The 50,065-nt window shown below is 66.4% G+C and carries 40 protein-coding genes, 1 tRNA gene, 2 pseudogenes and 1 riboswitch; of the genes and pseudogenes, 21 read left to right on the plus strand and 22 right to left on the minus strand.

The features are described from left to right. Positions 1-189, minus strand: a pseudogene (locus AC1DVA_RS20045) (IS481 family transposase); the annotation flags it as partial. Between the two features lie 933 nt (positions 190-1,122). Between AC1DVA_RS20045 and AC1DVA_RS20050 the strand changes: the two are divergent. Next, entirely contained in the window at positions 1,123-1,644 is a 522-nt protein-coding gene (locus AC1DVA_RS20050) for a hypothetical protein (protein ID WP_476807021.1), read from the plus strand. Positions 1,645-2,036: 392 nt separating this feature from the next. Here the strand turns inward: AC1DVA_RS20050 and AC1DVA_RS20055 are convergent. Further along, positions 2,037-2,127: transfer RNA gene (locus tag AC1DVA_RS20055), tRNA-Ser, on the minus strand. Between the two features lie 214 nt (positions 2,128-2,341). After that, positions 2,342-2,443, plus strand: a riboswitch (TPP riboswitch). An 82-nt stretch (positions 2,444-2,525) separates the two neighbouring features. On the opposite strand from AC1DVA_RS20055, the gene thiO reads away from it, so the two are divergent. The 4 genes and pseudogenes from thiO to AC1DVA_RS20075 all read left to right on the plus strand — a co-directional run bounded on the left by thiO (position 2,526) and on the right by AC1DVA_RS20075 (position 5,030). Next, a complete protein-coding gene (gene thiO, locus AC1DVA_RS20060; RefSeq protein WP_476807050.1) occupies positions 2,526-3,521 on the plus strand; it encodes a glycine oxidase ThiO in 996 nt (331 codons plus the stop codon). Next, entirely contained in the window at positions 3,505-3,702 is a 198-nt protein-coding gene (gene thiS, locus AC1DVA_RS20065) for a sulfur carrier protein ThiS (protein WP_476807022.1), read from the plus strand. Before thiO ends, thiS begins: the two co-directional genes overlap by 17 nt. A 1-nt stretch (position 3,703) precedes the next feature. Then, positions 3,704-4,398: pseudogene (locus tag AC1DVA_RS20070) on the plus strand (beta/alpha barrel domain-containing protein). A gap of 14 nt (positions 4,399-4,412) precedes the next feature. Continuing rightward, complete coding sequence (locus AC1DVA_RS20075) at positions 4,413-5,030, plus strand: thiamine phosphate synthase (RefSeq protein ID WP_476807051.1); 618 nt, start codon at positions 4,413-4,415, stop codon at positions 5,028-5,030. Positions 5,031-5,176: 146 nt separating this feature from the next. Here AC1DVA_RS20075 and AC1DVA_RS20080 read toward each other — a convergent pair whose 3' ends face one another. The 3 genes from AC1DVA_RS20080 to AC1DVA_RS20090 all read right to left on the minus strand — a co-directional run bounded on the left by AC1DVA_RS20080 (position 5,177) and on the right by AC1DVA_RS20090 (position 8,380). Then, positions 5,177-5,491: an Rdx family protein gene (locus AC1DVA_RS20080; protein WP_265052739.1), complete on the minus strand. Its 315-nt coding sequence runs from the start codon at positions 5,489-5,491 to the stop codon at positions 5,177-5,179. 133 nt (positions 5,492-5,624) lie between these two features. Then, positions 5,625-7,118, minus strand: coding sequence for a carboxypeptidase M32 (locus tag AC1DVA_RS20085; protein WP_476807023.1), 1,494 nt, complete (start codon positions 7,116-7,118; stop codon positions 5,625-5,627). Between the two features lie 170 nt (positions 7,119-7,288). Then, positions 7,289-8,380 carry an NADH:flavin oxidoreductase/NADH oxidase gene (locus tag AC1DVA_RS20090; RefSeq protein WP_476807024.1) on the minus strand — a complete coding sequence of 364 codons (1,092 nt, stop codon included), beginning with the start codon at positions 8,378-8,380 and terminating at the stop codon, positions 7,289-7,291. A gap of 200 nt (positions 8,381-8,580) precedes the next feature. Between AC1DVA_RS20090 and AC1DVA_RS20095 the strand changes: the two genes are divergently transcribed. From AC1DVA_RS20095 to AC1DVA_RS20105, 3 genes are read left to right on the plus strand one after another with little or no spacing between them, the layout of a single operon-like run. Next, positions 8,581-9,057 (plus strand): MarR family winged helix-turn-helix transcriptional regulator, encoded by a 477-nt coding sequence (locus tag AC1DVA_RS20095; protein WP_476807025.1) that lies wholly within the window; start codon positions 8,581-8,583, stop codon positions 9,055-9,057. Between the two features lie 15 nt (positions 9,058-9,072). After that, complete coding sequence (locus AC1DVA_RS20100; RefSeq protein WP_476807026.1) at positions 9,073-10,269, plus strand: efflux RND transporter periplasmic adaptor subunit; 1,197 nt, start codon at positions 9,073-9,075, stop codon at positions 10,267-10,269. Then, complete coding sequence (locus AC1DVA_RS20105) at positions 10,266-13,400, plus strand: efflux RND transporter permease subunit (RefSeq protein WP_476807027.1); 3,135 nt, start codon at positions 10,266-10,268, stop codon at positions 13,398-13,400. Before AC1DVA_RS20100 ends, AC1DVA_RS20105 begins: the two co-directional genes overlap by 4 nt. Positions 13,401-13,531: 131 nt before the next feature. Here AC1DVA_RS20105 and AC1DVA_RS20110 read toward each other — a convergent pair whose 3' ends face one another. Together AC1DVA_RS20110 and AC1DVA_RS20115 are read right to left on the minus strand one after the other, a co-directional pair. Then, positions 13,532-13,942 (minus strand): thiol-disulfide oxidoreductase DCC family protein, encoded by a 411-nt coding sequence (locus AC1DVA_RS20110; RefSeq protein ID WP_476807028.1) that lies wholly within the window; start codon positions 13,940-13,942, stop codon positions 13,532-13,534. 111 nt (positions 13,943-14,053) lie between these two features. After that, on the minus strand, positions 14,054-15,292 hold the full coding sequence (locus AC1DVA_RS20115; RefSeq protein ID WP_476807029.1) for an aspartate kinase: 1,239 nt from the start codon (positions 15,290-15,292) through the stop codon (positions 14,054-14,056). A gap of 143 nt (positions 15,293-15,435) precedes the next feature. Between AC1DVA_RS20115 and ubiG the strand changes: the two genes are divergently transcribed. Beyond that, on the plus strand, positions 15,436-16,191 hold the full coding sequence (gene ubiG, locus AC1DVA_RS20120; protein ID WP_476807030.1) for a bifunctional 2-polyprenyl-6-hydroxyphenol methylase/3-demethylubiquinol 3-O-methyltransferase UbiG: 756 nt from the start codon (positions 15,436-15,438) through the stop codon (positions 16,189-16,191). Between the two features lie 43 nt (positions 16,192-16,234). Here ubiG and AC1DVA_RS20125 read toward each other — a convergent pair whose 3' ends face one another. Further along, on the minus strand, positions 16,235-16,537 hold the full coding sequence (locus AC1DVA_RS20125; protein WP_476807031.1) for a hypothetical protein: 303 nt from the start codon (positions 16,535-16,537) through the stop codon (positions 16,235-16,237). Positions 16,538-16,741: 204 nt separating this feature from the next. Between AC1DVA_RS20125 and ccrA the strand changes: the two genes are divergently transcribed. The 5 genes from ccrA to AC1DVA_RS20150 all read left to right on the plus strand — a co-directional run bounded on the left by ccrA (position 16,742) and on the right by AC1DVA_RS20150 (position 22,364). Continuing rightward, on the plus strand, positions 16,742-18,013 hold the full coding sequence (ccrA, locus tag AC1DVA_RS20130; protein WP_476807032.1) for a crotonyl-CoA carboxylase/reductase: 1,272 nt from the start codon (positions 16,742-16,744) through the stop codon (positions 18,011-18,013). Between the two features lie 68 nt (positions 18,014-18,081). Beyond that, positions 18,082-18,741 carry a glutathione S-transferase family protein gene (locus tag AC1DVA_RS20135; RefSeq protein WP_476807033.1) on the plus strand — a complete coding sequence of 220 codons (660 nt, stop codon included), beginning with the start codon at positions 18,082-18,084 and terminating at the stop codon, positions 18,739-18,741. 104 nt (positions 18,742-18,845) lie between these two features. After that, complete coding sequence (locus tag AC1DVA_RS20140) at positions 18,846-19,727, plus strand: DMT family transporter (protein ID WP_265052752.1); 882 nt, start codon at positions 18,846-18,848, stop codon at positions 19,725-19,727. Positions 19,728-19,803: 76 nt separating this feature from the next. Further along, positions 19,804-21,489 (plus strand): acyl-CoA dehydrogenase family protein, encoded by a 1,686-nt coding sequence (locus tag AC1DVA_RS20145; protein ID WP_476807034.1) that lies wholly within the window; start codon positions 19,804-19,806, stop codon positions 21,487-21,489. A 134-nt stretch (positions 21,490-21,623) separates the two neighbouring features. After that, positions 21,624-22,364: an SIMPL domain-containing protein gene (locus tag AC1DVA_RS20150; RefSeq protein WP_476807035.1), complete on the plus strand. Its 741-nt coding sequence runs from the start codon at positions 21,624-21,626 to the stop codon at positions 22,362-22,364. On the opposite strand, the gene AC1DVA_RS20155 is transcribed toward AC1DVA_RS20150, so the two are convergent. The 4 genes from AC1DVA_RS20155 to AC1DVA_RS20170 all read right to left on the minus strand — a co-directional run bounded on the left by AC1DVA_RS20155 (position 22,336) and on the right by AC1DVA_RS20170 (position 28,404). Further along, complete coding sequence (locus AC1DVA_RS20155) at positions 22,336-23,283, minus strand: hypothetical protein (RefSeq protein WP_265052755.1); 948 nt, start codon at positions 23,281-23,283, stop codon at positions 22,336-22,338. The two genes, AC1DVA_RS20150 and AC1DVA_RS20155, sit on opposite strands and share 29 nt — an antisense overlap. Then, positions 23,280-24,320: an aspartate carbamoyltransferase gene (locus tag AC1DVA_RS20160; RefSeq protein ID WP_476807036.1), complete on the minus strand. Its 1,041-nt coding sequence runs from the start codon at positions 24,318-24,320 to the stop codon at positions 23,280-23,282. The genes AC1DVA_RS20155 and AC1DVA_RS20160 overlap by 4 nt, the downstream gene beginning before the upstream one ends. A gap of 42 nt (positions 24,321-24,362) precedes the next feature. After that, entirely contained in the window at positions 24,363-26,279 is a 1,917-nt protein-coding gene (locus AC1DVA_RS20165; protein ID WP_476807037.1) for a putative bifunctional diguanylate cyclase/phosphodiesterase, read from the minus strand. Positions 26,280-26,433: 154 nt separating this feature from the next. Next, positions 26,434-28,404: a bifunctional 2',3'-cyclic-nucleotide 2'-phosphodiesterase/3'-nucleotidase gene (locus tag AC1DVA_RS20170; protein WP_476807038.1), complete on the minus strand. Its 1,971-nt coding sequence runs from the start codon at positions 28,402-28,404 to the stop codon at positions 26,434-26,436. Positions 28,405-28,518: 114 nt separating this feature from the next. Here AC1DVA_RS20170 and AC1DVA_RS20175 point away from each other — a divergent pair, with 114 nt between their 5' ends. Continuing rightward, complete coding sequence (locus AC1DVA_RS20175; RefSeq protein WP_476807039.1) at positions 28,519-29,145, plus strand: glutathione S-transferase family protein; 627 nt, start codon at positions 28,519-28,521, stop codon at positions 29,143-29,145. Positions 29,146-29,155: 10 nt separating this feature from the next. Here AC1DVA_RS20175 and AC1DVA_RS20180 read toward each other — a convergent pair whose 3' ends face one another. Beyond that, positions 29,156-30,301, minus strand: coding sequence for a CaiB/BaiF CoA transferase family protein (locus AC1DVA_RS20180; RefSeq protein ID WP_265052760.1), 1,146 nt, complete (start codon positions 30,299-30,301; stop codon positions 29,156-29,158). A gap of 204 nt (positions 30,302-30,505) precedes the next feature. On the opposite strand from AC1DVA_RS20180, the gene AC1DVA_RS20185 reads away from it, so the two are divergent. Next, on the plus strand, positions 30,506-31,939 hold the full coding sequence (locus AC1DVA_RS20185; protein WP_265052761.1) for an aldehyde dehydrogenase family protein: 1,434 nt from the start codon (positions 30,506-30,508) through the stop codon (positions 31,937-31,939). Positions 31,940-32,100: 161 nt separating this feature from the next. Here the strand turns inward: AC1DVA_RS20185 and AC1DVA_RS20190 are convergent, their stop codons facing one another. From AC1DVA_RS20190 to AC1DVA_RS20215, 6 genes are all read right to left on the minus strand, one after another. Continuing rightward, positions 32,101-33,225 (minus strand): zinc-dependent alcohol dehydrogenase family protein, encoded by a 1,125-nt coding sequence (locus AC1DVA_RS20190; protein WP_265052762.1) that lies wholly within the window; start codon positions 33,223-33,225, stop codon positions 32,101-32,103. A gap of 203 nt (positions 33,226-33,428) precedes the next feature. Further along, positions 33,429-34,166 (minus strand): ABC transporter ATP-binding protein, encoded by a 738-nt coding sequence (locus AC1DVA_RS20195; protein ID WP_265052763.1) that lies wholly within the window; start codon positions 34,164-34,166, stop codon positions 33,429-33,431. 100 nt (positions 34,167-34,266) lie between these two features. Next, the gene (locus tag AC1DVA_RS20200; RefSeq protein ID WP_265052764.1) at positions 34,267-35,010 is read right to left on the minus strand and encodes an ABC transporter ATP-binding protein; all 744 of its coding nucleotides are present in this window, start codon (positions 35,008-35,010) and stop codon (positions 34,267-34,269) included. Next, positions 35,007-36,011, minus strand: a complete 1,005-nt coding sequence (locus AC1DVA_RS20205; protein ID WP_476807040.1) for a branched-chain amino acid ABC transporter permease — start codon at positions 36,009-36,011, stop codon at positions 35,007-35,009. The genes AC1DVA_RS20200 and AC1DVA_RS20205 overlap by 4 nt, the downstream gene beginning before the upstream one ends. After that, the gene (locus AC1DVA_RS20210) at positions 36,008-36,886 is read right to left on the minus strand and encodes a branched-chain amino acid ABC transporter permease (protein ID WP_476807041.1); all 879 of its coding nucleotides are present in this window, start codon (positions 36,884-36,886) and stop codon (positions 36,008-36,010) included. Before AC1DVA_RS20210 ends, AC1DVA_RS20205 begins: the two co-directional genes overlap by 4 nt. Positions 36,887-37,012: 126 nt before the next feature. Beyond that, positions 37,013-38,149, minus strand: coding sequence for an ABC transporter substrate-binding protein (locus AC1DVA_RS20215; RefSeq protein WP_265052767.1), 1,137 nt, complete (start codon positions 38,147-38,149; stop codon positions 37,013-37,015). 452 nt (positions 38,150-38,601) lie between these two features. Between AC1DVA_RS20215 and AC1DVA_RS20220 the strand changes: the two genes are divergently transcribed. Then, a complete protein-coding gene (locus tag AC1DVA_RS20220; protein WP_476807042.1) occupies positions 38,602-38,832 on the plus strand; it encodes a hypothetical protein in 231 nt (76 codons plus the stop codon). A 45-nt stretch (positions 38,833-38,877) separates the two neighbouring features. On the opposite strand, the gene AC1DVA_RS20225 is transcribed toward AC1DVA_RS20220, so the two are convergent. Further along, positions 38,878-39,516: a VOC family protein gene (locus tag AC1DVA_RS20225; protein WP_476807043.1), complete on the minus strand. Its 639-nt coding sequence runs from the start codon at positions 39,514-39,516 to the stop codon at positions 38,878-38,880. 368 nt (positions 39,517-39,884) lie between these two features. Beyond that, positions 39,885-40,409, minus strand: coding sequence for a DUF4142 domain-containing protein (locus AC1DVA_RS20230; protein ID WP_476807044.1), 525 nt, complete (start codon positions 40,407-40,409; stop codon positions 39,885-39,887). Positions 40,410-40,542: 133 nt separating this feature from the next. On the opposite strand from AC1DVA_RS20230, the gene AC1DVA_RS20235 reads away from it, so the two are divergent. Next, a complete protein-coding gene (locus AC1DVA_RS20235) occupies positions 40,543-41,298 on the plus strand; it encodes a hypothetical protein (protein ID WP_476807045.1) in 756 nt (251 codons plus the stop codon). A gap of 49 nt (positions 41,299-41,347) precedes the next feature. Here the strand turns inward: AC1DVA_RS20235 and AC1DVA_RS20240 are convergent, their stop codons facing one another. Beyond that, entirely contained in the window at positions 41,348-42,616 is a 1,269-nt protein-coding gene (locus AC1DVA_RS20240) for a GGDEF domain-containing protein (RefSeq protein ID WP_476807046.1), read from the minus strand. A gap of 239 nt (positions 42,617-42,855) precedes the next feature. On the opposite strand from AC1DVA_RS20240, the gene AC1DVA_RS20245 reads away from it, so the two are divergent. From AC1DVA_RS20245 to AC1DVA_RS20255, 3 genes are all read left to right on the plus strand, one after another. Continuing rightward, positions 42,856-44,868, plus strand: coding sequence for an autotransporter assembly complex protein TamA (locus AC1DVA_RS20245; RefSeq protein WP_476807047.1), 2,013 nt, complete (start codon positions 42,856-42,858; stop codon positions 44,866-44,868). A 29-nt stretch (positions 44,869-44,897) separates the two neighbouring features. Next, positions 44,898-49,313 carry a translocation/assembly module TamB domain-containing protein gene (locus AC1DVA_RS20250; protein ID WP_476807048.1) on the plus strand — a complete coding sequence of 1,472 codons (4,416 nt, stop codon included), beginning with the start codon at positions 44,898-44,900 and terminating at the stop codon, positions 49,311-49,313. A 404-nt stretch (positions 49,314-49,717) separates the two neighbouring features. Further along, positions 49,718-50,065: porin (locus AC1DVA_RS20255; protein WP_476807049.1), on the plus strand; the 348-nt coding region annotated here is incomplete at its 3' end.

Consider the following 50,065-nt stretch of genomic DNA (forward strand, 5'->3'; position numbering starts at 1 on the left):
AACCGTCGAAGCCGGCTGCTGCGGGCCCGTCGGCAGATCAGCCACCGAGGCCCGCTTCTTCCACTTCGCGACGGTCTTCTGGTTGATGCCGTAGCGCTTTGCCAGAGCCCTCAGGCTCGCTTGACTATGCTGTATCGCTCGACGGATCRCCTCCGTCGTTGTGGCGCTCCCGTGCAGAACCTGGCCCATAGTGCCTCCTTCCATCCGATGGAAAAGATCGCACCATCAAAACCTGGGATCAAACACCTAATGTCCATGGTCGCCGGTAGCACAGGGCGCGGCCATTGGGAGTGCGATGTCGAGAACTACCCGGCCGAATGGCTGGGCGACGTCAAGCACACTCACCGGGCGATCGATGACGCTCGCGGTTACGCGAATTTGCTGATCCGTTTCACAGCAGATCGGCGCTCCGATTAGCGCCCGCGCGGGAGCGACTGTCCCGCATGGCCTTCACGGTGTTGCGGGCTATCGGCCCAACCCTTCGTCTTGCAGTGCGCGCCTGAAGTCCTCGAAGCTATCGAATTTCGGAACTGGCGGAGGCCTCGATGCTGGTGGGGGCTTGATGGCGTGACCTGTGCAGTTTGAACAGGCTGACAGAACCCATCCAGATTCCCGAAGGATCGCCACCAAACCAGAGTTTCCCCTTGTTTCGAATGTCCAAGGCGGCGCTGTTCGCTCTCCCCAAAGCTCGAAACTGACATCCCCAAAATGCACGGCAGGACTCGCTTCGAGCGAAAAATCCAGATGCATGGCTTTATCTGACATGCGCCCGATCAGGGTCATGCAGAAGGGGCCATCGCAGGCCGTTTCAACCCTGATTACAAAGTAGCCGTCCCCGGTATTCCGATCAGCCAATACGATCGCTTTTTAGGGTTTCGAGCGCGCGATCGGCATCTTTCGAACGGACCTTGTTCAGCAACGCGGTTGCCGCATCTCGATATGCGGCGGGCAGTGGGTCTTCTAGCCATCGGGTATAGGCCAATGCGTGAGCCGCCGTCGAAAGCCCCGTCGCCAACACGAGAGCAAGGAGGGTTCGCGAAATGAGATGGGTCAGTCGCACATCGTCTTCAGCAGTGGCGGTCGTTACCGGCCAATATCTGGAAGGAGCGCTTTCAATTGGCAATGGCACTGCTGTGCGCTACAGGCACGCACCGGAATCAAGTCCGTCTGATGTTTCACCGCAGTTTCCTTGCTCTGATCGCGCTCCTCTCGTCGATTGCGATCGCAGAAGCCGACGAGCATGTTGGTTTCCATCGAATGCTGATCGCGATGGAGCAGCGTGCGATCGCTGCGGTTCGCGCGCGCTCGGCAAGCGAACTCCAATCGATACACAACGACATCATGTATGATGTTGTGGGAAGCGGGGCCGGGCGCTGGAAGCCAGACGCGCAGTGCTGGCCCGCCTATGTGCACCTCTGGATCCCGGTTCTGCTCTACGCCTCGGCCATCGATCCAACCATATCAACGCCAGTGCGGAGCCCGGACGAAAACGCCTCAATGGGCGACAAGGTTTGGGCCGAATATCTGCAAATGATGGAAGCTTGTGAGCGCGCGACGGGCGTCGTCGCGCAGAATCAGTCTCGGCCGAGTGTTCTGCTACGGCGTGTTTTTCCGAATGGCGAGCCGGCCGAGCGAAGACGGTAATCCTGCTGCTCTACAACCAGTTTCATCAAGCCATTTGGCACGACCGGCTGATCGGCGCGGCCGACATCTTCATCCTACGCGGGCGTATCGGCTTCATCGACCCGAACGATCAACCGACGGGGGCTTGCGCCGCTAGGCAACTATTTTGCCGTGCTGGGTGGGACCGACGAACAGGCCGCGGGGATGCTGCGGGCGTTCGATGCGACGCATCTGCCTCGGACTTTGAGGACGAGTCTGAAGGGCGAGATCAGCGGCGGTGGCGAATCTTTGTCATCGACAGGACGCATGAGGGGATGGCAGAGACGCCCTGCATCCCAAACATGCCCCCAAAGCGTTCCCCGGACTTGAGAGTCGCTGCCGAAAAAAGATGATATTTCAGATAGATAGGGGAGTGGCGGAGACGGAGGGATTCGAACCCTCGATACCCTTGTGGGGTATGCTCATTTAGCAAACGAGTGCCTTCAGCCTCTCGGCCACGTCTCCGGCGAGAGGCTCTATGCCCGATTGCAGCGCCCTTTGACAAGCCTTGCCGACAACTTCCTTCGGGTTCGCTGTGCATGTTGGCAGGAGAGGGCGTCGAGCACTCCCTTACCAAGGGAGTGCTCGGTGGGCGGCGCCCGTTCTCCAGGCGACGCTCGTTGCAACGGCGCCTTGCGTCGGCTCGCCTTGCCCCTTGGGAGCCCGCGCACTAGATTGTGTGTGTCCGTTGGGGTGCCGAAAGGCTGAGAGGTGCGCGTCGCGCCAACCCATCGCACCTGATCCGGGTAATGCCGGCGAAGGGAACGGTCTTCGGCTCGCAGACAAAGCTGCTCGCGCCTTTGGCCGCTGCCTTCCCGGGAGCAGGGAAAAGCATGGCGGCTGCATCCAGCCCTTATCGGAACATGAACGTCGCGGTGGTCGGCGCCGGTGTCGTTGGCCTTGCCTGCGCCACCGAACTGGTCGCGCGCGGGGCGCAGGTCACCATCCACGAGCGCGGTCCGCGCATCGGTGCCGCGGCCTGCTCCTGGTATGCCGGCGGCATGCTCGCCCCCTGGTGCGAGGGCGAAAGCGCCGAGGAGCCGGTGATCCGGCTCGGCCAGGAGGCAGCCGGCTGGTGGGAGCGGCACGCGGACGGGGTGGTTCGCCAGGGCACGCTCGTTGTCGCGCCGAGCCGCGATCGCTCGGAGCTGCGCCGCTTCGGCCAGCGCACCAGCCATTTCGAGGAGATCGATGGCGACGCGGTCGCAGGGCTGGAGCCCGATCTCGCCGGGCGCTTCTCGCGCGGGCTGTTCTTCGCTGACGAGGCGCATCTCGATCCGCGCAAGGCGATCGCGGCCTTGGCCGAACGCCTCCTTGCAAAGGGCGTGGCGATCCATTTCGACAGCGCGGTCGAACCGGCCGATCTCGATGCCGAGATCGTCATCGACTGCCGGGGGCTTTCGGCGCGCGATGTCCTGCCCGATCTGCGCGGCGTCAAGGGCGAGATGCTGCTGCTGAAGAGCGACGAGATCGCCCTGTCGCGCCCCGTGCGGCTGCTGCATCCGCGCATCCCGCTCTACATCGTTCCGCGGGCCGGCGGCATCTTCATGGTCGGCGCGACGATGATCGAGAGCAGCGAGCGCAGCCGCATCTCGGCCCGCTCGATGCTGGAGCTGCTCGGCGCGGCCTATGCGCTGCATCCCGCCTTCGGCGAGGCGGAGGTCGTCGAGATCGGCACCGATGCGCGCCCGGCCTTCCCCGACAACCTGCCGCGGCTGACGCGGCGCGGCCGGGTGATCCATGTCAACGGGCTCTACCGTCACGGCTTCCTGCTCAGCCCCGCCATGGCGCGGATGGCGGCGGATGCCGCGATGAACCCGCAATCACGACCGGAGATGCTGCATGACCTTGCTGCTTAACGGCGCGCCGCAGGAGATCGCCGCGAAGACGCTGGCCGAGGCGCTGGCCGAGCTCGGCTATGCCGGCCGCATCGTCGCGACGGCGGTGAACGGCGATTTCGTGCCGGCCCGCAAGCGCGCCGAAGTGACCTTGAACGACGGCGATCGCATCGAGGTCGTCGCCCCGATGCAGGGAGGCTGAAATGGCATCCTTCTACGGCTTCGAGCCGCAAAACCCGCTCTTCCTCGGCACGGCGCAATATCCGTCGCCCGCGATCCTCGCCGAGGCGGTGAAGCGCTCCGGCGTCGAGGTCGTCACCGTCTCGCTGCGCCGGGAATCGTCCGGCGGCGCGGCGGGGCAGGCGTTCTGGGCGCTGATCCGCGAGCTCGGCGTCAAGGTGCTGCCGAACACGGCCGGCTGCCACACGGTGAAGGAGGCGGTGACGACGGCGCAGATGGCGCGCGAGGTCTTCGGCACCGACTGGATCAAGCTCGAGGTCATCGGCGAGGACGATACGCTCCAGCCGGACGTGATCGCGCTGGTCGAAGCCGCCCGCATCCTCGCCGATGACGGCTTCAAGGTCTTTCCCTACACGACGGCAGGGGGCTCAACAACCCCTACGGACTGCGCACCATGCGCCAGCATTTCCCGGATATTCCGCTCGTCGTCGACGCCGGCATCGGCCTGCCCTCCCATGCCGCGCAGGCGATGGAGCTGGGCTATGACGGCATCCTTCTCAACACGGCCGTCGCCAAGGCCGGCGATCCTGCCGCGATGGCGGAGGCCTTCGCGCTCGCCATCCGCGCAGGCCGGCTCGCTTTCGAGGCGCAGCCGATCGAGGCGCGTGACATGGCAGCTCCCTCCACGCCCGTCATGGGCAAGGCCTTCCTGGCATGAAAGACCTGTCTCGCATGAAGCTCGATCCGTTCTATCCCATCTTCGACAGCGCCGACTGGCTGGAGCGGATGCTGCCGCTCGGCGTCAAGCTGGTGCAATTGCGCGTCAAGGATCGGCCCGAAATCGAGGTTGCCCGCGAGATCGCTCGCGCCAAGCGGCTCTGCGCGGCAACTGGCTGTGTGCTCGTCGTCAACGACTACTGGAAGCTCGCCATCGCGGAGGGCTGCGATTTCCTCCATCTCGGTCAGGAGGATCTCGACACCGCCGATCTCGGCGCGATCCGCAAGGCGGGCCTCAAGCTCGGCGTCAGCAGCCATGACGAGGCCGAGCTGGAGCGCGCGCTGGCGACGGAGCCGGATTATGTCGCGCTCGGCCCGGTCTATCCGACAATCCTCAAGCAGATGCGCTTCGGCCCGCAAGGGCTGGAGCGGCTTGGCGAGTGGAAGCACCGCATCGGCGACCTGCCGCTGGTCGGCATCGGCGGCATCTCGCTGGAGCGGGCGCCGGGCGTTTTCGAGGCTGGCGCCGACATCGTGGCAGCCGTGACCGACATCACGCTGAATGCCGATCCTGAGGGGCGGTTGAAAGCCTGGGTGGCAGCGACGCGGAAGCAGCTCGCATCCGCGTCCTGAACGCCGTCATCCCGGGCGACCGCAGGGAGACCCGGGATCCATTCCGGAACGCTTCCGGACCAGGCTGAGGCATGGATCCCGGATCGGCGCTGCTTTGCAGCTTGTCCGGGATGACCGCGGGGAGTTTCGGCAACGGAAGAAGAGTCTCAGCTCTCCGCTTCCGTCGACATCGTGTGCCCGTCGACATGGCCGAGGCTGCGCTCGGGGTCGAGCCGGTCGCGCACGCGCTGCTTCAGCACCTTGGAATCCGGGAATCCGCCATCGGTCTTGCGGTCCCAGATCAGCTCGCCGTCATAGGTGATCTGGAAGATGCCGCCCGTGCGCGGGATCAGCGCGACCTCGCCGAGATCCTGCCCGAAGGTCGAGAGCAATTCCTGCCCGAGCCAGGCCGAGCGCAGCATCCAGTTGCACATCGAGCAATAGGTGATGGCGATGCGGGGGGCGGGCTTGGTCTGGGTCATGATCGGTCACCGAAGCGGGAGGTCGTTTCCGACATCCCGCTTCGTGCCCCTTGATGCAAGCCCGAAAGCTGCATGGCCGATCAGCATGAAGCCGCGGACAAGCCTTTGTTTTGAATAAATAAAATCAGAAAGATCAGGCCTCTTCGATGTAACGGCGGCGCAGATGCGCCTTGAACACGGAGGCGTCGAGCGGCCGGCCCGTCGCTTCGGTGAGCAGATCGTCGGTCGGGAGCAGCGAGCCCTTGCCGTGGATATTGGCGCGCAGCCAGCCGACCAGCGGGCTGAAATCGCCCTTGCCGATGCCGGGCAGGATCCCCGGCTCGGCCCGGCAGGCGGCGTCGAAGATCTGCGCCGCCGTCATCGCGCCGAGCGTATAGGTCGGGAAATAGCCCCAGCCGCCGGAGGGCCAGTGGATATCCTGCAGGCAGCCGACCCGGTCGTCGGGCACGGTGACGCCGAGCAGGGATTTCATCCCCGCATTCCAGGCGGAAGGCAGTTCGGCGAGAGCCATCTCGTCGGCGATCAGCGCCTTCTCCAGCCGGTAGCGCAGGATGACATGGGCCGGATAGGTCACCTCGTCGGCATCGACGCGGATGAAGCCGGGCTCGACGCGCGTATAACGGTGCCACATCGCCTCGGTCTCCCAGGCGGGGCCGGCGCCGCCGAAGCTCTCGCGCATCAGCGGCGCGGCGAAGGCGAGGAACTGGCGCGAGCGACAGGCCTGCATCTCCATCAGCAGCGACTGGCTTTCATGGATACTCATGCCGCGCGCGGCGCCGACCGGCTGGTTCATATGGCCCTGCGGCCGGCCCTGCTCGTAGAGCGCATGGCCTGTCTCGTGCAGCACGCCCATCAGCGCCTTGGTGAAGTCGGCCTCATCGTAGCGCGTGGTGATGCGCACATCGTTGTCGGCACCGCCGCAGAAGGGATGGGTCGAGATGTCGAGCCGCCCGCGCTCGAAATCGTAGCCTAGCGCTGCCATCAGGCGCAGGCCGAGCGCGCGCTGTGTCTCGGTCGCGAACGGACCTTTGAGCGCCTGCACCGCCGGCCGGCGCGCCTGCACCGCCATCGCTTCCTGTGTGAAGCCGGGCAGGAAGGCGGCGAGATCGTCGAAGAGCCCGTCGATCTTTGCCGAGCTGCCGCCTGGCTCATAATCGTTGAGCAGGGCGTCGTAGGGCGAGACGCCGAGCTTCTCGCCCTTGGCCTTGCCGATCTGGCGCTGGAGGTTCAGCACCTCGGCGAGATAGGGCAGCAATCCCGCGAAATCGGAATCGGCCCGCGCCTGCCGCCAGCGCATCTCGCAGGCCGAAACCGCCTTGCTCGACGCCTCGACGAGATCGGCGGGCAGGGCGGTGTCGACCGTCCAGACGCGCCGGATCTCGCGCAGGTTGGCCTTCTCCCAGGCGCCGAGGCCGCCGTCGTTTTCGGCCTCCGCGAGCCAGCCGCCGATGCGGGCGTCCGTCGCCATGCCGTGGCGCATCACATGCAGCAGAGCCATGCTTTCGGCCCGCGTCTCGGCGGCGCCCTTCGGCATCATCGTGTCGTTGTCCCATTGCAGGATGCCGACGGCGTTGGAGAGCGCGGCGATACGGCCGAAATGGGCGGCGAGGTCGAAATAGGCGGTCATAGCGGTCCTTGGATGGTGGTCGGTTCCACAGATGAAGCACGCGGTCATCCCGGGCGACCGGAGGGCGACCCAGGATCCATGCCGGAACGTCTCCGATGTGGGTTCTGGCCATGCATCCCGGGTCTTCGCTTCGCTACGCCCGGGATGACCCGGGGCAGCCTGTGGCTGCCTCAGGCGAACAGCTTGGAATACTGTCGCGGCTGAGAGCGCAGATACTGGTTCGGCGCCTTGACGCTGGCGCCGAGCTCCGCCGCCGCATGCCAGGGCCAGCGCGGATTGTAGAGGATGCCGCGCGCCAGCCCGATGAGATCGGCTTCGCCGGTGCCGACGATCGCCTCGGCCTGCTCCGGGTCGGTGATCAGGCCGACGGCGATCGTGGTGATTCCCGTTGCCTGCTTCACGGCCCGCGCGAGCGGAACCTGGTAGCTCGGGCCGAGCGGGATCTTCTGGGCCGCCGAGAGCCCGCCGCTGGAGACATGGATGAAGTCGGCGCCGCGCGCCTTGGCTGCCTCGGAGAAGGTGATGCTATCCTCGATATCCCAGCCGCCTTCGACCCAGTCGGTGCCGGAGATGCGGAAGCCGACCGGGAAACCCGCCGGCACCACCGCGCGCACCGCGTCCAGGACTTCCAGCGGGAAGCGCATGCGGTTCTCGAGCGAGCCGCCATATTCGTCTTCGCGTCTGTTCGAGAGCGGCGAGAGGAACTGGTGCATCAGATAGCCATGCGCGCCGTGCAGTTCGATGGCTGCCAGACCGAGCCGGACGCTCCGCCGCGCCGAATCCGCGAAGGCCTCGCAGAGCCGCGCGATGTCGTCCTTGGTGAGCGCACGCGGCGGCCGCGGATAGGTCTCGAAGCCGATCGTTGAAGGTGCATGTACCGTCCAACCGCCCTCGTCGAGGCCGAGCTGGCCGCCGCCGTTCCAGGGCTGCGCGACGGAGGCCTTGCGCCCCGCATGCGCCAATTGGATCGCGATCGGCATGTCCGACCAGGCGCGGGCGGATTGCAGCGCCTTGCCCAAGGCCGCCTCCGTCTCGTCCGACCACAGGCCGAGATCGAAGGGGCTGATGCGTCCGTCCGGCTCGACGGCCGTGGCCTCGATGACGAGGAGCGCGGCGCCTGACAGTGCGAGGTGGCCGAGATGGATGGTGTGCCAGTCCGTGGCGCAGCCATCCTGCGCCGAATACTGGCACATCGGCGCGATGATGATGCGGTTGGCGAGCGTGAGGCCGCCAAGCTGATAGGGGCTGAAGAGCTGACTCATGTCGGGAGAACTTCTCGAAGAGGGCGCGTTTTCGGGCGCAGTCTAGAAGCGCTTGCCCGTGCGAAGCCAGAGGCGCGCGCGCAAAAGCGATGCGCGCTCAGGGCGGCGCTCCTCACGATTCCGCGCTTCTTATTGTGCAACCGCGAAATCGCCGTAATCTGACATACTATAAGCAGGCTTACGTTCTTGGAGATCGGTGTATGAAGCGACCCTTGCGGCGGGAATTCATATTCCAGCTCGTCGAAACCTCCCGTCTGCTGCGGACCTATGTCGATCAGCGTGCCCGCCAGCACGGCACGACACGGGCGCAATGGGGCGTGATGGCTCGTTTGCGACGGCAGGAGGGGCTGAATCAGGCGGCTCTCGCCGAGCAGATGGATTTGCAGCCGATTTCACTCGCGCGCCTGCTCGATCGCCTGCAGGGGCAGAACCTGATCGAGCGCCGCGAGGACCCGGCCGACCGGCGTGCCTATCGGCTCTACCTGACCCCGGAAGGCCGGGCGCTGGTCGACGATCTCGATCAGGTGCGCACCGCGATCGCGCAGGAGGTGCTGGGCAGCGTCGAGGAGAGTTCGATTCTTGCCGCGCTGGAGGCGTTGGCCGCCATCCGCGAGCAGACCCGTCCCCAGCGGGAAGACAAGCTGCAAGTGCCGGCTGTTGCCGGCCGGACCGCCTGAACGAGTGGAGAGAACATGAAGCGTTCAGGACTTATCGTCGGTCTGGTTCTCGTCGCGGCTGCTGCCGCGGGCGTCTGGTATGTGCGTTCCCGCGCACCCGAAGGCGCGCAGACGGCCCGCAATCGTGGTGACGGCGCGGCTGTCGCGATCGTCTCCGCCGCTGCCGTCCAGGCTGACTTCCCGGTGCGCAAGCGCGCGATCGGCTTCGTCGAGACGCCGGCGAGCGTCGTGGTGCGCTCGCGCATCGACAGCCAGATCATGGCCCAGCACGTCACCGACGGGCAGTTCGTCAAGGCCGGAGACCTGCTCTTCACCCTCGACGACCGCGACATCAAGGCTCAGATCGCCAAGGATGAGGCGATGCTCGCGCGCGACGAGGCGACCCATACCCGCAACGTCGCCGATCTCGAGCGCTACAAGCAGCTCTTCATCCGCAATGCCGGCACGCAGGCGCAGGTCGATCAGGCGACCGCGGACGAGCGCAGCTCCGCGGCCAGCATCCAGGGCGACCATGCCACGCTCGATGCCGACCGGCTCAAGCTCGGCTATACGCGGATCACGGCGCCGATCGAGGGCCGCATCGGCGCGGCCCAGGTCACGCCGGGCAACCTCGTCAGCGCCAATGCCAGCAACAGCAGCGGCGCCACCGGGCTGCTGACGATCACGCAGATGAAGCCGCTGCGCGTCTCCTTCGCCATGCCGGAGAATGAGCTGCCGACCCTGCACGGTGCGCTGGCCGCCGCCAAGCCCGTGCCGGTGACGGCCCGTGTGCCGAATTCGGGCCGCCCGCCGGTGGAGGGCAGGCTCAATTTCGTCGATTCGACGGTCGACATCACCTCTGGAACCATCACCGCCAAGGCCGCCTTCACCAATGACGACCTCACGCTCTGGCCCGGCCAGTATGTCGACGTCGAGATCATTCCGGAAACGCTGACCGGAGTCACCGTGATCCCCACCGTCGCGGTCCAGACCGGGCAGCAGGGGCCCTATGCCTTCGTCATCAAGCCGGATTCGACCGTCGACCTACGCCAGATCAAGGTCGCGCTCAGCGACGGCGACAAGACGGCGTTGACCGAGGGTATCGCGCCGGGCGAACGGGTCGTGACCGACGGACAGATGCGTCTGAAGCAGGGCACGCGGGTGCGGGAGCGTGCCGCGACGAGCGAGAAGCCGCCGCAAAGCACGCCGGTGGCGGAAGGCGCACGCTCATGAACATCTCGGCCTTCTGCATCAAGCATCCCGTCGCTACCATCCTGATGTCGGTCTCGCTGGTGCTGGCGGGGCTCTTCGCCTGGCGCTTCCTGCCGGTCGCGGCCTTGCCGCGCGCCGAGTTCCCGGTCGTCAACGTCTCCGCCCAATTGCCCGGCGCTTCGCCGGACACCATGGCGACGTCGGTCGCGACGCCGCTGGTCAAGCAGTTCGGCACCATCGCCGGCATCGACTCGATCTCGACCACGAACTCGCAGGGCTCGACCTCGATCGCGATCCAGTTCGTGCTGAACCGCGACATCGACGCTGCGGCTGCCGACGTGCAGGCCGCGATCACCCGCACCCAGCGGCAATTGCCGATCGAGATGACGACGCCGCCGAGCTACCGCAAGGTGAACCCGGCCGATGCGCCGATCATCCTGATGGCGCTGAAGAGCGATGTGGTGCCGCTCTCGCAGCTCGACGCCTTCGCCCAGCAGGTGATCTCGCCGGCGCTCTCCACGGTCGACGGCGTCGCCCAGGTCCTGATCTGGGGCAGCCAGAAATACGCGGTGCGCATCCAGATCGATCCGACCGCGCTGGCCGCGCGCGGCATCGGCCTCGATGAATTGCAGCTCGCGATCACCGCGACCAATGCCAACACGCCGGTAGGCACGATCCAGAACACGGCCCAGCAGCTCACCATCCAGGCGCAGACCCAGCTCGCCAACGCCGCCCAGTTCTCCAACGTCATCATCGCGACGCGCGCAGGCAAGCCGGTCAGGCTCGGCGATGTCGCCAAGGTGATCGACTCCGTCGAGAATACCCAGACGCGCAGCACCTATGACGGCGTGCCGGCGATCGTGCTGGCGGTGCAGCGTCAACCCGACGCCAACACCGTGGAAGTCGTCGACCGCGTCAAGGCGATGATCCCGGCTTTCGAGGAGCAACTGCCGGCCGCTGCCTCGCTTTCGCTGCTCAACGACCGCTCGACCTCGATCCGCCAGGCCGTGGACGATGTGCAGCTCACCCTGCTGCTCACCATCGCCCTGGTGATCATGGTGATCTTCGCCTTCCTGCGCCGCGTCGCGGCGACCTTCATCCCAGCAGTGGCGGTTCCGATCTCCATCATCGCGACGCTTGCGGCGATGTATCTCCTCGATTTCTCGATCGACAACATCTCGCTGCTCGGCCTCACGCTGTCGGTCGGCCTCGTCGTCGACGACGCCATCGTCATGCTGGAGAACATCGTCCGGCACATGGAGGAGGACGGGCTCTCGGCCTATGAGGCATCGCTGAAGGGCGCGAGCGAGATCGGCTTCACCATCATCTCGATCTCGCTCTCGCTGGTCGCGGTCTTCATTCCCGTGCTGCTCATGGGCGGCGTCATCGGCCGCATCTTCAACGAGTTCGCCGTGGTGGTGACGGTCTCGATCCTCGCCTCCGCCTTCGTCTCGCTGACGCTGACGCCGATGCTGTGCTCGCGCCTGCTCTCGGGCTACTCCGAGCATCATCAGGAGAACGCGCTCGGCCGCTGGCTTGAGAAGGGCTTCGACGCGATCCTCGCGGGCTATGATCGCGGGCTGAAGTTCTGCCTGCGCTTCCAGCCGCTGATGCTCCTGGCCTTCTTCCTCACCATGGCCGGCACGGTCTGGCTGCTTCAGACGGCACCGAAGGGCTTCTTCCCGCAGGAGGACATCGGCCAGCTCCAGGTTTCGACCGAGGCCCGGCAGGACATCTCCTTTGATGCAATGCTGAAGCTGCAGGCCGAGGTCGCCGATATCTTCCGCAAGTCGCCCTATGTCGCGCATGTCGCTTCGTCGGTGGGCGGCAATGGCGGCGGCGGCAGCGCGCTGAACTCCGGGCGCCTCTTCGTCGAGCTGAAGCCGCTGGACGAGCGCCCCAAGCTGCCGCAGGTTCTCGCCTCGCTCCGTCGTGACCTCGCCCAGGTGGCGGGCATCAACACCTACATGGTGCCGGTGCAGAACCTGAACATCGGCGCGCGCTCCTCGAAGAGCCAGTATCAGCTCGTCGTTCAGGGGCTGGACCAGGCGCTGATGAACGACTGGTCCTTGCGGCTGGCTGACGCCATGAGCCGTGACCGGGAGGTTTTCGCCGACGTCACCACCGATCTGCAGAACAACGCCTTGCAGGCCACGCTCACGGTCGACCGCGACAAGGCCAATGCGCTGGGCATCGGTGCCGACATCCTGCGCTCGACGCTCTATTCGGGCTTCGGCGTCCGGCAGGTCTCGACGATCTATACGACCGGCGACAACTACAACGTTGTCGTCGAGTTCAATCCGAACGAGCACTGGACGCCGGAGCGGCTGAACGCGATTCGCGTTCGCACCAAGAACGGCAATCTGGTGCCGTTCGGCGCCTTCGCCCGGATCGAGCGCACGGCAGGCCAGCTCACGGTCAACCAGCTCGGCCAGCTCCCGGCGGTGACGATCTCCTACAACCTGCCGCCCGGCGTCGCGCTCGGCGACAGCGTCAACCGCATCAATGCGCTCAAGGAGCAGATCGGCCTGCCGAAGTCGCTTTCGACCACGCTCGCCGGCACCGCCAAGACCTTCCAGGATTCGCTGGCGAACCAGGGGCTGCTGATCGCGGGCGCGATCCTGACGATCTACATCGTGCTCGGCATCCTCTACGAGAGCTTCATCCACCCGCTGACGATCCTGACCGGCCTGCCATCCGCCGCGATCGGCGCGCTCGGGGCGCTCAGGCTCTTCGACATGGATCTCTCGGTGATCGCCATCATCGGCCTGCTCATGCTGATCGGCATCGTCAAGAAGAACGCGATCATGATGATCGACGTCGCCCTCGTGCTCCTGCGGGAGGGCAAGAGTGCGCAGGAGGCGATCCATCAGGCCTGCGTGATGCGCTTCCGGCCGATCCTGATGACGACGCTGGCGGCGTTGATGGGCACGCTGCCGATAGCGCTCGGCGCCGGCGCCAGCGCGGAGCTGCGCCAACCGCTCGGCATCGCGGTGGTCGGCGGCCTGATGATCTCGCAGGTGCTGACGCTGTTCATCACGCCCGTCCTGTTCCTTTACATGGACAGGCTGTCGAACGGTCTCCTCCGGCTCGGTGGCTGGCTGCGGGGCAGCAAGCAGGATCCGGCGCAGATCACCCATCCGGCCGAGTGAAAAAACTGGCTCATGCCCTGGGCGTGAGCCAGCCGACATAGCGCACGAGCAGGCCGAAGATCGGCAGCGTCGGTTTTACGTCAAAATGGAAGCGGCTTTCGGCCTCGAGGCTCTCGGTCGCCGCCGGCCCATCATGTCTCCGGCAGGGTGAACCGATGGCGCTGGGCCGGATCGGGCATGTCGCAGGCGGTCTTTTGCCCGAAGAGGCGGTAGCGGTTGCGCGCGACACGGTCGTAGAGCCAGTCCCGCAAGGGTTTCGGCAAGAGGCGCCCCGCCAATAGCAGCCGCGCCGGCCCATCGAGATGGTCGAGCAGAGCCAGCACCCCAGCGGATTTCGCGAGCGCCCGGCCGTTTTCGATGAAGAGGAAGCTTTCAGGCGTATCGGGGTCGATGCCGTGCGCCAGTGCCAGCGCTCGCCCCTCGCGCGACTGGATCGCAACGAAGCGGATCGCATGGTCGCGCTCATGCTTCAGCGTGTAACGCACCCCGCCGGAACAAAGCACGCAGACGCCGTCATAGAGCCAGATCGGCGCGGCGCTCATATGTGCTGATCCCGGTAGCGGCCGCTCTGGTAGATCAAGCTCCCAGAGGTCGGACGAGGGTGCTCTGTGAATTCCGGGTTGAATCCGGAAGACGTGCAGTTCGCTGCGGCCTCAGGCGGCGTCGAGGCCGTAGAGCGAGTGCAGCGTGCGCACCGCGAGTTCGGTATAGGCCGCGTCGATCAGGACCGAGAACTTGATCTCGGAGGTGGTGATGGCGCGGATGTTGATGCCCTTCTCGGCGAGCGCCCGGAAGGCGCGGGCCGCGACGCCCGCATGCGAGCGCATGCCGACGCCGATCGCCGAGATCTTCACCACGTCGGTGGCACCCTGGATCTCCTGATAGGCGATCACGTCGTGCTTGCTTTCGAGTAGCGTCTTGGCGCGCTCGTAATCGGCCGTCGGCACGGTGAAGGTGATGTCGGTCGTCGCCTGGTCGTCCGAGACGACCTGGATGATCATGTCGACATTGATGTTGGCATCGGCGAGCGGGCCGAAGATCGCGGCGGCGACGCCGGGCTTGTCGGCCACGCGCCGAAGCGTGATCTGGGCTTCGTCCCGGGAGAAGGCGATGCCGGTGACGATCTGCTGTTCCACGATGTCGTCCTCGTCGCAGATGAGGGTGCCAGGATTGGGGTTTTCGGGGTCGTCGAAGGAGGAGCGCACATAGGTCGGCACGCGATGCAGCATCGCGATCTCGACCGAGCGCACCTGCAGTACCTTGGAGCCGAGCGAGGCCATTTCGAGCATTTCCTCGAAGGAGACCTTGTCCATGCGCTTGGCCTTGGGGACGATGCGCGGATCGGTGGTGTAGACGCCGTCGACATCGGTGTAGATGTCGCAGCGATCGGCCTTGAGGCCGGCGGCGAGCGCTACCGCGCTGGTGTCCGAGCCGCCGCGGCCGAGCGTGACGATGCGGTGCGTGCGCGGATTGACGCCCTGGAAGCCCGAGCAGACCGCGATCTCGCGGTTGCGGTCGAACCCGGCGAGGATGCCGGCGCCGTCGACGCCCTCGATCCGGGCCGAGCCATGCGCATCGGAGCCGTAGAGCGGAATCTGCCAGCCCTGCCAGGAGCGGGCCGGCAGCCCCATCTCCTGCAGCACGATCGCCATCAGCCCAGAGGTGACCTGCTCGCCCGAGGCGACGACGGTGTCGTATTCGGCGTGGTCGAAGAGCGGCGAGGCTTCCTTGCACCAGGCGACGAGTTCGTTGGTCTTGCCCGACATCGCCGAAACGACGATCGCAACCTCGTTGCCGGCCTCGAACTCGCGTTTGACGTGCCGCGCCGCGTTCTTGATGCGCTCGACAGTGGCGACTGAGGTGCCACCGAATTTCATCATCAGACGGGCCATGACGGTCTTTTCGGCTCTCGATAGCTGCCCCCGACGGTAAGGCCGGGTCGAAAACTCGCCCTCGCACTGGCGGCGGGGCGGGTGTAGATGACGGGCGGCAGGCGCGGTGTCAATGCGGCATCGCATAAACGAAGGACCGGTTCATGGCGGCTGCGACGGAACGCACAGGCTCGACGATCGACCCGGCCGAGGTCGCGCGCTTCGATGCGATCGCGCGCGACTGGTGGGATCCGAAGGGGCCGATGGCCGTCCTGCACAAGTTCAATCCGGTCAGGCTCGCCTTTGTGCGCGACGAGGCCTGCGCGCATTTCGGCCGCGACGCGAAGCAGATGCGGGCGCTCTCGGGCCTGAGCCTCGTCGATATCGGCTGCGGCGGCGGCGTGCTGTCCGAGCCGCTGGCAAGGCTCGGCGCCGAGGTGACGGGCCTCGACCCAGCCCCGACCAATATCGCCGTCGCCAGCGCCCATGCCGAGAAGGCCGGTCTCGCCATCGACTATCGCGAGGAGACGATCGAGGCGGTCGTGGAATCCGGCAAGCGCTTCGACATCGTGCTGGCGATGGAGGTTGTCGAGCATGTCGCCGATGTCGAGGCCTTCGTCGCCGCCTGCTGCGCGGCTGTGAAGCCTGACGGTCTGCTCGTCATGGCGACGATCAATCGCACGCTGAAATCCTATGCGTTCGCCATCGTCGGTGCCGAATATGTGCTGCGCTGGCTGCCGAAGGGAACCCATGACTGGGAGAAGTTCGTGACGCCGGACGAACTCGGCGAAGCGATCGAAGCCAACGGCTTCATGCTCGGGACGCGGACGGGCGTGGTCTACAATCCGCTGACCGGCCGTTGGAGCGCCGCGCGCGACATGGACGTGAACTACATGCTCGCCGCCAGCCGGAGCGGTTGAACCGCTGCGCGGGGGCATCGCAATCGCGCTGCGGGATTGACTCTCACGGCCGGACGACCGCGGCAACGACCAACAGGACAAGCCCCGATCCGACCGCGATCGCCGCGCGCAATGCGTTGGCATCGATGCGCGTCGGAATGCCGAAACGGTGCCAAAGCCATGCGCCGGCGTAGGCGCCGATCAGGATGAACCCGGCGTTGAACATGATGCCGAAGCCGGCGTTTCCGAGCAGCATGTCGGAAATCCAGCCGAACAGCAGCGCGCCGAGCAAGATCATCGTCACGACGATGAGGATCGAGAGGAGCGGCAGGTCCGGCAGGCCGATCATCATCAGCAGACTGCGCATCGCTTCCCCTCCGTGTCCCGCCGGCGCGCAGGATGGGGCCCAACGGTGAAGAAACCGCAAGCGCCCAGTGGAGTTGGATTTTGCGTTGCGGCGTGATTCCTTAGATGAATGGCGCAGCGCAGCATATGGTGCATGATCGGCGGATAATCCCGCCCGCGATGTCCTAGGCTTCGCGACGGACGGATCAGAGCAGGGGAGACGACCATGTCGAAGTCGCAGGCTGCCGTGAAACCGTTGAAGGACCTCTACGAACTCGACGAGTTGCCGCCGCTCGGCCATGTCCCGGAGAAGATGTACGCCTGGGCGATCCGGCGCGAGCGTCACGGGCCGCCGCAGGATAGCTTTCAGGTCGAGGTCGTGCCGACCTGGTCGATCGGCGAGGAGGAGGTTCTGCTCCTCGTGATGGCCGGTGGCGTCAACTACAACGGCATCTGGGCCGGGCTCGGCCAGCCGATCTCGCCCTTCGACGTCCACAAGGGTTCGCTGCATGTCGCCGGCTCCGATGCCTCCGGCATCGTCTGGGCCGTCGGCTCCAAGGTGAAGCGCTGGAAGGTCGGGGACGAGGTCATCGTTCACTGCAACCAGGATGACGGCGACGACGAGGAGTGCAATGGCGGCGACCCGATGTTCTCCCCCTCCCAGCGCATCTGGGGCTACGAGACGCCGGACGGCTCCTTCGCGCAGTTCTGCCGGGTGCAGTCGCGCCAGCTCATGCTGAAGCCGAGGCACCTCTCCTGGGAGGAGTCCGCCTGCTACACGCTGACGCTGGCGACCGCCTACCGCATGCTTTTCGGCCATGCCCCGCACACCATCAAGCCGGGCGACAACGTGCTCGTCTGGGGCGCCTCTGGCGGTCTCGGCGTCTTCGGCGTCCAGCTCTGTGCGGCGTCGGGCGCCAACGCCATCGGCGTCATCTCCGACGAGACCAAGCGCGATTACGTCCTGGGCCTCGGCGCCAAAGGCGTGATCAACCGCAAGGATTTCAACTGCTGGGGCCAGATGCCCACGGTCAATTCGCCGGAATACGCGGAATGGACCAAGGAAGCCCGCAAGTTCGGCAAGGCGATCTGGGACATCACCGGCAAGAAGGACGTCGACATCGTCTTCGAACATCCCGGCGAGGCGACCTTCCCGGTCTCCTGCCTCGTCGCCAAGCGCGGCGGCATGGTGGTGTTCTGCGCGGGGACCTCGGGCTTCAACATCACCTTCGACGCCCGCTATGTCTGGATGCGGCAGAAGCGCGTCCAGGGCTCGCATTTCGCCCATCTCAAGCAGGCGAGCGCGGCCAACCAGTTCGTGCTGGACCGGCGCATCGACCCCTGCATGTCCGAGGTCTTCCCCTGGGACAAGATCCCGCTCGCCCATCACAAGATGTGGAAGAACCAGCACGCGCCGGGCAACATGGCCGTGCTCGTCTATGCGCCGCGCACCGGCCTCAGGACCTATGAGGATGTGGCCGAGGCGCTCGGCAGATAATCCGATTGCAAAACAGGATCGGTTTCCGTATTGACTGATTGCAAAATGAGATCAGTCAGGAGGAAGCCGTGTCGCTGACGCTCTATGCCCATCCCTTCTCGTCCTACAGCCAGAAGGTGCTGATCGCGCTTTACGAGAACGACACGCCCTTCACCTATCGCGTGCTCGGGCCCGAGGATCCGGAGGCCGGTGCCGAATGGGCTGCCCTGTGGCCGATGAAGCGGATGCCGGTTCTGGTCGATGCCGGCACGGCGGTGCTGGAATCGACAGTCATCATCGAGCATCTCGGCCTGTTCCATCCTGGGCCGGTGCGGCTGCTGCCGGCCGATCCGAAAGCCGCGCTCGCCGTCCGCATGATGGATCGCTTCTTCGATAACTACGTCATGACGCCAATGCAGGCGATCGTCTTCGACCATCTGCGGCCCGCCGGGGAACGCGATCCCTATGGCGTCGCCAGGGCGCGCGAGCAGCTGGACGACGCCTATCGCTGGCTCGACGGGGCGCTCACACAGCGCCATTGGGCCTGTGGCGACGACTTCACCCTGGCCGATTGCGCGGCCGCGCCGTCGCTGTTCTATGCCGATTGGGTTCACGGGATCGACACCGCATTCGGCCATGTCCGCGCCTACCGTGCCCGGTTGCTGGAGAGGCCATCATTCGCGCGGGCGGTCGATGAAGCCCGGCCCTTCCGCAAGCTGTTTCCGCCCGGCGCTCCCGAACGCGACTGAGAGGCCTTGCCCCTCGGCAGGGACATGGGGCAGGCGCGCTGGCGCTCTGTATCGGTGGGCGCATCGGCGATAGACACGCCGAGGTCCGGCGGTCCCAGGTTTCAATGTCCTCGCCCTTCATCCTGCGCGCGATACCGCTGGTCTTCACCTTCCTCTGGTCGACGGGCTGGATCGTCGCCGGCTATTCGGCACGCTATGCCGATGCATTGACCTTTCTCGCCGTGCGCTTCGCCAGCGCGGCGCTGCTCGTCTCGCTGCTGGCGCTGGCGATGGGCGCACCCTGGCCGCGCAGCTGGCGCGCGCTGCGCGACGCGGCGATCTCCGGCATCCTGCTACACGGCATCTATCTCGGCTGCCTCTGGTGGGCTGTGCGCCACGGGCTTCCGGCGGGTATCTCCGGGCTCATCGCCGGCCTGCAGCCGGTGCTGACGGCATTGTTCGCTCCGGTGATGCTGGGGGAGCGCATCTCGGGCGTCCGCTGGCTCGGCATCCTCTGTGGCTTCGCCGGCATCGCGATCGTGCTGGAGCCCCAGCTCGCCGGTGTCCAGCCCGCCGCACTGTGGGGCATCCTCGGGCCGATCCTGATCAACGTGATCGGCATGTTCTCCGTGACCTTGGGTTCCTTCTATCAGAAGGCGCACGTCTCCTCCGGCGACCTGCGAACGGTGACGGCGATCCAGTATGTCGCCGCCTGCCTCGTCGTGCTGCCCTTCGCCTTTGCGTTCGAGCCGATGCACATCGAATGGAACCTGACCATGCTGCTGGTGCTGGCATGGTCTGCCGTCGTGCTCTCGCTCGGCAGCATCGGACTCTACTTCTTCATGATCCGCCGCGGCGAGGTCTCGCGCATCGCGACCTTCCTCTATCTCGTGCCCGCGCTGGTCGCCGTGGAGGCCTGGATTCTCTTCGGCGAGACGCTCTCGCCGCTGCAGATCGGCGGCATGGCCGTCACCATCCTCGGCGTCGTCCTGGCGAGCCGGAAATAGCCTCCGCAAAAAGGAGGATTTCGGTTTCGCTAGAACTCCCCTTATGCTGCGCCGCAACAAAGGGGAGGTCGAAATCATGGGCGCCAGCATCGCCACCAAGCCGGAAAGCCGGGCCAATGCGATCGAGCTGATCGGCGCGGCATTGCCGGGTTTCGAGACGCTGTTCCAGGAAGCGGTCGCGTCGGTCCGGCAGAAGGTGCTCGTCGACGGCCGCATCTCCTCGGCGCGGCTCGAGGCGGAGCAGCATGCGGCGCACGGACTGTCCTGGCTCGCGACCTATGTCGCGGCGTTGCGCGAGCTCAAGGCCTATGGCGAGCGGCTGCAGGGCGAGGGGCGCTACGGTGCCGTCGAGGACTACGCGCTGCGGATCGGCGCCGGTGAATATGCCGCGCAGATCTTCGGCGGCATTCCGATGAGCCAGGGCGAGATCGTCCGTTTGCCGGCGCTCGGCCTGTCGCAGAAGGCCATTGCCACCGCTCACTCGGATGCGGCCGAGGCCCTGATCGCGGAGGGTAACACGCCGGAGAACCGCGCCCGCTTCGTTGCGCTGTTCAGCCAGGATCAGGGCGCGGCCAGCGTCGGCGATCCCGGCCTCGACGAGACGCTGGAGGCTATCCGCTCGGAGATGCGCCGCTTCTGCGCTGCGGAGGTGACGCCCCATGCCCATGAATGGCACCTCGCCAACGAATACATCCCGATGCCGGTCGTCGAGAAGATGGCCGAGCTCGGCGTCTTCGGCCTGACGATCCCCGAGGAATTCGGCGGCATGGGGCTGTCGAAGGTCTCGATGTGCGTCGTCTCGGAGGAGCTGTCGCGCGGCTATATCGGCGTCGGCTCGCTCGGCACCCGTTCCGAGATCGCGGCCGAACTCATCCTCTGCGGCGGTACGCCCGAGCAGAAGGAAAAATGGCTGCCCAAGCTCGCGTCGGGCGAGGTCCTGCCGACCGCCGTCTTCACAGAGCCGAACACCGGCTCCGACCTCGCCTCGCTCCGCACCAGGGCGGTGAAGGAAGGCGAGGGGGAGGACGTCTGGAAAGTCCATGGCAACAAGACCTGGATCACCCATCCCGTCCGCGCCGACATCATGACGCTTCTGGTCCGCACTGATCCGTCGGAGCCGGGCTACAAGGGCCTCTCGATGCTGATCGCGGAAAAGCCGCGCGGCACCGATGAGGACCCCTTCCCGGTGGCGGGCCTGACCGGCGGCGAGATCGAGGTGCTCGGTTATCGCGGCATGAAAGAATACGAGCTCGCCTTCGACGGTTTCGCGGTCAAGGCCGAGAACCTGCTCGGCGGCGTGCCGGGGCAGGGCTTCAAGCAGCTCATGCAGACCTTCGAGGCGGCGCGCATCCAGACGGCGGCACGTGCCATCGGCGTGGCGCAATCGGCCTTCGACCTCGGCTTGCGCTACGCGCAGGAGCGCATCCAGTTCGGCAAGCCGCTGATCGCCTTCCCGCGCGTCGCCGACAAGCTCGCAATGATGGCGGCCGAAATCCTGATCGCCCGGCAGCTCACCTATTTCGCCGCACGCGAGAAGGACGCCGATCGGCGCTGCGACCTCGAGGCCGGCATGGCCAAGCTGCTCGGCGCCCGCGTCGCCTGGGCGGCCGCCGACAACGCCCTGCAGATCCATGGTGGCAACGGCTTCGCGCTGGAATACCCGGTGAGCCGCGTGCTCTGCGACGCCCGTATCCTCAACATCTTCGAGGGCGCGGCCGAAATCCAGGCGCAGGTGATCGCGCGCCGTCTGGTGGAGGAATAGGCTCGGCCGGCGGCGCCGCGCGGTATCGGCCCGCGGGCGCCGCTTTTCAGGGCATGCCGTGATAATTTCGACAAGATGTCCCTGCTCGGATGAGCGGCCCGGCCGATCGAATGCTGGGAGCATCAGGAGTCATCATGTCGAATCGCCTTGCCTTCGCTTTGGCCGGAACCGTCCTCGTCAGCGCTGCCGCGCTGTTTTCCGCCTCCGCGATGGCCCAGCAGAACCTAGCCGGCCCGCAGCCCGCGCCGCGCATCAGTGTGACCGGCGAGGGAGAGGTTGCTGTCGCGCCCGACATGGCGATCCTCAACCTGAGCGTGCTGCGCGAGGGCGAGACGGCGCGTGCCGCGCTGACCGCCAATAATGACGCGATGAAGCAGGTGCTGGCGGCGCTCAAGGAAGCCGGGGTTGCCGAACGCGACTTGCAGACCTCTGGCCTGAGCATCCAGCCGCGCTTCGCCCAGCCCGGCAAGGAGCGCAATGTCGAGCCGAAGATCAACGGCTACACCGTCAGCAACGGCGTGACGGTCCGTGTCCGCAAGCTCGCGGATGCCGGCGCCATTCTCGACAAGGCGGTCAGCCTCGGAGTCAACCAGGGTGGCGGCATCGTCTTCGTCAAGGACGACCTCAAGCCGACCCTGACGGAGGCACGCAAGCTCGCGGTCGCCGATGCCATCGCCCGGGCCAAGACCCTGGCCGAGGCCGCCGATATCAAGCTCGGCAAGATCCTGGCGATCGAGGAGCAGTCGAACCTGCCGCGTCCGATGCCTTATGGCGGGCCGATGCGGATGGCGGCGAGCGACGCTTCGGTTCCGCTGGCGAGCGGCGAGAACACCTATCGCACGCAGGTCAACGTGGTCTTCGAGATCGCGAACTGACCCCGGGCAGCCGGCCGGGCTTGTCTGCCGGCCGCTGCCGAACTCTGGAGCCGGCCTGCTGCGGCAGGCTGGCGACGACGACGCCGCACAGGACGACAAGCCCGGGCAGCAGCAGGTCCATCGGCGGCAGCTCCGCCAGGACCAGATAGGCCGCCAGAGTGATCAATGGCACGCGCAGCGTGTCCGCGCTGCAAAGCTGGAGCGGCGTAGCGTGGCGCGAGGCATTGGCCAGCGCTGCCTGCGAGACGAAACCGCCGACGATCAGCGCCAGAACCGCTCCGCCGATCACGGCAAGCTCGGGCGCCGGAAAGGCGAGGCGGTAAGGCTGCGGGGGCGGCGACCACTGCTCCGGCACGGCAAACCAGAGCAGCAGGTAGAGCGGCAGCTGGATCGCATGCATCAGCACCACGATGGACAATGTGCTGCGATGCATGGCCAGGCCGGCCAGCATGAGATTGGTCGTCGTCAGGACGGCGACCGCGCCGACCGCGATCGCGATATCGCTGTTGGGCACGGCGTTCAGCTTGAGGAGCAGCAGGCCGATGCCGATCGCGAGAAGCGCCAGGCCGAGCGCGGGGACGGCGCCGGGCCTCCGGCGCAACGTCAGGAACAGCAGGATCGCAGCGACAAGCGGGCCGGTGAACTCGATGGTGGTGACCAGCGTCAGCGGCAGATGCGACAGGCTCCAGATCAGCGCCAGCGAGCCGACAAGATGCAGCACGCTGCGGATGATGTCGTCGCGCAGCCTCGTGGGCAGGAAGCTCCGCAGACGCCCGGCGCCGCTCGCCCAGACGATGGAGCTGGCAATGGCGAGGCTGCCGATCGAGCGCAGCAGGCCGATTTCGATGATGGTGAGATAGCCCGCCAGGAGGCGGATCGAGAGGGCGATGGCGAGATAGGAAGCGAGATAGGCGCTCATCCACCCGAGGAACGCCGGAAACTGTCGGCCTGTCCGGTCCAGGGAATGCCCGAAAGCATGCGGTCCAGTATGGCCATCCGTGTCGGCACCGAGAGCTGAACCTGGCGGAAATAGCCTGCGTTCGGAAGGCTGTCGCATGAGGTGTCGAGCTCCGAGAAGCGCGGAAGGGGGTTGAGGATCAGCGTGTCTGACCGGGCATCCAGGATTTTGCGTGCGGTGAGGGTGAAGGGTTCGCTTTCCTTTTCCTTGTCGACGGCCTCGTTGCCGAGCGCGGCATGCGCGAACCTGCTCATGTCCTGCATCTGGATGCTGAGAACGTCGTGGTCGAGCGTGTGCCGGATGTCGTGGACGACGGCGACGGTGCTGCCAAGATCGGCGAGGACGGCCATGGCCTCGCGCATCACCGGGTTGATCGGCACGTCGGGCAGGCAGCACAGCGTGAAGCGCTTCGGCGGGCAGAGCCTGAGCATCTTGACGAAGGAGACGGCGAAGCGCGCCCGCGTGTCGCTTGAAAGGGCGATGCTGAGGGTCTCGATTTCACCGCGCATCTGCCGGATGGCGAAGATGTCGATCAGGGCCTGGGTCGGGTGTTCGTCGGCGCCGTTGCCGGCGTTGATGACCGGCAGATAGCTCAGCCGTCCGACGCGGTAGGGCATGTCTTCCATATGCGAGCGGACCACGATCAGATCGCTGTAGAGCTCGACGGTATGGATGTGGTCCTCGATGGACTCGCCCGTCGCGCTGCCGATGCGGCTGCGGTCGGTGTCGTAGGCATCGATCGACTGGTGGCCGAGCCGGGCGGCCGCGGCCTGGAAGCCGAGCCGCGTGCGCGTGCTGCGCTGGTCGAACAGCGTCGCGATCACCTTCGGCCGCCGGCGCGGCGCAGGCGGCTGCTCGGGAAGGGGAAGCCCGGCTTTCTCCATGTCTTCCTCGCGCAGATACCGCTCGGCCCGTTCGATGATGTCGTCGAGGTCGAAGCGCGAAACGGCATCGGCGCTCAGCAGATCCTTCCCGCTCGGATAGTTCGGGCGCTGCATCCAAGGCCTCCGGCTCGCGCGGGCGTCTGCAGCCGGAGCGTTTCAGGCAACTTGGCTGAAGCGATCCGACTTGCGCCAGCCGGAGCGCGGGCGTGCCGCCCTCGTCCGTCCCGTCGCTACACGAGTGCCGATCATGGGCAGCAATTCCTCCGCTGTCATCGGCCGAGCGAAAACAAAACCCTGAATGCCATGAACTGCGTGCTTTTTAATGATCTCGAGCTGCTCCCGCGTTTCCACGCCCTCGACGATCAGGCGCAGCTCGAGGTCGTGGGCGAGCTGGGTAATGACATTCATCAGCGAATCGGCCTTGCGCGAGGTCCCCACCTCCTGGGTGAAGGCCTGGTCGATCTTGATCGTGTCGATCGGCAGATGCGCGAGATAGCTCAGCGAGGAGTACCCTGTGCCGAAATCGTCGAGCGCGATGCGCACGCCGAGCGCACGCAACGCGACCAGGCGCGAGACGACATGGTCGGGATCGTCGATCAGCGAGCTCTCGGTGATCTCGATCGTCAGCCGCTCCGGCTCGATGCCGCTCATCCGGATCAGCGCCTCGACCGTGCCGACGAGGTCATGGCCGTGGTCGAACTGGCGCGCCGAGACATTGACGCTGACGCCGACATGGGTGGGCCATGTCAGTGCGGTCCGGATCGCCTCTCCCAGTGCCCAGGAACCCAGCACGGTGATGAGCCCGGTCCGCTCGGCCAGGGGGATGAAGACCTTCGGGTTCACCATGCCGCGGCGCGGATGGTTCCAGCGCAGGAGAGCCTCGGCCAGCGTCGCCGTGCCCGAGCGCGGGTTGTAGATCGGCTGGAAATACAGCTCGAACTCGCCGCGGCGCAGCCCCTCGCGCAGTTCGGTTTCGAGCGCCAGGGTGTCCTCGTGGTCGTCGCGAATGGCGGAGGTATACAGGACGAAGCGGTTCCGTCCGTCGAGCTTGGCGCGATAGAGCGCGATGTCGACGCATTTCAGCGCCTCTTCGATCGAGGGGGCGCAGCCGGCCGGCGCGATTCCCATGCTCGCAGTGGCGATGACATGCCGCCCGCCGATGATGCGCTGGCTCGCCAGCAACATGACGAGACGGGCCGCGAGCGCAGACGCCTGCTCGGCATTGCGGGTGGTGGCGACCATGAACTCGTCGCCGCCGGTCCGGGCGGCGATGTCGCCGGCGTCGACTTCCGTGATCAGCGTCTCGCTGACCGCTTTCAGCAGCGCATCGCCGACATCGTGGCCGAGGCTGTCGTTGATGCCCTTGAACCGGTCGATGTCGATCGAGATCAGCGTCACCGGCCGGCCTGCGGCCGACATGGCCCGGATCTCGCGCATGAAGCCGCGGCGATTGTAGAGGCTGGTGATCGTGTCGTTGACGGCGAGATGCTCCAGCTCCCGCATCGAGCGCAGGCGCGCCAGGAAGATCTGGTGGATCACCTGCGCGCTGGAAAAGGTCAGCACGGCGGTCAGCGCCACCGACAGCGCGATGACGAGATAGGCGGGGTCTCGCGTCCAGAGCAGAGCCAGCGTGAACGGTGCCGCGGCGGCCAGGACCTGCACCCGCGTGATCATCGGACGCGAGCTGTTGCGACCAGATATGCCCGCGAGATAGCCGATCGTCTGAGCGACCGCGAGCACGACGACGGGTTCGTAGGTGTAGCGCAGGATTGCGTAGGAGCCGAAGGCGGCGATCAGCACGGCCGTCGACCAGGCTCCCGCCATGGCGAGATTTTCGATCCGGCTGATGTCGTTCGCGGTGGCGGAAGGGAGGCGGATGGATTTGTAGTGACGATGCGAGGCGTAACGAAAGCCGCCGATCGCGATCATGCCGGCGGCCATCGCATAGAAGAGCGGGTCGTTGCCTGTCAGCAGTCCGGCCGCGATCATGACCGCGGTTACGGTCACGGTGCCGATGAGGATCGTGCCGGGCGTCGCATAAAGTGCGGCCACCAGTTCCGATTTCATCGTCATGTCGTTTTCGTGAACATCAACGATCATGAGGAGCACCCTGTCGTCGGGTCTGGATTGACCCGACGAACGCTCCATTCTCGATAAAAATCTATTAAGGAACGGTATGTGGAAGCTGTAGTTTCGCCGGCAATTTGTGTGAGTTTTTCCTAGTATTTCAGAGTTTTGCTGCGAGCCGGTACTTCATGAAACCTTCCGGCGCTTCGCCTGCGGGGGCGGCCTTCAGGCTGGCCGGCAACTTGTCGGCCGCTGCCGGCGAGGTGACGAAAGTGACGTTGATGCCCGGGGGCAACGGCGCAAGCGACCAGTTGCCGTCCGCCTTCGGCTCGATCGCCTTCTGGCCGACGATGTGACGGACGATGACGTCGCGGTTGAGGTCGGGTGCTTCCAGCACGATCGTCGTCCGCGTGCCCGGAAAATTGCCGCCGCCAGAGGCGCGGTAATTGTTGGTGACGACGAGGAAATTGGCCTGCTCGTCGATCGGCTGCCCTTCGAAGGAAAGATCGCGGATGCGGTGCGCTTCAGGGGCGACGAGCTTGCCGTCGCCGTCGTAGCGTGAGGCCTGGGTGACGTCGATCCGGTAGCTCACCCCGTCGATGACGTCGAAGTTGAAGGCCGGGAAGCCCTGGTTGATCAGCGGCTGCTCTTCGGTTTTCGCCAGATCGATGCGGTTGAAGATTCCGGCCGAGCGCTCCAGCCATTCCCGGATTTCCGCACCGGTGACTTTCACGATCTGCACGGTGTTCGGGTAGAGATAGATGTCCGCGATGTTCTTCAGTGCCAGCGGCCCGGCCGGGATATCGGTGTAGAAGGACGGGCCGGCGCGCCCGCCGGATTTGAACGGCGCTGCCGCCGAAAGGATCGGCAGATCCTTCCAGCGCGTCTGCGCCATCAGCGGCTTGGCATAGGCGATCTGCGCCTCCGAGACGATCTGGATCGAAGGATCGTCCGTCACCAGCGCGAAATAGGAGTTGATCGGCGATGCCGTGCTGCCGACCGGTTCGCGCATATAGGTCAGCGTCGCCTCGTGGTCGGCCTTCACGGCGGCGAGGATCGCCGGCTCGGCCGCAGCTTTCGGCACGATCTTGCGATCGGGCGTGCGCTCGTAGATCGGTTTGGCCTCGACCTTGAAATCGGCGATGCGCCAGCGCTCGCCGCGCTTTTCCAGCTCCAGATCGACGATGCCGAGATGTGAGCCCCAGAAGCCGGGCTGGCAGGCCGGCTTGCCATTGAGCGCACCCTTGACGTTGTCGACGCCTGGGATGCCGTCGAAGGCCTTGCCGCCGGGAAAGACCAGATGCTGATGGCCGGTCAGGATGACGTCGATCCCCTCGATCTTCGAGAGATGCAGCGCCGCGTTCTCCTCCATGCCGCGCCGATCACCCCCGGCGATGCCGGAATGGCAGAGCGCGATGATGAGATCGGGCTGGGCATCGAGCAGGTCCGGCAAGTGCTTCTCGGCCGCGTCGACGATGTCGGTCGCGACGAGCTTGCCGTCGATGTTCGCCTTGTCCCACTGCATGATCTGCGGCGGCACGAAGCCGATCACGCCGATCTGGAGGACATGTCGTTTCCCGGCCTCGTCCTCGAAGCTCTGCTCGAACAGCCGCCAGGCATCGACCAGCGCGCCGCCGCCGACGCGTTCGACATTGGCGCAGACCAGCGGGAACTCCGCCTTGGCGAGGCCGTGGTCGAGGAATTCGAGCCCGTAGTTGAACTCGTGATTGCCCAGCGTGCCGCAGAGATAGGGCAGGGCGTTCATGGCCGCGAACATCGGATGGGTCTCGCCGGCCTTCAGCCCCTTCTTGTACGCGATGTAGTCGCCCAGCGAGGAGCCTTGCAGGAAGTCGCCATTGTCGAACAGCAGGCTGTTCTTCGCCTCGCCCTGCGCCGTCTTGATCAGGCTCGCGGTCTTGGCGAGGCCGACCGTGTCGTCGGACGTGTCGCGGAAATAGTCGTATGGCACGACGTTGACGTGGAGGTCGGTGGTTTCGAGCACGCGCAGCTTCAGCCGTGCCGGCGCCTGGGCCGCTGCAGGGAGGGCGGCGCTGGCGGCCATGACGGCTCCGGCCTTCAGCGTCTCGCGCCGGTTGAGATGATGACCCCGCGCCCGATGACCGTGTGCCATGTTCAGCTCCAGCTTTGCGCACCGGAGCAGGACGGTAGCATTGCGGCGAGCCCATGACAGGGGAAAGATGAGTCAACCGTGACTCTTTCAGACCATGATGAACGAGGCTCTGCGATGATCCTGATCGGCCAGTACGACTCGCCCTTCGTGCGCCGGGTCGGCATCGCGCTGGCGCTCTACGGCCTGGCTTTCGCGCACCGCCCCTGGTCGATCTTCGGCGACGGCGAGCACGTCCGGGCCTTCAACCCGTTGATGCGGGTGCCGACGCTGGTGCTCGACGACGGCGAAGTCCTGTTCGACAGCTTCAGCATGATCGATTGTCTCGACGATCTCGTTGGCGAGGAACGCGCGCTCTGTCCGCGCACCGGCCCGATGCGTCGCCATGTTCTTGCCGTCGCCGCACTCGCCATGGGCGCAGCGGAGAAGGCCGTCAGCCTGTTCTATGAGTTGCGGCTTCACAAGGAGGTGTCCGCCGTCTGGGCGGAGCGCTGCAGCAGCCAGATTCTCTCGACGCTCGCCGCCCTCGAACGCGACCGCGCCGCCCGGACGAGCCCCTATTGGTTCGGCGATACGATCAGTCACGCCGACATCGCTGCGGCTGTAGCGCTGCGTTTCATCAGGGAGGCACATCCGGGTCTGGTCGCCGAGGCGGACATCCCGGCGCTGGCAGCGCATGCTGCTGCACTCGAAGCGCTGCCCGTCTTCCACGAGATCTCGCAGCCCTTCGTCGCCCCGGCTTGATGCCGCCGCCTCAGGCGCGGTTTGCAGCCACAGTGACCGCGAATTCCGTTCGCAGCGCGGCATCGTGCTCGCCGAGCGCGGGCACCGGCCGCATCGTAACGCGCTGGCCGTCGACGATGACTGGCGGCGCCAGCACCTCGATCGGCCCCCGCGGTGTCGGTACGGGCAGGGCGGTGGCGGCCGGGTGGTCGATCAGATCGCCGACCGTCGAGACCGTGCCATAGGCGATGGAATGACGATCGAGCGCCGCGGTGACCTCCGTGAAGCGGCGCTGGCCAAGCCGCGCCTGCACCGCGCTGTCGAGCGCGGCACGGGCCGCCACGCGCAGCACATTTGAAGCATAGCGCGGATCATCAGCCAGTTCCGGGCTCTCCAGCACCTCGCGGGCGAAGACCTGCCACTCCCGCTCGCTCTGGATCGAGACCAGCACCTCGCCATCGAGCAGCCTGAACACGCCATAGGGCGCGATCGAGGGATGGGCGAGGCCGATGCGTGCCGGCTCGACGCCGCCATGCCGACGGGTGATGTAGGGCACGTTCATCAGCTCGGCGAGCGTGTCGAACAGCGAGAGCGCGATCGCCGAGCCTTCGCCGGTGCGCGCCCGCCGCAGCAGAGCCTCCAGGATCGCGGCATAGGCGGCTTGACCGGTGGCGACATCCGCGATCGAGACGCCGATGCGGGAGGGGCCGGAATCAGCTGTGCCTGTGATGGCCGCCAGGCCGGATTCGGCCTGGATCAGCAGGTCATAGGCCTTGCGTCGATAATGCGGCGTGCCGGGCGCATAGCCGGAGATGTCGCAGGTGATGAGGCGCTGATGGCGCTGCCGCAGCGTCGCGCTGCCCAGGCCGAGGCGCCCGGCCGCGCCCGGCGCGAGGTTCTGGATGAAGACATCGGCCGAAGCGATCATCGCCTCGACGAGAGCCAGGTCCTCCGGCCGGCGCAGATCGACGCGGCAGGATTCCTTGCCGCGATTGATCCAGACGAAATAGGACGACTGCCCCTTGGCGAAGCCGTCATAGCCGCGTGCGAAATCGCCTTCCGGCCGCTCGAGCTTGATCACGCGCGCACCGGCATCGGCGAGTTTGCAGGTGGCCGTGGGTGCGGCCACGGCCTGCTCCAGCGCGACAACGACGATTCCTTCAAGCGCCCCAGTCATTGGCGGTCCAGATCCTCTCCTGTAATCCTGTCTTCAGCAAAACGGGGCCGCGTCGTGCCTGTCAAACGGGCGCTGTCCCGCCGGCCCTGCGCCTGTTGCGGGGCGCCACGGCCTGCCGCCAGCTTGCGCCGAGGTCCGCCAGCCGGCAGCCTGCCGCGCGATTCCGCCGGGGCCGCGCCACCGGCCAGAGCGATCGGAGCCAACATGAATCAACATTTCATCAACGGCCGCTATGTGCCTGGCCAGACAGGCGAAACCATCGCCAAGCTCAACCCCGCCACCGGTGAGGAATTCGCCCGCATCGCCTGTGGCAACGCTGCCGACATCGACGTCGCGGTCAAGGCCGCCCGCGCCGCCTTCGACGGTGCCTGGGGTAGACTGACGGCGGCCGAGCGCGGGCGCCTGATCGCCAGGCTCGCGCTCAAGGTCCAGGATCACCACGACGAACTCGCCAGGCTCGAAGCGCGCGATACCGGCAAGCCGATGGGGCAGGCCCGCGCCGATATGGACGCCACCGCCCGCTATTTCGAGTTCTATGGCGGCGCGGCCGACAAGGTGCACGGCCAAATCATCCCATTTCTTAACGGCTACAGCGTCAGCGTGATCCACGAGCCGCATGGCGTCACCGGCCATATCCTGCCCTGGAACTACCCGGCACAGATGTTCGGCCGCTCGCTCACCGCCTCGCTCGCCATGGGCAACGCCGTGGTGCTGAAGCCGGCCGAGGATGCCAGCGCCACCGCCTTCCGCCTTGCCGAGCTCGCCAGCGAGGTCGGCTTCCCCGATGGCGCGATCAATATTGTCGCTGGGCGCGGCCATGAGGCGGGCGCGGCGCTCTCCTCGCATCAGGGCATCGGCTTCATGTCCTTCACCGGCTCACCCGAGGTCGGCAAGATGGTGCAGCACGCCTGCGCCGAGCATCTCATTCCCTGCACGCTGGAACTTGGCGGCAAGTCGCCGCAGATCGTCTTCGAGGATGCCGATCTCGATGCGCTCGTGCCCATCGCCTGCAAGGCGATCGTCCAGAACACCGGGCAGACCTGCTCGGCCGGCAGCCGCCTGCTCGTCCAGAAGAGCATCTATGACGATGTCGTCTCGGCCGTCGCCAAGGAGTTCTCCAAGCTGCAGGCCGGCACGCCGGAGATGGATCTCGATTGCGGCCCGGTGATCAACGCCAAGCAGCGCGGTCGCGTGCAGAGCTTCATCGACCAGACCCGCGAAGCGGGTATCCCGGTGATCGCGCAGGGCCAGATCGCCCAGGGCGTGCCGAATGGCGGCTTCTACGTCACGCCGACGCTGTTCGGCCCCGTGCCGCGCGGCAACCGGCTGGAGCAGGAGGAGGTCTTCGGCCCCGTCCTCGCCGCCTTCCCCTTCGAGGACGAGGACGACGCGATCAAGGCCGCCAACGGCACCGATTATGGCCTCGTCGCCGCCGTCTGGACCAAGGACGGCGGGCGCCAGCAGCGCGTCTCGAAGCGCGTGCGCGCCGGCCAGGTCTTCATCAACGGCTATGGCGCCGGCGGCGGCATCGAACTGCCCTTCGGCGGCACCGGCAAGAGCGGTCACGGCCGCGAGAAGGGCTTCATCGCGCTGGAAGAGTTCGCGGTGACCAAGACGATCGTGCACAAGCACGGTTGAGGGCAGGAGGGTCTTCACCGCTCCACCCTGTCATCCCGGATAAGCCGCGTCCGCGGCGCCGACCCGGGATTCATGCCTGAACCTTCTTCGGAAGCGCTCAGGCATGGATCCCGGGTCTCCCTCCGGTCGCCCGGGATGACGGCGTGAACGGAAGGACCGGACTACATCCTGACGATGTGCCGGATCGTGCGGCCTTCGTTCAGTGCGTCGAAGCCCTCGTTGATCTCGTCGAGGCTGCCCGAGCTGGTCCAGAGCTTGTCCACGGCGAGCCGTCCGCGCTGGTAGAGCTCGACGAAGCGCGGGATGTCGCGCGAGGGCACGCAGGAGCCGACATAGGAGCCCTTCAGCGTCCGCTCCTCGGCGACGAGCCTCACCGGCGAAAGCGAGAGCGTATGGGCGGGATTGGCGAGGCCTGCCGTCGTCGTCGTGCCGCCACGCCGGGTGATCTGGTAGGCGAGGTCGAGCGCCTTGACCGAACCGGCCATCTCCAGCCCGTGATCGACGCCACCCTTCGTCGCCTGCTTGATCGCCTCGATGACGTCGGGAGTGCCGGCGTTGAAGACATCGGTCGCGCCCAGCGCCTGCGCCAGTTCGAGTTTGTCGTCGGCGAGGTCGACGGCGATCACGCGCGAGGCGCCGCAGGCGATCGCGCCGAGCAGTGCCGAAAGCCCGACGCCGCCGAGCCCGACCACCGCAACCGTTTCGCCGGCCTTGATCCGAGCGGTGTTCACCGCCGCGCCGACGCCGGTCAGCACGGCGCAGCCGAATAGCGCCGCGATCTCGTGGGGGATATCGGCTTCGATCTTGACCAGCGAGCGGCGCGAGATGACGGCGTGCTCGGCGAAGGCGGAGACGCCGATATGATGGTGCACCGGATGGCCGTCGATGGAGAGCCTGCGCCCGCCGCCGAGCATCTCGCCACGCCCATTGGCGGCGTTGCCGGGTTCGCACAGGGCAGGGCGCCCTTCGGCACAGGGCGCGCAATGGCCGCAGGACGGCACGAACACCATCACCACCCGGTCGCCGGGCTTGAGATCATCGACGCCTTCGCCGGTTTCGATGACTTCGCCCGCCGCCTCATGGCCGAGCACCATCGGCACCGGGCGAGGGCGGTTGCCGTCGATGACCGAAAGGTCGGAATGGCAAAGCCCGGCGGCCCGTACCCTGACCAGCACCTCGTCACGGCCGGGCGGAGCGAGGTCGAGTTCTTCGATCCGGAGTGGGCGGCTCTGAGCGTACGGCGCAGCGACCGGGCTTGCGTTCAGGACGGCGGCGCGAATCTTCATGGGGCTTGAGGCTCCGGTCTCGTGGTCCGGCGCCATCCCGACAGGTGAGGGCGCCGCTGTCAAAGCGGAATGGCTAGCCCTCTTCCGTCATTCCGGGCGGAGCGAAGCGGAGACCCGGAATCCATCGTAGAGCGCACCGCCCTTTGATGGATTCCGGATCGGCGCCGCTTCGCGGCTTGTCCGGAATGACGACGGAGGTTTTATCAGGCGGCGTCGGTCAGCGTGCCGCCGAGGAAGAGCTGGCCGATGCGCGGATCGGCCAGGATGTCCGCTGCCGGTCCCTGCATGCGGGTGCGGCCGAGTTCGAGCACCAGCCCCTCATCGGAAATCTCCAGCGCCGAGCGGGCGTTCTGCTCGACCATCAGGATCGAGACGCCTTTGGCGCGCAGGTCCTGCAGGATACCGAAGGTCTCCTGCACCAGCAGCGGCGAAAGCCCGATCGAAGGCTCATCGATCAGCACGAGCCTGGGATCGAGCAGGAGCCCGCGCACGATCTCGAGCTGCTTCTGCTCGCCGCCCGACAGCGTCGAGGCCTGCGCGTCGGCCTTCCGCCGCAGCGCGGGAAAACGGTCGAGCGCCGCTTCGATCCGCTGCGGCATGTCGGTGATGCCGGAGCCGGCGGCGACCGTACCGAGCTCGATATTGTGGCGCACGGACAGCTCGGGGAAGATGTTGCGCCCCTGCGGGACATAGCAGATGCCGGCTTCGAGCAGCTTGCGCTGGCTCCAGCCGTTGATGTCCTGCCCGTCGAAGCGGATGCGGCCCTCGCGCAGCTTGAGCAGCCCGAATATCGCCTTGAACACGGTCGATTTGCCGGCGCCGTTTGGTCCGATGACGGTGGTGATAGCGCCGCGCTTCACGGCGAAGCTGGTGCCGTTCAGGATGGTCATGGCGCCGTAGCCGCCGACCACGCCGTCGAGTTCGAGGATGGGGGTGGTCATTCCTTGCTCCGTCCTGCCGTCATGCTCGGGCTAGACCCGAGCATCTCTTGCCGGAGATTCTCGGGTCTGCGCTGCGCTCCGCCCGAGAATGACGCATGTTTCAATGCCCGAGATAGGCTTCGATCACCGCCGGATCGGCACGAACCTCCGCGGGCGTGCCCTCGGCCAGCACCTTGCCCTCGGCCAGCACGATCACGCGCGAGCACAGGCTCATCACGAAATCCATGTTGTGCTCGATGACGACGAAGGTCGCGCCCTGCTCGGCATTGATGGCGCGGAGCCGCTCCTTCAGGTCACCCAGCATGGTCAGGTTGACGCCGCCCGCAGGCTCGTCGAGCAGCACGAGGCGCGGCCCGGCCATGAACGCCATCGCCGCATCCAGCAGCTTCTGCTGGCCATAGGACAGCCCGCCCGCCTTGGCATCGGCGAGATGGCCGAGCTTGAAGAAGCCGATCATCTGCTCGGCCTTCTCGGACAGTCCCGCATCGCGCGCGCCGAACAGGCGGCCGAGCATCGAGCCCTGGTGCTCCTGGCCTGCGAGGATGAGGTTCTCTCGCACCGACAGTTCGGGGAAGACCTGCAGCAACTGGAAGGTGCGGCTGACGCCGAGCCGGTTGAGATCGGACGGGCGCATATTGGTCACGTCGAGCCCGTCGAGCTTCACCGCGCCTTGCGTCGGTTCGAGCTGGCCGAGAATGCAGTTGAACAGGGTCGACTTGCCGCAGCCATTCGGCCCGATGATGCCGAGGATCTCGCCCTCGTTCACCGAGAACGAGACGCCGTTGACAGCCTTGATGCCGCCGAAAGCCTTGTGCAGGTCGTGGACTTCGAGGACCGGGTTCATCGCGCGCCTCCTGACTTCCGCCGGAAGGCATTCCAGCCGCGCTCGAACAGCCCGCTGACGCCCTGCGGGCAGACGATCAGCAGCGCCAGCACGATCGTCGCGAAGATGATGAGGTAGAGCGAGCCGGCGAAGCGCAGCCATTCCGGCAGCACGACACCGAGCAGCGCGCCGATGAAGGGGCCGAAGAGGTAGCCGGCACCACCCGCCACCACCATCAGCAGCAGGAACAGGCTCTGCGACAGCGAGAACGGGGAGGGGTCGATGAACTCGACCAGCGGCGCATAGAGCGAGCCGGCAAAGCCGCCATAGGCCGAGCCGATCGCGAAGGCGAGCAGCGTATAGGCGCGCGTGTCGATGCCGAGGCTTGCGGCCCGGACCGGGTTCTCGCGCAGCGCCGTGAAGGCGCGTCCCCAAGGTGAGCGGATCAGCCACCACAGCGCCAGCGACAGGATCAACGTGACGACGACGACGAAACGGTGGAATTCAAGTGCGCCGAACAGCTTGATGCCCAGGAAGTCGGGCCGGTTGATATTGGAGATGCCGAAGACGCCGCCGGTCAGCCATTGCTCGTTGCGCAGGACGAGCCAGATCAGCGTCGAGAAGGCGAGCGTCACGAAGGCAAGGTAATGCGTCCGCACGCGCAGGGCCGGAAAGCCGAGCAGGATGCCCACGGCGAAGGTCAGCAGGCCCGAGAGGCCGAAAGCGGCATACCAGCTCACCCCGTATTTCGTGGTCAGGATCGCGGTGGTGTAGGCGCCGAGCCCCATGAAGGCCGCCTGCGCCAGCGAGGTCTGGCCGGCATAGCCGAGCGTCAGGTTGAGCCCCATCACGCCGATGCTCATGACGAGCCAGAGCGAGAGGACATAGGTTCCGTAGCGGCCCATCCCCACTGGCGCGAACCAGAGGATGACGGCGCCGAGCACGAGCGCGATGAGCGCGGCGTCGATCCGGCGGGCCGGGCGGCGCGGGGCTGCGGAATTTTGCACGGCAGGGGCGCTCATACGCGGCGCTCCTCCTTGCGGCCCATCAGACCTTCCGGCTTGATCAGGATGATGGCAACGAGGAGCACCAACGGCACGGCGAGCCGGTACTGCGACGAGACATAGGCCGCGGCAAGCGAGTCTGCGACGCCGATCAGCAAACCGCCGACCAGCGCGCCGCGCACCTGGTTGAAGCCGCCGACGATGGCCGCGATGAAGGCGAAGAGGCCGATGGTCTCGCCGTTGGAGAACTTCGCCAGGTAGATCGGCGAGATCAGCAGTGAAGCCACGACGGCAAGCGCCGCATTGAGCAGGAAGGTGAGCAGCACCATCCGCTCCACGGGGATGCCGAGGATGCGCGCGACGGTCGGGTTCTGCGCTGTCGCCTGCATCTGCCGGCCGAGCTTCGTCCCGCCGACGAACCATTGCAGCAGGCCGATGGCCGCGAAGGCGACGATGATGATCGCGAGATGCTGTAGCGAGATCGATGCGCCCAGCAGGGTGATCATGTCGGTCGGCACCAGCGAGGGAAAGCTCTGCGCTTCCGCCGAGAAGCCGTCCTTGGCGCCTTCCTTCATGATGATCGACAGCGCCATGGTGGCGATGGCGAGCGGCAGCACGCCATGCTTGATCATCGGGTCGACCACGACGAGCTTGAAGCCGGCGCCGAAGACCAGCAGAAAGACCGCGATGCCGAGGAGGCCGCCAGCCCAAAGCGGCAGGCCGAAGAGCTTGACCGCGAGCAGGAACAGCACCGCCGGCAGCATGACGAACTCGCCTTGGGCGAAGTTGATCGTCTGCGAGGTCTGCCAGACCAGCGTGAAGCCGATCGCGGCGAGCGCATAGATCGCGCCCGTGGCGATGCCGGCGATGAGATAGGCGATGAATTCGGCCATGGCTGAACTTCATGTAGGACTGGCTGCGTCATGGCCGGGCTTGACCCGGCCATCTCGGAAACCAGCCTTCTCGTCATGAGATTCCCGGGTCGACGCTTCGCGCCGCCCGGGAATGACGTCTGATCGTTACGGCTTGATCTTCGGCAGGGTGGTGTTGATCACCTGCTTGCCGTTGACGACTTCGGCGAGGAAGCTCTCGCGGTCGAGGTCGCCGTTCTGCTCGATGACCGTATCCATCAGGATGCCCGGCTCCTCGCTCGCCTTGATGGTCGCGCCGCGCAGCGTGTCGGCGAGGCCCTTCTTGTCGAGCTTCTTCTGCTTCTCGGTCGCCCATTTCACCATGAAGACGGCCATGTAGCCCTTCACGCCGTTATGGTCGGAAGCGAAGCCGTATTTCTCGCGGTAGCGCTTGCCGAATTCCTGCAGCGCCGGGATCGGCGCGTCGGTCGAGAGGCCGACATGACCCTTGGCGCCGTTGGCGGCGTCGCCCGCGAGCTCCAGCACCTTGGCGCCGAGCAGGGTGGTCTCGCCGATCATCGGCTTGGTGATGCCCTGCTGCTTGGCGGCGCGTAGGAAGCGGGCGCTCTCCTCCTCGTTCAGATAGACGAAGACGGCATCGGCATTGGCGTTCTTTACCTTGATCGCGTCGGCGGTGAAATCGGCCTGGCCCTGCTCGGTCGAGACGTCGACGGCGACCTTGATGCCGGCCTTTTCCAGCTCGGGCAGGATGGTGTCGCGCCCGCCCTTGCCGAAGTCGTTGTTGACCCAGACCACGGCGATGGAGCCCGCCTTCAGCGTCTCCTTCATGTATTTGGCGATCTTCGGCATCGCAGCCGCCTGGCTGATCGAAGTGCGGAAGATGTAGGGGTTGCCCTGGCGGGTGAAGCCGGCCGCCTCGCCGCCGACGATCTGGGCGACCTCGGCGCGCTGCGAGATCTGCATGGAGGCGCCGATCGGGCCGGAGAAGATCGGGCCGAGGATGGCGTAGGCGCCTTCGTCGATGCCGCGCTGCACGGCGGCGCGTGTGTTCCCCGGATTGGTCTGCGTGTCGTAATGGACGATCTCGACCTGCTTGCCGAGGATGCCGCCCTTGGCGTTGATGTCGGCGGCGGCGAGGTCTGCGCCGTTCTTCCAGTTGGTGCCGGCGGCGGCGCCGGCGCCCGAGAGCTCGATCACGTCGACGAGCTTGACCTTGTCCTGCGCCTGCGCGGGCAGGCTGAGGGCGGCGCCGAGCGCGGCGGCCATGACCCAAAGCGATTTCATTCCCTGACTCCTCCCAGACCGTTTTCTTGTTTGCCCGCCTCGCGCTGTCTGGCGAAAGCGGGAATGCAGGCATGCGCGGACGTTGCCGCAGCGACCGTCTGCTTCTTGCGCGGCTTTGGGGCGGGATGTCCAGAGGATACAGGGCCTCCATTGCGAGGCTCTGCAATGGCTGAGGATTTCGCCGACTTGCGGGGGTGATGATGGCAGTTGGTGTTCGGCCTTCGTAGCGAGCTGCTGAGAGGTGTCGATAGCCCGCCGCGGCTGCTTGAAACGCCGTCTTTGATGCACGCTTGCAGGGTCTCCTGGACCGGCAAAGGGTTGCCGCAGCGGTTCCGGCAGTATTGGGCTTGCCTAGACCATGTGACGCTCGTCACAGACGTTGATCGCGCAAACCCGCACCAAGACCGGCCCAAGGCCGATCAAGGTCGTGACTTCATCAGTGGGAGCGCAAGATGCACTCGCCGAACCGCGGATTTCTTCACTCCATCGAACGGCTCTGGGTCGGTCTGGCGATCGGGCAGATTCTGCGTGAAGACTACCTCTACGAGGTTCACGGGCCCTTTGTGGCTGTCGCCTCGGTGCCGCCCGCACGGTCCGTCTTCAAGCGGCTGACGGACAGGCTTTCAGCCTCGATGCGTGGAGTTGCACACTGGAGCCGTCTGCGTCGCGGCACCATGATGTAGCTGTTGAAAGGCACAGCTCCCGGCAATCCCGAACCTCGGAAAGGCTCAGAACAACTCCCTCGTGCCGCCGGGTATTTCGATCTTCGCGGAATAGCGAGGAACGCTTCCCTCGACGATGGCCGGCGGGCGGTCGAGAACCAGCGTCCGATAGAATTCACGGATTGCGGCCGCGTCGGGGTGCTCGAGCGTGAACGAACTGAGCCTTGCGCCCAGATCCGCCATCGTCGCCATCGAGCGCGGCTTGCCGCGCCTGTCGATGATGGATGGGGCTGCGCCGCCGAGAGGCAGGGAGCCGTCCTCCGGAATCGAAAAGTCCATCGACGGATCGGTCCAGGGCAAAGAAACCTTCTGTCCGAAGATACTCTCGCACCCGGCCAGAACGGTATCGATCGCATCCGTCCTGGCGACCCAGCCTCGCAGGCGGCGGCCCGCATCCCAGTGAGCCCTGACGGACGCCCGATCGTCCAGGCCGAACCAGCGCGCCCGGCCCGGCCTTTCGGCGTCGGGATCTACCGCCACGATCTCCAGATAGACCGTATCGCCGAGCTGAAGCAGGTGATTGTACGTGCCCATATAGCCGTGGCGCTGTCCGAACGGCACATCGAGATCGAGGCATGCCCGGACATGCGAAACCCCCTCCGCCAGGGTCGGGGCGATGACGGAGAGATGGTCGAGCTTGAGCATGGCGTTCGGAGAGGTCGAGGTCAGCGCGTCGCGGTGCCCGTACAGTTCATGAAAGCCATATGCGCTGGTGTCCCCACCTTGGCCGAGCGCCAGCGCATGCGGCCCGGCTTATGCGGATCGGGCGAAACGTAACCACCATTGTCCAGCGCGCAGCTGCAAGCCCGCACATTCCCCATGCCTCGGCACTCGGATCGTATCCCAGCCGACTCGGTCGGCCCCGCGGCCATAGCGCCAAGAAAGGCGATCCCCCAAAACCAGTTGTTCTTCATGCTGTTCCCCCAACATGCCGCAGCCCAGCGTTCCACGCCGCTGCATCGAAGTCCATGGGTGGGGCAGCTTCGCGCTCGCAGAAGTTGCAAGATTCTCGACTAGGGCGAGCGCGGCAGATCCCGGGATTTCTGGTCGAGCTCCTGGAACACCGGCAAGGACCGTTCCGCGAAGGTCTTCAGCTCCGGGTCGTCTCCCGCGCTGGCATAACGCTGCATCAGCTCTGCCGCCTGACGATGGGCGTCGCGCTGGGCGTCGACATAGGCCCGGTCGAAATCGGCGCCCTGCTTGTCGGCGAGGTCCCGCAGCAGGTCGAGGTGCTTGCCGTCGGGCCGGTCGGGCAGGGCGATGTCGGAGCGCTTGGCGATGATGCGGCGCAGGCTGCTCGTCGCTGCCGCATGCTCGTCGGCGAGGCGATGGGCGAAGTCCTTGATGGCCGGAGACGTGGTCTTGTGCAGCGCCAGCGTCGCCGATTCGACGCCGAACATGTTGGCGACGGCGGTCTGGCTGACGAAATCCTGAGCGGGGACGGGCGCCTGCGCCTGAGCGCTGGCGGCGACGAACAGCGCAAGCGCGGCGAAGCCGTGCACCAGCGCTCTTCGGAAGCGGGGGTGATTTCGGGTCATGTTCGGGCAACCGGAAAACGGCCGGGAGGTTCCATCCGCATGGCCGAGGCTCGGCTGCGCGCCTTGTCGCACCCGGAGCGCTGCGCTAGCAGAGGCGTGGCGCTCCGCCTTGTTCGGATGCAGAGGGAATTCCATGCCGACCACCGTCGAGACCGTGCGCGATGCGCTCGTGCAGGCCCGCCGCGACCGTTCCCTGATCGAAACGGCGAGCCTGCCGGTGCCCGAGTCGATCGCGGACGGGCTGGCGACACAGGCTGCCGTCGGCCGCGCACTCGATTTGCCCGAGGCCGGCTGGAAGGTCGGCATCGCCGAGGACGGCACGCCGATCGCAGGCCTGATGCCCGGCCCTTATCTCGCTTCCGGCGATGTCTACGAGGGTGCGATCGGCGCGGAACTGCGCATCGAGATCGAGCTCGCGCTCCGGCTGTCGCGCGACGTCCCCTTCCGCCCGGCGCAGCCCTATTCGCGCGCCGAGCTGCTCGCCTGCTGCGACAAGGCCTATCTCGGCATCGAGATCGTCGAGAGCCGCCTCGCCAACTGGCACGGCAAGGTCGCGTTTCCGCTCTGGCTTGCCGATGCGCTCGGCCATGGCGGCTACATCCTCGGCTCGGAGATCGACATCAAGACGCTCGACGATCTCAGCGAGCTCGGCTGCTTCATCTCGCTCAACGGCGTGACGATCTACGATCAGCCCGCCGTCCACGGCAACGGCGATCCGATGGTGCCGTTCCTGGCCTGGGCCAATCGCAAGCACGACAATCTCGGCAGCCTGAGCGCGGGCCAGATCATCACCACCGGCAGCCTCTGCGGCGGCGTGCTCTCGCCCGGCAAGGGCGAGGTCGTGACGAAGCTATCGCCGCTGGCGACGGTCGCGCTGACGCTTCGGTAAAGCGGCCGAACCCCGGATCGCGCGCCGCTTCGTTTTTCGCAGCGGGGCGCTAGCTGGCCTGTTGTTGCGGCGTGGCCTGGTTTCCGACAACCCGGTCGCGCCCCTGCCGCTTGGCCTCGTAGAGATGCGCGTCGGCATGGGCGACGAGGCCGCGGATGTCCTTGGCGTCATCGGGAAACGTCGCGACGCCGATGCTGACTGTCGGGGCGGCCGCGAACTCCTGCGCCAGCGTGCCGTGTACGGCAAGCCGCATGCGATCGGCTGAAGCGAGCGCCGCGTCATGGGGCATGTTCTCGCACAGCACGACGAACTCCTCGCCGCCATAGCGGAAGATGCGATCGTCGCTGCGGATTTCCGCGCGCAGGCACTCGACGACCCGCCGCAGCACCTCGTCGCCGGTGACGTGCCCGTAGCGGTCATTGATGCTCTTGAAGTGGTCGACATCGAGGATCGCGAGGCTGATCGGCCGTTTCGTCGCGGTGCTCCGCGCGAGAATGGCCTGGCCGAGGGTCTCGAACCGCTCCCTGGTCAGGGCGCCGGTCAGCGCGTCCTGGCCGCTCTTGCCGAGCAGCTCCTCGTATTTGTGTCGGTAGGTCAGCTTGTGGAACACATCCGAGAGCGGCTGGGGCGCGAGTTCCGATGTCCTGCGCTCGAACAGGTTGAGGTAGAGGCCCATGAGCGCGGCATAGGTGGCGGCCGCGCCCATCTTCGCCACCCAGCCGCCGAAAAGCGCGCTCAGCGGCGTGCCGGTCACCAGATGCAGCCCGATGAAGAAGCCGACCTGATCGAAGGTCAGGATGACCGCCAGGCTGATACAGGCGCGCAGGACGAGCGAACGCGGGAGCAGGAGGCGCAGCTTCTCGTAGAGCAGGATCAGCGCGATGGAATCGATGAAGAGCAGCGTCGTGCCCCACACCATCAGCGCGCCCATCTGGTCGATCAGCACGAGATCGGGGTTGTAGCCGGGCAGGGTGACGGGCGCGCCGTAGAGCCTGAGCGTCGCCACCAGCGCGACCATCAGAAAGTTGCCGATCAGCAGCCCGTAGATCGGCTGCCGGACCGTCTCGGCGTCTTCGCGGATGTAGAACAGCAGGATGATCGCGAGCTTGCCCGAGAACAGCACGGTCGAACCCGGCGAGAGCAGGCCGAAGGGCAATTCGATGAAGAAGACCGCAGCCAGATAGGTCTCGAGGAAGTGCATCACGCCGAGCGCGCAGAGGAAAGCGCCGAGCCCCATGAGGTGGCGCAGCCGGAACAGCATGGCCATGACGCCGAAATAGATCAGGGCTTGCGTGAGCAGCAGGATGGTGCCGGACATGGGGGCGTCTTAGCTCAAATCGTTCTAACGAGGGGTCAACATCATCTTGTCCTGCCCGGTTGGCATGGCCGCTGACAACCAATGGTTAGGCTTTTCGGAACAAGGCTGTCCTCGATCTCAGGAACGCCGCGGAGGCTCGCTGGGTCCTTGAGCATTGCGCATGCCGGCTCCCGCCCTATGATGGTGGCGGGTATCGGACGCTGTTTCGATTGTGTGTGGCGGGGTGGCTTGGAGGGCGGATGCGGTTTTGGCGTAGGGCAGGGCATGCCGTCGCTCTGAGCGGCGGCTGTGCGTTTGCCACACTGCTGGGCCTGCAGGCTGACGCTGCCCGGGCTTTCGATCTGTCGTCGCTCGATGTCTTCGGCCTCTTCACCAAGAAGGACGAGCCGCCGGCGCCGAGCGCCACGACTTTGCCCTACAAGCTCGACTTCGATCTCGGCGATGCCGAGGGCGCGAAGGCGCTGACCCGCACGCTGCAGGATGCTTCGCTGCTCTATCGCCTGCGGCAGGACGCGCCGCCCGATGGCGAGACGCTGGCGCGCCGCATGGCGGCCGATTTCAACCCGCTCATCGATGCCCTCTGGTCGCAGGGCTATTTCAATGCCGATGTCGCCCTGGTCGTCGACGGTGTCTCGCTGAGGGTCGCGGTCGAGCCGAACGCGACCCTGATCCGGGCGCTGGAGGCGCATCGCAACCGCGACGCGGTGCCGATCATCGTGAAGGTCCGCCCCGGCAAGGTCTTCGGCCTGCGCAAGATCGATGTGGTCGAGCGCGACGAGCCCGGCCCGCCGGCGATCGCCGATCCGCTCAAGGTCTCGAAATTGAAGGAGGGCGACCCGGCGACCTCGGCGGCGCTGCGCAGCGCGCAGGCCGCGCTGGTCGACTATATGCGCGCCCAGTCGCGTCCGCTCGCCAAGATGGTTGAGCTCCGGCCGGTCGTCGACCACGCCACCGGCATCATGGACGTGACCTATGTCCTCGATCCCGGTCCGCTCGCAGGATTCGGCGACATCACCATCGGCCAGACCGACGAGATTCCGCCCGAGGTCGTCCGCTCCTTCATCTATCTGGAACCCGGCGATCCCTATTCGCCCAAGGCGCTGGCCGATACGCGCCGGTCGATCGCGACGATTCCCGCCGTGGGCTCGGTCCGCATCCGCGAGGGCGACAAGCTCGACAGCGCCGGCAACCTGCCGATCTTCGTCGAGGTCACCGAACGGCCGAAGCGCCTGCTCGGCTTCTCGGCCCGCTACTCGACGATCGACGGCCCGGCAGTGAAGACCTATTGGGAGCATCGCAACCTGTTCGGCAGCGCCGAGCGGCTGCGGCTCGAAGGCAGCATTTTCCTGGCGCCGCGCATCGACGGCACCAAGATCCAGAGCTTCGGCGATTTCAACGAATCCGACATCGGCGCCCGTTTCGGCTTCAGCTTTATCAAGCCTGCGCTGGGCGGGAGCCGTTACGACTGGCTGCTCGACGGTGTCGCGACGCGCGAGCGGGTCGGCACCAACCGCTATGGCGGCTATACCGCCCGCTACGCCAACGTCACCACCGCGATCCGCCACCGCTTCAGCGACACCTTCTCGGTCCAGGCCGGCATCGAGGTCGAGCGTGGCCAGACCAGCGACGTGCTCGGCGAGATCGACTACACGCTGGTCGGCATCCCGCTCTCGGTGAGATACGATTCGACCGACAGCCTGCTCGATCCCACGCGCGGTTTCCGGGCGATCGCATCCTTCACGCCCTATCCGACCTTTCTCGGCTCGACCGTCGGCATCTACCAGACCAAGGGCGCAGTCTCGGCCTATTATGCGCTCGACGAGGACGCTCGCTACGTGCTGGCCGGCCGGGTCGGCTTCGGTTCGATCTCGGGCGCGAGCCTCGACGAGATTCCCGCGACGCGGCGGTTCTATGCCGGCGGCGGCGGCTCCGTGCGCGGCTATGCCTATCGCAGCCTGGCGCCGCTCGGCCCCTACGGGCAACTTATCGGCGGACGCAGCCTGCTGGAGCTCTCGGCCGAAGCGCGCATCAAGATCACCGACACAATCGGCATAGTACCCTTCTTCGACGCCGGCACGGCCTTCGAATCAAGCTTCCCGGACGGCAAGCAGAAGCTGCAGATGGCCGCCGGCCTCGGCCTGCGCTACTATACCGGCATCGGGCCGATCCGCGTCGACGTCGCCGCGCCGCTCAACCCGCGCAAGGGCGACAAGCCGGTCGCCCTCTATGTCAGCATCGGGCAGGCCTTCTGATGCGCCGCCTCTTCACCGACTTAGCCAAGATGAAAGCCCTCGTCCTGAGGAGCGCCGCAAGGCGCGTCTCGAAGGGCGCTCCTGCGGGTTCTGGAACCTCCTGGCACATCCTGCGAGACGCCGCTTCGCCGCTCCTCAGGATGCGGGCTCGCAGGGTGGCGGGGCTTTTCGCTCTGCTCATGGTGGGTTTCCTCGCCTCGGCCCATTTCGGCGGCTTTGCCCAGAATGCCCAGACCGACCGCGGCATCGTCGCGGACCTGATCTCGAAGGCGCTTTCCAGCGACACCAGCCAGGTCTCGATCGGCGAGGTCAACGGCGCTCTCTCCTCCGATGTCGAGATCCGCGACATCGTCCTCTCCGATCGCGACGGCGCCTGGTTGCGCCTCGACCGCGTCCGCTTGATCTGGACCCGCAGCGCCCTGCTGCTGCGCCGGCTCGATGTCGACCGTCTCGAGATCGGCAAGCTTGAAGTGCTGCGCAAGCCGGCCCCGCAGCCGGCCGGCACGGCGCCGCCGAGCAACGAGCCGATCCTGCCGGAACTGCCGCTCAAGGTCATTCTCCGCGCCTTCCAGCTCAACGAGCTCGCTTTGGGCCAGCCTGTCCTTGGCGTCGCCGCACGCCTCGGCGCCACCGGCTCGGCCTCGCTCGGCCCGCCGAGCGAGGGGCTCGACCTCAAGCTCGAGGCGCGCCGTCTCGATATGGGCGGCACCTTCAACGTCAACCTCGCCTTCGTGCCGCAATCGACGCGCCTGCAGCTCGCCGCCAAGCTCGACGAGCCGGCCGGCGGGCTGATCTCGAAGGTCGCTGGCCTTCCGGGCGAGCCGCCCGTGAAACTCGACCTCAACGGCGACGGCCCGCTCGATTCCTTCCGCTCGAACCTGACCTTCACGGCCGGCCCGACCATCGGGGCCGAAGGCTCCGCGACGCTCTCGCGGGCGGGCGCCGAGCGTCAGCTCGCGCTTGCGCTCGACGCGCGCATCGAAGGGCTGATGCCGCCGCCGGTGGCGCCGGTCTTCGCCGGCTCGACCCGGCTCGACGGTTCGGTCGGCTTCCGCGATGACGGTGGCGTCGATATCCGCAACCTCGCGCTGGTCTCAGCCCTGGCCCGCCTCGACGTGCTCGGCCGCTACAATGCCGACAAGACGCTGGACATGCGTGTCAGCGCCGCGTCCCGGCCTAATGCCGACGGCCGCACGGTCGCCTCGGGCGCGGAGATCGGCAAGCTCGCCTTCGATGCGACGATCCGCGGGCCCGTCGCCGGCCCGACCGTCGTGGCGACCCTCAACGCGCAGGATGCAAACCTGCCGACTGGTCGCTTCGGCAAGGTCGCACTCACCTTCAATGCCACGCCGAGCGGCATTATCGGTGAGCCCGGCACCCGGATCACGCTGACCTCGGACGGCGAGGCCAGCGGGATCGCGCTGGCCGACAAGGCGCTGGCGCGCGCCGTGGGCGACAAGGTGACCTTCACCCTGCGTGGCACCGGGCAGGATGACGGCACGGCCGATTTCGAGACCTTGAAGCTCGCCCTTTCCGGCGTCGAGCTCGACTACAAGGGCAAGCTCGGCCAGGCCCGTATCCTCGGCCAACTCACGGCGGTGCTCCCCGACCTCGCCCGGCTGAGCGATCTCGCCGAGCGTCCGCTCGGGGGCAGGGCGGAGGTCACGGCCGATCTCGACGCGACCCCGCGCCTCAACGATTATACGGCGATACTGGACGGCAAGGCCGAGCGCCTCGCCACCGGGACGGCCGCCGTGGACCGGCTTCTCGCCGGCAGCCTGACACTCGCCGGGCGGGTCAATGCGCTTGCCGGCGACTACACGGTGAGTGGCCTGCGCGTCGCCGGCCAGCATGCGGCCTTCACCGCCGATGGCTCGATCGGCCGGCAGCAATCCGATCTCAAGCTCGCGCTCGCCCTGCCTGATCTCAAGCGCGCCGATCCGCGTCTTTCCGGCCGCGGCGACATTACTGCGCAACTCACCGGCCCGCAGAACCGGCTCGATGCCACGGCCCGCATAGCCCTCGCGAATGCCACCGCGCTGGGCCGCCCGATCCAGCGCCTTGGCATCGATGCCGTGGTGAAGGACCTGCAGGGCGCGCTCGATGCGCGCGTCAATCTGGCCGGCGAGGTGGATTCGAAGCCGGCGACAGGCACGATCCAGCTCGCGCGCCAGCCGGATGACGGCTGGAATCTCTCCACGCTCGATCTCGCCATCGGCTCGGTCCGGCTGAATGGCGGGCTCACCCTCGATCCCGCGAGCCGCGCCGCCGGCCGCCTGACGCTGGCCGCGCGCAATCTCGACGATCTCTCGGCGCTGGCGCTCACCAAGCTCGGCGGTCAGCTCGATGCCGATATTGTGCTGGCGACGCCGGACGGGCGGCAGGACATCGACCTGACCGCGCGTGGATCGCGCCTCGCCGGTCCGTCGGTCTCGATCGACAAGCTCGATGCCAAGGTCGGCGCCCGCGACATCTATGGTCGCCCGATGCTTGATGCGGCCATCGCCATCGACCGCGCTGTTGCCGCCGGCGAGACGATCAGCGCGATCCGCTTCGATTCGAAAGGGGCGCCCGATGCCAGCGCCTTCACGCTGAGCGCGAGCGCGCGCGGCTTTGCGCTCAAGGGCGCCGGCCGGCTGGTGCCCGGCGAGCCGCTGAAGCTGGAGATCGCCTCCTTCGACGCCCGCCGCGACGGCCGCGCGATCACGCTCGCGAATCCGGCCTCGCTGAGCTTCCCGGCCTCCGGCGTCGAGATCGCCAACCTCGCCCTGATGATCGACAAGGGAAGGGTGACGCTCGATGGTCGCGCCGGCGAGACGCTCGATCTGCGCTTCGCCGCCCGCGACGTGCCGCTCTCGGCCGCCCGTATCGCTTCGCCGAACCTGAACCTGTCGGGCACCCTGAATGCCGAGGCGCAGATCAAGGGCAAGCCAGGCGATCTCTCCGGCCCGTGGAAGCTGCGGATCGCGCAACTCGTCACGCCCGAAACCCGGCAAGCCGGCTTGCCGCCGGTCGAGATCACCGGAGAGGGCGCCTTCAAGGGCGACGCCACCAGCGTTTCCGCCACCGTGAATGCCGGCCGTGGCGCCAGCCTGACGCTGCGAGGCACGGCGCCGCTCAACGCCACGGGGCCGCTCGATCTCTCTGCGCAGGGTCGTATCGACGCCGCGATCGCCAATACGATGCTCGCCGTAAACGGCCAGCGCGTCACCGGAAATGTCGCCATCGATATGCGCGCTGGCGGGACCGCGTCCGCGCCGCGCCTGAGCGGCAACGCGACGCTGTCGAACGGCAGCTTCACCGATGCGCTGCAGGGCATCCGGCTCAACGCCATCGAAGCCCGCATCGCCGCCAATGGGGACAATCTGACGATCGAGCGCGCTTCGGCCCGCGCGCCGAATGGCGGCACGATCTCGGGCAGCGGTCAGGTCAAAGTCGATCCGGCCGCCGGCTTCCCCGGCAATATCCGCATCCGGGGCGAGCGCGCACAGCTCGTCTCAAGCGGACTTGTCACGGCCGTCGCGGGGCTGGATCTCGAAATCAGCGGGCCGCTCGCCCAGCGCCCGCGGATCGGCGGGCGCATCGACATCGTCTCGCTCGAGGTTTCCGTTCCCGACCGGCTGCCCGCCTCGCTCCGGCCCGTCGACGGCATCAAGCACATCAATGCCCGCGGTACCGCTGCCGCCCGCCTCGCTGCCGAGCGCAAGGCGCGCCAGGCTCGCGGCCGTGGTCGCGCTGCCCCGGCATTCGACGCGACGCTCGTCCTGACGGTTTCGGCGCCGAGCCGCGTCTTCATCCGCGGCCGCGGCATCGATGCCGAGCTCGGCGGCGAGATCCGCATTGCCGGCACCTCGTCCGCCCCGGTGCTGAATGGCGGCTTCGAACTGCGTCGCGGCCGCCTCAGCGTGTTGACCCAGCGCCTCGACTTCAGCCGCGGCCGGCTCACCTTCGCCGGTGGGTTGATCCCCGAACTGGACTTCGTTGCCGAGACGAGCGCCGGTGACGTGACAGCCAAGGTCATCGTCAGCGGCCCGGCCGACCAGCCCAGCTTCGCCTTCACCTCCCAACCTGAATTGCCACAGGACGAAGTGCTGTCGCGGCTGCTGTTCGCCCGTGCCTCTGGCTCGCTTTCGGCCTTCCAGGCCCTCCAGCTCGCCCAGGCTGCCGCGCAATTCGCCGGTGGCGGCGGGGACGACACCTTCGAGCGGCTGCGCAAGTCGCTCGGCGTCGACAATCTCGACATCCAGATGGGAGAGGGCGGTCCGACCGTCGGAGCGTCGCGTTACATCAGCGACAACGTCTCCGTTGGCGTGAAGGTCGGCTCCAAGCCGGAGGATAGCGGCGTCTCGGTCGGCATCGATGTGACGAAGCGCCTGAAGCTCCAGGCGGAGACCGGGGCAGACGGCAGCGCCGCAGTCGGAATCGGCGCCGAGTGGGAATACTGAACCGGAGCCGGTTGAGAATCGCCATCCAACGGGATTCGCGGCTCGGACGCGCGGAGCGCGCCCGATTCCCGTTTGGACGGCTTCAAAACGGGCCGTCGCGAGCCTTTGAGGTTAATGCTTCGTAAATTTCGAGCGTCAAAGCGTGGCTCGCCTGCAACACCGGATTTCAAAGCACCCCATACACAGGTCTGACAGGCGGATCGTGGTTGATCGGCGAGGCCGCATTCGTATGGTGGTGATGCGTCGGGACGTTCCCGGTCGCTGTTTTTCGTCTTCGCCACCGAAATAGGTCGGTGACGCAGGCGAAAGACCGGGAACAGGCAGGTTCTGCGATCAGGCTGAAAGTCTGGGGCGGGGGGCAGGCTGAAGCCCGAGGGTCTCGAAACTCTTTTGGAGGTTACCAAATGAAGCTCGTCAAGAGCCTCCTCCTCGGTTCCGCCGCCGGCATCGCCGCGGTCGCCGGGGCTCAGGCCGCCGACCTTCCCTCGCGGAAGGCCGCTCCGGTCGAATACGTTCGCGTCTGCACCGCTTACGGCGCTGGCTTCTTCTACATCCCCGGCACCGACTCCTGCCTGCGCATCTCGGGCCGCGTCCGCGCCGAGTACGCCGTCGGCGAGCGTTACAGCGACTTCCAGGATGCTTACGGCACTCGTGCTCGTGGCCGCCTGAACGTCGACGTCCGTACGCAGACCGCCTACGGCACGCTGCGCACCTTCATCCGCTATGAGCTGACCAACAACACCGGCATCTAC

Source organism: Allobosea sp. P4_C6, from assembly GCF_056402015.1.

Bases quoted from the DNA above. Each gene is read 5' to 3' on its own strand.
- AC1DVA_RS20170 (WP_476807038.1), bottom strand. From the start codon at position 28,404: ATGGCACACGGTCATCGGGCGCGGGGTCATCATCTCAACCGGCGCGAG.
- AC1DVA_RS20110 (WP_476807028.1), bottom strand. From the start codon at position 13,942: ATGAGCGCCGCGCCGATCTGGCTCTATGACGGCGTCTGCGTGCTTTGT.
- thiO (WP_476807050.1), top strand. From the start codon at position 2,526: ATGAACGTCGCGGTGGTCGGCGCCGGTGTCGTTGGCCTTGCCTGCGCC.
- AC1DVA_RS20140 (WP_265052752.1), top strand. From the start codon at position 18,846: ATGTCCTCGCCCTTCATCCTGCGCGCGATACCGCTGGTCTTCACCTTC.
- AC1DVA_RS20100 (WP_476807026.1), top strand. From the start codon at position 9,073: ATGAAGCGTTCAGGACTTATCGTCGGTCTGGTTCTCGTCGCGGCTGCT.
- AC1DVA_RS20190 (WP_265052762.1), bottom strand. From the start codon at position 33,225: ATGAAGATTCGCGCCGCCGTCCTGAACGCAAGCCCGGTCGCTGCGCCG.
- AC1DVA_RS20105 (WP_476807027.1), top strand. From the start codon at position 10,266: ATGAACATCTCGGCCTTCTGCATCAAGCATCCCGTCGCTACCATCCTG.
- AC1DVA_RS20155 (WP_265052755.1), bottom strand. From the start codon at position 23,283: ATGAGCGCCTATCTCGCTTCCTATCTCGCCATCGCCCTCTCGATCCGC.
- AC1DVA_RS20150 (WP_476807035.1), top strand. From the start codon at position 21,624: ATGTCGAATCGCCTTGCCTTCGCTTTGGCCGGAACCGTCCTCGTCAGC.
- AC1DVA_RS20210 (WP_476807041.1), bottom strand. From the start codon at position 36,886: ATGGCCGAATTCATCGCCTATCTCATCGCCGGCATCGCCACGGGCGCG.
- AC1DVA_RS20250 (WP_476807048.1), top strand. From the start codon at position 44,898: ATGAAAGCCCTCGTCCTGAGGAGCGCCGCAAGGCGCGTCTCGAAGGGC.
- AC1DVA_RS20080 (WP_265052739.1), bottom strand. From the start codon at position 5,491: ATGACCCAGACCAAGCCCGCCCCCCGCATCGCCATCACCTATTGCTCG.
- AC1DVA_RS20050 (WP_476807021.1), top strand. From the start codon at position 1,123: ATGGCACTGCTGTGCGCTACAGGCACGCACCGGAATCAAGTCCGTCTG.
- AC1DVA_RS20175 (WP_476807039.1), top strand. From the start codon at position 28,519: ATGATCCTGATCGGCCAGTACGACTCGCCCTTCGTGCGCCGGGTCGGC.
- AC1DVA_RS20215 (WP_265052767.1), bottom strand. From the start codon at position 38,149: ATGAAATCGCTTTGGGTCATGGCCGCCGCGCTCGGCGCCGCCCTCAGC.
- AC1DVA_RS20145 (WP_476807034.1), top strand. From the start codon at position 19,804: ATGGGCGCCAGCATCGCCACCAAGCCGGAAAGCCGGGCCAATGCGATC.
- AC1DVA_RS20085 (WP_476807023.1), bottom strand. From the start codon at position 7,118: ATGACCGCCTATTTCGACCTCGCCGCCCATTTCGGCCGTATCGCCGCG.
- thiS (WP_476807022.1), top strand. From the start codon at position 3,505: ATGACCTTGCTGCTTAACGGCGCGCCGCAGGAGATCGCCGCGAAGACG.
- AC1DVA_RS20115 (WP_476807029.1), bottom strand. From the start codon at position 15,292: ATGGCCCGTCTGATGATGAAATTCGGTGGCACCTCAGTCGCCACTGTC.
- AC1DVA_RS20205 (WP_476807040.1), bottom strand. From the start codon at position 36,011: ATGAGCGCCCCTGCCGTGCAAAATTCCGCAGCCCCGCGCCGCCCGGCC.
- AC1DVA_RS20220 (WP_476807042.1), top strand. From the start codon at position 38,602: ATGCACTCGCCGAACCGCGGATTTCTTCACTCCATCGAACGGCTCTGG.
- AC1DVA_RS20160 (WP_476807036.1), bottom strand. From the start codon at position 24,320: ATGCAGCGCCCGAACTATCCGAGCGGGAAGGATCTGCTGAGCGCCGAT.
- AC1DVA_RS20185 (WP_265052761.1), top strand. From the start codon at position 30,506: ATGAATCAACATTTCATCAACGGCCGCTATGTGCCTGGCCAGACAGGC.
- AC1DVA_RS20235 (WP_476807045.1), top strand. From the start codon at position 40,543: ATGCCGACCACCGTCGAGACCGTGCGCGATGCGCTCGTGCAGGCCCGC.
- AC1DVA_RS20200 (WP_265052764.1), bottom strand. From the start codon at position 35,010: ATGAACCCGGTCCTCGAAGTCCACGACCTGCACAAGGCTTTCGGCGGC.
- AC1DVA_RS20180 (WP_265052760.1), bottom strand. From the start codon at position 30,301: ATGACTGGGGCGCTTGAAGGAATCGTCGTTGTCGCGCTGGAGCAGGCC.
- AC1DVA_RS20225 (WP_476807043.1), bottom strand. From the start codon at position 39,516: ATGCTCAAGCTCGACCATCTCTCCGTCATCGCCCCGACCCTGGCGGAG.
- AC1DVA_RS20090 (WP_476807024.1), bottom strand. From the start codon at position 8,380: ATGAGTCAGCTCTTCAGCCCCTATCAGCTTGGCGGCCTCACGCTCGCC.
- AC1DVA_RS20165 (WP_476807037.1), bottom strand. From the start codon at position 26,279: ATGACGATGAAATCGGAACTGGTGGCCGCACTTTATGCGACGCCCGGC.
- AC1DVA_RS20095 (WP_476807025.1), top strand. From the start codon at position 8,581: ATGAAGCGACCCTTGCGGCGGGAATTCATATTCCAGCTCGTCGAAACC.
- AC1DVA_RS20125 (WP_476807031.1), bottom strand. From the start codon at position 16,537: ATGCGCAGTCTGCTGATGATGATCGGCCTGCCGGACCTGCCGCTCCTC.
- ccrA (WP_476807032.1), top strand. From the start codon at position 16,742: ATGTCGAAGTCGCAGGCTGCCGTGAAACCGTTGAAGGACCTCTACGAA.
- AC1DVA_RS20195 (WP_265052763.1), bottom strand. From the start codon at position 34,166: ATGACCACCCCCATCCTCGAACTCGACGGCGTGGTCGGCGGCTACGGC.
- AC1DVA_RS20240 (WP_476807046.1), bottom strand. From the start codon at position 42,616: ATGTCCGGCACCATCCTGCTGCTCACGCAAGCCCTGATCTATTTCGGC.
- ubiG (WP_476807030.1), top strand. From the start codon at position 15,436: ATGGCGGCTGCGACGGAACGCACAGGCTCGACGATCGACCCGGCCGAG.
- AC1DVA_RS20245 (WP_476807047.1), top strand. From the start codon at position 42,856: ATGCGGTTTTGGCGTAGGGCAGGGCATGCCGTCGCTCTGAGCGGCGGC.
- AC1DVA_RS20230 (WP_476807044.1), bottom strand. From the start codon at position 40,409: ATGACCCGAAATCACCCCCGCTTCCGAAGAGCGCTGGTGCACGGCTTC.
- AC1DVA_RS20075 (WP_476807051.1), top strand. From the start codon at position 4,413: ATGAAGCTCGATCCGTTCTATCCCATCTTCGACAGCGCCGACTGGCTG.